This is a genomic window from Glaesserella australis (genome assembly GCF_003260095.1).
GTDB lineage: Bacteria > Pseudomonadota > Gammaproteobacteria > Enterobacterales > Pasteurellaceae > Glaesserella > Glaesserella australis.
Genome location: NZ_PTPX01000007.1, coordinates 115642 through 173312, shown reverse-complemented (window position 1 = coordinate 173312; position 57671 = coordinate 115642). Strand labels below are relative to the sequence as shown.

Sequence of the window (57671 nt, the reverse complement as noted above, 5' to 3'; positions counted from 1 at the left end):
TTGGAATGCTTTTCCAAGCGCATGCTCATCGGTGACACCACAAAAGGCAGTACAGAAAATGATAACAGAGAGACCGATTAAGCCAACATCTGCTAAATGTAAAGCTAATCCAATAATTAACCAAACACCAACAATCGCTTGAATGACTAATTTCATTCTATCTTGTTTGGTCATTTCTTGTTCTTTACGTAAATTATAGTGAGCTAAAACGACCCAAACTTTGCGAGGTAAACGATCGCCGTAACCGAATAATCTATATTTTTCTACTAAATAGCATGTAGCAATACCACAAATTAAAACCGTAATACTAATTGGCGCAACTCGTAAGAAAAACTCACCAAAACCCCAGTCGGCTTGTGCTGCAATGATTAAGTTTTGCGGCTCTCCCACCATAGTCATTACACCACCCAATGCACTACCTACACCAGCGTGCATTAAGAGACTACGTAAGAAGCCACGAAATTGCTCCAAGATTTGTTTATTAGTAATTAGGTTGTCACTTGAAGCATCATCGGATTCATCATCGTCTAGTAATCCACCTGAAGCGACTTTATGATAAACCTTATAGAATCCCATACCGACGCTGATAATCACTGCAATAACGGTTAAAGCATCAAGGAAAGCAGATAAAAATGCCGCACTTAAGCAGAACGTTAATGAAAGCATTTTTTTAGAATGGATTGAAATGAGAAGTTTAGTGAAAGCATAAAGGAGCAAGCGTTTCATAAAATAGATGCCTGCAACCATAAACATCAACAGTAAAATAACTTCAAAATTCGCTAAAATTTCCTTTTTGATATGGCTTGCACTTGTCATGCCGATGATAACAGCTTCGATTGCTAAAAGCCCGCCGGGTTGAAGTGGATAACATTTCAATGCCATGGCTAAAGTGAAAATAAATTCTGCAACCAAAGCCCATCCAGCGACAAATGGACTAATAAAGAAATAAAGAAGTGGATTAATTATTAAAAAGGCAACAATGCAAACCTTATACCATTCAGGCGCATTACCTAGAAAATTTTTATAAAAGGCATCAAGATTATTCATAATATTCACTTAGGTAAGGAAAAAATGATTGTGGATTGTAATCTACTTTAGATTAAACGATAATACAAAAAGCACATTATTGTGAGTTCTCGTCTAAAATTTGATAAGTGCGTCACAATTTTTATTATTCACGTGGAGTTTTTCTTCACATTCTGGCGAAATAATCTCAATGAGTCAATCTGAAATCTTAAAAGCACAAAGTCCGGCAGCACTTGCTGAGGAATATATTGTTAAAAGTATCTGGAATCACCATTTCCCTGCAGGTTCAGATTTACCTGCGGAACGTGAGTTGGCAGATATTATTGGTGTAACAAGAACAACACTAAGAGAAGTTTTACAAAGGCTTGCTCGCGATGGATGGGTCAATATTCAGCATGGAAAACCGACAAGGGTTAATGATATTTGGGAAACAGCTGGACCAAACATTATCCATACTTTGATTAGTTTGGATGAATCTATTACTCCTACGATTATTTCAAATGTTGTTTCTTTAAGAACGAGAATGGGGGAATACTTTATTCCAGAAGCAATTAAAGCTGATCATCAAACATCTGCTCTACTTTTACAGGATCTAGATACGTTACAAGATAATGCTAAGTCATATGCTGAATTTGATTATAAACTGTACCATGATTTTACGTTTATTGCGAATAAACCTGTATATGGATTAATTTTAAATAGCTTTAAAGATCTGTATTTAAAAACGGCTTCTCTCTTTTTCTCAAATCCAAATTCTCGTCAGTTGAGTTTTTCATTTTATCAGGCTCTTCGTACCGCTTGTGAATCAAATGATTACCAAAAAGCTGTAGAATGCTTAGCGATCAGTCGACAACGAAGTACGGAAATCTGGGCGCAAATGTTAAAAAATTTACCACCAAATTTTGGAGAATAGTGAATTTTTCTTTTTATATTCTAAAGGCATCAAAAGATGCCTTTCTTTTTTTATATATAAAGCTTGCCCAGTATCTTCTAACACTATAAAATTCTCCAATTAAAGTGGGAAAAAGTGGTGTTTTGTGGAACTTTTTCCAAAATTCCTAATCTTTCATTCAGATGAGCAAGAAAATGTTTCGTGGTGCAACTTCAATTAGCATTGATAGTAAAGGGCGGATCGCTATTCCGACCCGTTATCGTGCAGAACTTTTAGAAAAGCACAGCGGATCATTAATTTGTACGGTAGATATTCGTCAGCCTTGTTTATTGCTCTATCCATTACATGAATGGGAAATTGTTGAACAAAAATTACTCTCTCTTTCTAATTTTGATCCAACACAACGCCGTATTCAGCGTGTTATGCAGGGGTTTGCTACAGAGTGTGAAATGGATGCTTCAGGGAGAATTTTGCTTAGCCCAACCTTGCGTCAGCACGCTCAGCTTGAGCAACAAATTATGTTAGTTGGGCAGCTAAATAAATTTGAAATTTGGCAAGATCAGCAGTGGCAAAAACAAATTAGCGAAGATCTTGCTATTGGCAGTTCAGATGAGATGTTGAACTGTGAAGCGTTAAAACATCTCTCTTTATAGTAGGAAATAATATGAGTGACGCTCCAAAACATATCACCGTTCTCTTAAAAGAGGCTGTTGATGGATTGGCAATTAAACCAAATGGCATCTATATTGATGGCACCTTCGGGCGTGGCGGTCATTCACGTCTTATTCTCAGCAAGCTAGGCGAGCAAGGCAGGTTGATTGCGATCGATCGTGATCCACGAGCCATTGCCGAAGCTCAAACCATTACCGATTCCCGTTTTCAAATTGTCCATAGTGCCTTTTCGTCTATTCCTGAAATTTGTGAAGATCTCGGCTTGATCGGCAAAATTGACGGCATTTTGCTTGATCTTGGTGTATCTTCTCCACAACTTGACGAAGCGGAACGTGGCTTTAGCTTTATGCGAGACGGACCGTTGGATATGCGTATGGATACCACCAAAGGCTTATCAGCAATGGAATGGTTGGCTCAAGTTTCTGTAGATGATTTGGCTTGGGTGTTAAAAGAGTTTGGCGAAGAACGCTTTGCAAAACGCATTGCACAAGCGGTCGTTTCTTACAATAAATCTGCAAATGAGAAAATTTCTCGCACCTTGCAATTGGCGCAAATCATTGCTGATGCTGTACCGTTTAAAGATAAGCACAAACACCCAGCTACCCGTTCTTTTCAGGCGATTCGCATTTATATCAACAGCGAATTAGATGAGTTAGAAAAAGCGTTAAATTCGGCAATCAATGTGCTTGCTCCTGAGGGACGTTTGTCGATAATCAGCTTCCATTCTCTTGAAGATCGAATGGTCAAACAGTTTATGCGTAAGCAGAGTAAAGGCGAAGCCGTGCCAAAAGGCTTGCCGATTTTAGAAAGTGAATTAAATAAAAATATCCCTTTAAAAACTATCGGCAAAGCGATTATGCCAAGCGATGCCGAAATTGATGCGAACCCACGCTCGCGGAGTGCCGTGTTAAGAATTGCGGAGAAACGATAATGTCAAACGAACGTTATCCTTTACGACAAGTGATTTTAGATGATTTAACCAGTCATAATAAAGTTGCTTTATTGCTTTTATTAGGGGTTATTGTTAGTGCTGTGGCAACAATTTGGATTACTCATCAAACACGTTTATTAATTGCAGAGCAAGGTGCGCTTGTTCAAAAAAATCAAAAACTAGAAAGTCAATATATTCATTTACAGTTAGAAGAAAATTCTCGTAGTCAGAAATCACGTGTTGAGGCTGTTGCAGAGAAGTTTGGTTTGCAACCAATCAAAAAAGAGCAAGAGATTATTTTAGTAGAGTGATATGAAAAAGTCTGTCAAATTTAAAAGTAGTAAGAAAAAAGAAGAAATTAATCAGATTGCAGAAAACTCGGAATTAGCGAATCAACCGAGTTTTTTGCCTTGGCGTTTTATTCTTACTTATGCCCTTTTGATTATTGGCGCATTGGCATTAATTTGGAAAAGTTTTTCTTTACAAGTGATAGATTCTGACAGATTGATTAAAGAGGCAAATGATCGTTCATTAAGAACAAAAGAGTTACCTTTTACGAGAGGAAAAATTCTTGATCGTAATGGTCGTGTTTTATCCATTAGTGTACCAATGTATTCGATTACGATCGATCCTAAAGAATATTTTGATACGAAGCTCCGTCGTACGAAAACACAATGGCGAGCACTTGCCATGGAAATGGAAGCATCAGCGAGTAAGATTGAGGCGAGTGTTAATAATTTCATTAAAGCTAAGCCGCAAAATAAAGAAGTAAAATATGATGCAAGATCTATTTTAAATAATAAAAATGAAGATTATTGGACATTATTAGCAAAATCAACAGGTTTAGATTACAACCAGTTAATTCAACGAGTAAGAAATAATCCGGACTCTGCATTTTTACGTTTAGATAATGAATACAGCCAATTAGAGCGTCAAAAAATGCAAGAACTGGCTAAAGCATTAGGTATGAAATATAACGAGATGATGGATAAAATGTATACATCATCTAATCAACGTTTTTTATATCTTTCTCGTCATGAGTCTGAAGTCATTGCTGATTATTCAAAAGAGTTAAAAATTGATGGTTTAGTGCTTAAAGTAGAATCTCGTCGTGTATATCCTTTAGCAGAAGAAGTTTCACAATTGGTTGGGTTTACAGATGTTGATGACAAGCAAGGTACCGAAGGTTTAGAGAGAAGTTTCGATAGTTTACTTGTGGGTAAAAATGGTAAACAAGTGATTCGTAAAGATGCTCGTGGTAATGTGATTGAACATATTCGAGATGAAAAAAAATATGACCCACAAGATGTTGTTTTAAGTATTGATGAAGAATTGCAGTCAATGGTTTACCGTGAAATTAAGAAAGCGGTAATTGAAAATAAAGCAGAATCAGGCACAGCCGTTTTGGTCGATATTCAAACGGGGGAAGTGTTAGCAATGGCGAATGCACCTTCTTTCAACCCGAATAATCGTGCTGAATTTAAATCTGATTTAGCACGTAACAGAGCCATTACGGATACCTTTGAACCAGGCTCGACGGTAAAACCTTTAGTGGTATTAACAGCATTGCAAAATAAAGTGACTTACCCAAGTGAAGTCATTAGCACAAGACCTTTTGTAGTAAATGGACATACGATTAAAGATGTGGCGCCACGTGATAGCTTAACACTTACAGGCATCTTACAAAAGTCTAGTAATATTGGTGTAAGCCGTTTAGCGTTAAGAATGCCTTCAACTGCCTTAGTAGAAACCTATAGCAAAGTTGGCTTTGGTAAAGATACAGGGTTAGGGCTTGGTGAACAACGTGGTACGAACGGTGATCGTAAACGTTGGGCAGACATTGAACGTGCAACGATGGCTTATGGCTATGGTTTGAATGTGACGCCATTACAGTTGGCTCGAGCTTATGCCACTTTGGGAAGTTTTGGGATTTATAGACCACTTTCCATTACCAAAGTGGATCCGCCTGTGATTGGTGAGCGTGTACTTCCAGAGAAAATTACCAAAGATGTCGTACATATGATGGAAAGCGTAGCAGCAAAAGGCGAAGGTGGCGCAAAAGCCGCAGTTGACGGCTATCGAGTTGCGATTAAAACAGGTACGGCACGTAAATTAGAAAAGGGCAAATATGTTGAAAAATATATTGCGTATACGGCTGGGATTGCACCTGCGAGCGACCCACGTTTTGCATTGGTAGTATTAATTAATGAACCAAAAGCTGGAGCCTACTATGGCGGTGCAATTTCTGCGCCACTGTTTTCAAGTATTATGGGCTATACCTTAAAAGCAAAAAATATTAAACCAGACAATCTCACAGAAGACACTCAAAGTGCCGTAAGAGAGATGAAGACGAATTCGACAAATTAGATATTGAGGCAACATAATGAACCGTTTACTTCCGTTTTTTCCTGAATTAGCGAATTGGACAACACTAGGTACATTAAACCAAATGACTTTAGACAGCCGCAAAGTCGGGCAAGGCGATCTTTTTGTCGCGTTAAAAGGACATCAAGTTGATGGTCGTCAATTTATCGAAAAAGCGATTGAACAAGGTGCAACGCTAGTTTTAGCCGAAGCGGATGAAAACGTGCAAGCGGTGCGATTTGCAGAAAAATTTACACCAAATCAGGAAAAAGTAACCGCTTGTGTACTTGAAGTACCGAACTTACCAAAACAGCTTTCCGCAATCGCAGGGGCTTTTTACGGCAATCCATCAGAAAAATTAACCTTAGTCGGCATTACTGGCACCAACGGTAAAACCACGACAGCTCAACTTTTTGCCCAATGGCGAAACTTGCTTGGTGGTAAATCAGCAGTAATGGGGACGATTGGCAACGGGTTATACGGACAAGTGCAAGAAGCTGTAAATACCACAGGTTCAGCCATTGAAATTCAAAGCAACTTAGCCAGTTTTGTCGAGCAAGGGGCGGATTTTTGTGCAATGGAAGTTTCATCGCACGGCTTGGCTCAATATCGTGCCGAAGCCCTAGATTTTGACTTGGCAATTTTCACTAACCTAAGCCGTGATCACTTGGATTATCACAACACAATGGAAGAGTATGCCGAAGCGAAATTCCGCTTGTTCGGCGAGCTTTCATCAAAACAGCAAGTGATTAATGCCGATGATGAAATCGGGCGTGAATGGTTGGCGAAATTGCCACAGGCGGTGGCGGTCAGTTGCAATGCGGATTTTCAGACACAGCAAGCACGTTGGGTTAAAGCCCAAGCGGTCAGTTTTACCCTACAAGGTGCAACGATTGCCTTTGAAAGTAGCTGGGGCAATGGCGAAATTAACAGCCGTTTAATTGGGGCGTTTAATGTGAGCAACTTATTGACGGCTTTCGCAGGCTTGTTGGCTCTCGGCTACGATTTACAAAAATTACTCGACACCGCACCGCTTTTAAACGGCGTATGCGGACGAATGGAGTGCTTAATCAGCGAAGAAAATCCTGAAGAAAGCCCGATGGTGATTGTCGATTACGCCCACACCCCTGATGCACTAGAAAAAGCGTTGGAAGCCGCACGTTTACACTGTGAGGGCGAATTGTGGTGCGTCTTTGGCTGTGGTGGTGATCGTGATACAGGCAAACGTCCACTTATGGCTCGCATTGCGGAACAATTAGCGGATCGTGTCATTGTGACTGACGACAACCCTAGAACCGAAGATCCTGATGTGATCTTCAACGACATTATGAAAGGCTTCCGCAAGCCAAAAGCGGTGCAATCAATGCATATTCGTCAATATGCGATTGAACAAGCGATTGCTCAAGCCGAACCGAAAGATGTGATTTTAATCGCCGGCAAAGGACACGAAGACTACCAAATTATCGGTACCAAGAAATATCACTTCTCGGATCAAGAGTGGGCGAGGAAGTTTTTGGGGTAAATTCTAGACCTAGTATACTTAATACAAGATAGACCCTTAAATTATCAAGGAGATCATATGATATCTGATAAACCAAAAAAAGATAGAGAATCATTTTTAAATGAACTAAAAAAAGATATAGGTGCATTCTCAAATTATATAAAAATCTGTAAAAGGAAATTTATAAAAAATTTTAATGTAGAATATAAATTATTTATAACATTAAAAACAGCTTTATTTTGGTATTTAATTGTATTTATTTCTGCTGCTTATATAGATGGAGATATAAATCATAAGTTTTCTTTTATCTTTTGGTTTTCTTGGTTAGGTGCGGTGTATTTTTCTGCTAAAGGTATTATAAATTATATAAAACGAAGAGAAGATGCATTATTTAAGTCAAAATTCTCTTATGTTTTTATGTCTGTCTTAGCTATATTACCTAATATAGTAATAATCTTGGCATATAGTAGAGCAGCGTTTTTCTTAGGTTTGTGTAATTAAATTATGATTTCATATTCAGTTCAAAGTATTGCGAATATTCTTCAAGGTAAACTGCTCGGCAGTGGCGAGATTGTTATTGAAAACATTAGCACCGACACACGACAAGCGGTCGAAAATGGCTTATTTTTTGCATTAAAGGGCGAGAAATTTGATGCTCACGATTATGTGGAAAAAGCGATAGAACAAGGCTGTGTGGCGTTGGTAGTGGAGCGTGAATTAGCGGTTTCTGTGCCGCAAATTATCGTGGAAGATACCCGTTTAGCGTTAGGGCAACTGGCGAAGTGGTTAAAGGCAGAGCTTAATCCAAAAACGGTGGCGATGACAGGTTCGTCAGGTAAAACCACCGTGAAAGAGATGACTGCAAAAATTTTGCAGAAAGTGACCGCTTGCGAAGAGCAAGTACTTTACACTTTTGGTAATTTAAACAATGACTTAGGCGTTCCGCTAACGTTGCTTCGTTTAACGCCACAACATCAATTTGCGGTGGTGGAATTGGGGGCAAATCATATCGGCGAAATTGCTTATACCACTGAGATTGCTCAACCTGATGCTTGTTTAGTGAACAATGTGGCGTCTGCTCACCTTGAGGGCTTTGGCTCGTTGGCAGGTGTGGCTCAAGCCAAAGGCGAGATTTATCGTGGCTTGAAAGCAGACGGTAAGGCGATTGTGAATTTGGCACATTACTATCCGCAGTGGCAAAAAGAGATTGGCAACCACGAGTTGCAATCGTTCTGCTACACGGGCGAAGATAAAGACAGCTACGCTGATTTTTGGGCGGAGAATGTGGAACTGCACCTAAACGGCTCCCGTTTTACCTTGCACAGTCCGCAGGGCGAAATTGAGATCAACTTGCCTTATTTGGGCGAGCATAATATCAGCAATGCGTTGGCGGCAACGGCGTTAGCGATGGCGGTCGGGGCAGATTTACAGGCGGTGAAAGCTGGTTTAGAACAGCGTTCGGCGGTGAAAGGGCGTTTGTATCCTGTTGAAATTAATGAACATTGTTTGCTGATTGATGATACTTATAACGCCAACGTGGACTCGATGAAATCGGCGGTGTCGGTATTAAAAAATTACCCTGCGTTTCGCATTTTTGCGGTGGGGGATATGGCGGAGTTGGGTAAGGATAGCCCAGCTTGTCATCAAGAAGTGGCGGATTTCGTCAAACAGGCGGAGTTGGACTTAGTGGTCAGCTTCGGCAAAGAGAGTGAGGTGATTAGCGGTAATTCAGCTCACCACTTTAATGATAAAACCGCAATGGCGGAATTTTTACGCCCGATTATTTTGCAAAAAATCGAGCAAAAACAACCGCTTGTTCTGTTGGCAAAAGGCTCTCGTAGCCAAAAAATGGAAGAACTTATCGCTTCCTTATGTCGTTCTTTTGATGTTTCTTTTTAAGGATTAACTTATGTTAGTTTGGCTTGCTGAATACTTGGTGCAATACAACACAGCGTTTAACGTGGTGTCGTACATTACTTTCCGTTCGATTATGGCGTTATTGACCGCTTTGATTATCGGCTTATGGATCGGTCCTACGGTCATTCGCCGTTTACAAATTCTCAAATTCGGGCAAGAAGTGCGTCACGACGGCCCTGAAAGCCACTATAAAAAGCGTGGTACGCCAACGATGGGCGGCATTATGATTTTGTTCGCTATCGGCGTGAGTACGTTGCTGTGGGCGGATCTGCGTAACCCTTATGTTTGGTTTGTGTTGTTTATCTTATTCGGCTACGGCGTGGTGGGTTTTGTTGATGATTATTGGAAAATCGCTCGCAAAAACACGGACGGTTTGATTGCCCGTTGGAAGTATTTTTGGTTATCGGTGATTGCGTTGGTTTCTGCTTTTGGAATGTACGCTATCGGTAAAGATACCGCAGCAACCCAGCTTGTTGTGCCGTTTTTCAAAGATGTGATGCCACAACTTGGGCTGTTCTACATTGTTTTAACTTATTTTGTGATTGTCGGTACCAGTAACGCCGTAAACCTAACAGACGGTTTAGACGGCTTGGCAATCGTGCCGATCATTATGGTGGCAGGGGCATTTGCATTAATTGCGTGGGCGACAGGGAACTACAATTTTGCTCAATACTTGCACATTCCTTATATCAAATACAGCGGTGAGTTGGTGATTTTATGTACCGCTATTGTCGGTGCAGGCTTAGGTTTCTTATGGTTTAACACTTACCCAGCTCAAGTCTTTATGGGCGATGTCGGCTCACTTTCACTCGGCGGTGCGTTGGGTGTGATTGCGGTGTTGGTGCGTCAAGAATTGTTATTAGTGGTAATGGGCGGCGTGTTTGTGGTTGAAGCCTTATCGGTGATTTTACAAGTCGGCTCTTACAAATTACGCCAAAAACGTATTTTCCGAATGGCTCCAATCCACCACCACTTTGAATTAAAAGGCTGGCCAGAACCACGAGTGATCGTCCGCTTTTGGATCATCACTTTAATGTTAGTGTTGATTGGGTTAGTGACGTTGAAATTGCGGTAATTAAATAAACATATTGGGGGTTGAACGGACACACGCAGTGTGTCCCTACAACAGCCCTTTTATCGTAGGGACACACTGCGTGTGTCCGAAATTGACAAATTTAAGAGAACAACAAAATGCAAAATCAATATCAAGGCAAAACCATTACGATTATCGGCTTAGGCACAACGGGCTTATCTTGTGTCGAGTTTTTGGCGGATAAACAGGCGAATGTGCGTGTGATTGATACCCGCGCAAATCCTGCTGGGGCGGATAAATTGGCTCAAAATATTCCGTTACATACGGGCAGTTTAAACGTTGAGTGGCTGTTGAGTTCTGATTTAATTGTGATTAGCCCAGGGCTTGCGTTGGCGACACCTGAAATTCAGCAAGCTATTCAAGCTGGAGTGGAAGTGGTGGGCGATATTGAGTTGTTCTGTCGTGAAGCGAAAGCTCCAATTATTGCGATTACAGGGGCTAACGGCAAAAGTACCGTGACGACTTTAACCACTGAAATGGCGAAACAAGCAGGGGTAAAAGTCGGTATGGGAGGTAACATCGGCGTGCCTGCTTTGAGTTTGTTAAAAGGCGATTACGAGCTGTATGTGCTTGAGCTATCAAGTTTCCAGCTTGAAACGACTTATTCATTAAAAGCCAAAGCCGCAACCATTTTAAATATCAGTGAAGATCATATGGATCGCTACAATAATTCTGTGGCGGAATACCGTGCGGCAAAATTGCGGATTTATGATAATGCGGAAAATGTGATTGTAAACGGCGAAGATCCGCTCACCTTGCCTGAGCAAGCGGTCAGATCTTTGAAAACATTTGCAGAAAAAGAAGCCGATTACACCGCTTGTAACGGTAAACTTTATTCGGGCGATGAAGCGGTGATTGCCATTGATGAGATGAAAATCACGGGTCGCCATAATGTGATGAATGCGTTGGCTTCAATGGCGTTGGCGGAAGCGGCAGGTGTTGATCGAGCAGGTATTATCAAAGCATTAAAAAGTTATTCAGGGTTAGATCACCGTTTTCAATTAGTGCCGACAACAGACGGCGTACGTTGGATTAACGATTCAAAAGCAACTAATGTGGGTAGCACAGTGGCGGCATTAAACGGTTTGCAAGTGGAGGGAACGCTCTATTTGTTATTGGGCGGTGATGGCAAATCTGCGGATTTCTCGGAATTAAAGCCACTTATCAATAAACCAAATATCATTTGCTACTGCTTTGGAAAAGACGGGGCGGAACTTGCTGCCTTAGCGGAGAACAGTGTGTTAGTGGAAACCATGGCTCAAGCGGTGGCACAAATTCGTCCGCAATTAAAGGATGGCGATATGGTATTGCTTTCTCCAGCTTGTGCAAGTTTAGATCAATTCAAAAACTTTGAAGAGCGTGGTAAGCAGTTTGCACAATTGGCTCAAGGGGTATAAGCGTCATGCTTGAGAAAGTGAAGCAAGAATGGCAAAAATGGGTGGTACTGACTCCCGCAAATGCGCTGTATGACCGTACGCTCATTTGGCTGTTTATGATTTTATTGATCATCGGCTTTGTGATGGTCACATCAGCCTCTATTCCTGTAAGTACAAGATTATTTGATGATCCATTTCATTTTGCGGTTCGTGATGGCTTTTATGTTCTAGTCTCTATTTGCGCATGTGCTTTTTTTGTCCAAATTCCAAGTAAAAGTTGGGAAAAATATAATGTTTGGCTGTTTTGTTCTGCATTAATATTATTAGCTATTACTTTAGCTATAGGCAAAAATGTGAATGGGGCAACACGTTGGATTCCTATTGGACCAATTAACTTTCAGCCAGCTGAACTCGCAAAACTTGCTGTTATTTGTTATTTCTCTAGCTTTTATGTACGTAAGTTCAATGAAATTCGTCAGCATAATATGAGTTTTTGGCGTCCAATGGCTATTTTGATTTTATTTAGCGCATTGTTGTTATTGCAGCCAGATTTGGGAAGTACAGCGGTTATTTTTATTTTAACCTTTGCCATGCTCTTTATTATGGGAGCGAAAAAGCTACAATTTGTTTTTTTAATCATTACGGGAATCATTGTATTTGGTTTATTAGTCCTGACTTCTCCCTATCGTTTGAAACGGGTTACGTCTTTTATGGACCCGTTTGCTGATGCTTATGGAGATGGTTTCCAACTCTCTAATTCACAAATGGCATTTGGACAAGGAGAATGGTTTGGAAGAGGTTTAGGAAACTCCGTTCAAAAATTGGAATATTTACCCGAAGCGCATACAGACTTTGTAATGGCTGTAGTGGCAGAAGAATTTGGACTATTGGGAATAGTCGTTGTTGTGTTACTATTAGTTGCTTTAACGGCAAGAGCGTTAAAAATTAGTCGAGAATCTTTGATACTAGAAGAAAAATTTAAAGGTTTCTTTGCTTTTGGTATTGGTATTTGGATTTTCTTACAAGGTTTTGTAAATTTAGGTGTTGCATCAGGTTTATTGCCAACCAAAGGTTTAACCTTCCCACTTGTAAGCTATGGTGGTTCAAGCCTTGTAATTATGGCAATTGCAATTGCAATATTATTGCGTATAGATCATGAAAATCGTCTTGAGCGTATTGGCCATGCGCATTTAAACGATGATTGAGTTTAGGAAAATAGAATGACAAAAAAATTATTAGTGATGGCAGGTGGTACAGGTGGGCACGTTTTCCCTGCCATTGCCGTGGCAAGAGAATTACAACAACAAGGCTGGGAGATTCGCTGGCTAGGCACGAAAGATCGTATGGAAGCGGAGTTGGTGCCAAAACATGGTATTCCGATTGAATTTATCCAAATTTCAGGTTTAAAGGGCAAGGGGATTAAAGCATTACTCACTGCCCCTTTTGCGATCTTACGTGCCGTACTTCAGGCGAGAAAAATTATTAAAGCTTATAAACCTGATGCCGTATTAGGTATGGGCGGTTATGTGTCAGGTCCAGGCGGTATTGCTGCAAAATTGTGCGGCGTGCCAGTGATTTTGCACGAACAAAATGCGGTGGCAGGTTTAACGAACGTTTGGCTTTCTAAAATTGCACGCCGTACCTTACAAGCCTTTCCAACGGCATTTCCTACGGCGGAAGTGGTTGGCAATCCAGTGCGTCAAGACCTGTTCCAAATTGCACTACCTGAGCAACGCTTTGCCGAAAAAGGCTATCCGATCAATATCTTAGTGATGGGTGGTAGTCAAGGCGCAATGGTGATTAACCAAACTGTGCCTGAAGTGGCAAAACGTTTAGGCAATAATGTGTTTATTAGTCATCAAGTTGGCAAAGGCAAATTGGCTGGGGTTGAAGAAGTCTATCAAGTTACTGGCAACGGCATTGCGAGCGAATTTATTGATGATATGAAAGCCGCTTACGAATGGGCAGATTTAGTCATTTGTCGTTCGGGGGCTTTAACCGTGTGTGAAATTGCGGCGGCTGGTTTGCCAGCGATTTTCGTGCCGTTTCAACATAAAGATCGCCAGCAGTTTTTAAACGCAGAATACCTTGCTCAAGCAGGGGCTGCGGTGATTATTGAACAGCAGGATTTTACTCCTGAGAGTCTATTAAAAGCATTAGAACCGTTGATTGCTGATCGTCAAAAATTGACCGAAATGGCAGTCAAAGCAAGAGCAAAAGCCACACCGCTTGCAGCAAAACGCGTGGCGGAAGTGATTGTTGAAAATAGTTTATAAATTTATTGAGCGTATATTTATTACGTTGATTACAAGCGGTCAGATTGTGTGAATTTTTTACAAAATGATCGAATGAAGGAATAACAATGAAAAATTTCCAAGATAAAGTGAAAAAATTAGTCCCTGAAATGCGTCGTGTGAGCCAAATCCATTTTATCGGTATTGGCGGTGCAGGTATGTCGGGGATTGCGGAAGTATTATTAAACGAAGGCTACCAAATTTCAGGTTCAGATATTGCTGATGGAGCAGTAACACAACGCTTGGCAAAAGCTGGGGCGAAAATTTTTATTGGTCACCAAGCTGAAAATATTGAAGGTGCAAGTGTAGTAGTAGCATCTAGTGCTATTGATGAAACGAACCCAGAAGTCGCAGCTGCAAAAGAAGCTCGTATTCCTGTGATTCAGCGTGCGCAAATGTTAGCAGAAATTATGCGTTTCCGTCACGGCATTGCGATTGCGGGTACACACGGTAAAACCACGACAACCGCAATGATTTCAATGATTTATACGGAAGCGAAACTTGACCCAACCTTTGTAAATGGCGGTTTAGTTAAATCTGCAGGTAAAAATGCACATTTAGGGGCAAGCCGTTATTTGATTGCGGAAGCGGACGAAAGTGATGCGTCTTTCTTGCATTTACAGCCAATGGTGTCGGTGGTGACAAATATTGAGCCAGACCATATGGATACTTACGGTGGCGATTTTGAGAAGATGAAAGAGACTTACGTTCGCTTCTTACGCAATTTGCCATTCTATGGTTTAGCGGTGATGTGTGCCGATGATGAAACGGTAATGGAAATTGCCCCAAAAGTCGGTCGCCAAGTGATTAGCTACGGTTTTAGTGAAAAAGCAGATTACCGTATTGAAGATTATCAACAAACGGGTTTCCAAGGGCATTACACGGTTGTTTGCCCAACAGGTGAACGCATTGAAGTATTACTCAATGTACCAGGCAGACACAACGCCTTAAATGCAACAGCCGCCCTAGCGGTCGCAAAAGAAGAAGGAATTGCAAACGAAGCGATTTTAGCCGCACTTGCCGATTTCCAAGGTGCAGGTCGCCGTTTTGACCAATTAGGCTCCTTTATTCGTCCAAATGGTAAAGTGATGTTGGTGGATGATTATGGTCATCACCCAACGGAAGTGGACGTAACAATCAAAGCCGCTCGTCAAGGTTGGGAAAATAAACGTGTGGTCATGGTATTCCAACCGCACCGCTATTCTCGCACTCGTGATCTATTTGATGATTTTGTGCAGGTGCTTTCACAGGTTGATGCCTTGATTATGCTGAATGTTTATGCCGCAGGCGAAGCGCCAATTGTTGGGGCAGAAAGTAAAGATCTCTGCCGTTCTATTCGTACATTAGGCAAGGTCGATCCGATTTTAGTGTCAGATACATCACAACTGGGCGAAGTGTTAGATCAAATTATTCAAGACGGCGATTTGATTTTAGCGCAAGGTGCGGGCAACGTGAGCAAGCTTTCGCGTGATTTAGCAGAGAGCTGGAAGGCATAGGTGAGCTATTTTTAATCTGAACGCTCCTGTTCTTGTAGGGACACACTGTGTGTGTCCACTGAATAAAAATTTACATAAGTCTAGATTAGACGGACACACGCAGTGTGTCCCTACTTAGTATCTGATTGAATTAAGGTAAAAAATAATGAGCTTAAAAAACGAAAAAATTGCGGTGTTATTTGGTGGCGTATCGGCAGAGCGTGAAGTGTCGTTGAACTCGGGCAAATCAGTGTTTGAAGCCTTACAGAGTTTAGGCTACAACGTCGAAGCCATTGATACCAAAGAGTTTCCGATTGAAAAATTAAAAGAAAAAGGTATTCAACGTGTATTTAACATTCTACACGGTGGTATCGGGGAAAATGGTGTATTGCAAGGAGCGTTGGAGCAACTCGGTATTCCTTATACCGGCTGTGGCGTAATGGCATCGGCGATTACACTGGACAAATTCCGTACTAAATTATTGTGGAACGCTGTGGGCTTGCCAACGGCGGCAATGGAAGTCGTTCGCCGTGGACAAGCGGTCAATTATGATGAAATTATTGCAAAATTAGGCTTACCATTATTTGTGAAACCAGCAAGTGAAGGTTCAAGTGTTGGGGTCAGCAAAGTAAAAACGGCTGAACAATTACTACCAGCGATTGAAGAAGCACTAAAATATGACTCGATTGTGCTAGTGGAAGAAAACTTAGCGGGTGCAGAATATTCTGTGCCAGTGTTAGACGGCGAAGTGTTGCCAGCAGTACAAATTATCCCAGATGGCGAGTTCTACGATTATCACGCTAAATATATTTCGGATAATACACAGTATGTTGTGCCAGCATTAAATGCTGAACGTCAGGCGGAAGTGGCGAAGCTAGTGAAACAGGCTTATGATGTGGTTGGCTGCCGTGGTTGGAGCCGTATTGATGTGATGGAAGATGGAGAAGGCAATTTCCGCTTGGTTGAAGTGAATACTTGTCCGGGTATGACGAGCCACAGTATTTTCCCGAAATCAGCGGCGACTGTTGGTTACAGTTTTGAGCGTTTAGTTGAACGTGTATTGGAGTTAAGTGCTTAATGGTTGCGGTTTTTCGTAAAAAACCAACATCGGTTATTCGAACAAAAGTGAGCAAACCGAAACCGCCAATAAATTGGTTGAGTTTTTTTAAACCTGCTTTGGTATTAATATGCCTTGTTTTTGTATATATTGTTTATGCAAATTGGGTAAATTGGTTGCAGGCATTAGATAAAACGCCAATTCGCTCTTATGCATTGACACATAAAACACAATTTACGACGAATAATGATATTCGAGAAGTGTTATCCAAAGAACCCGTATTAAAGGGTTATTTTGGGCAAAATATTCAGGAAGTGAAAGAAAAATTCTTGGCACTTTCTTGGGTTAAAGATGTTGTGGTGAGAAAAGTCTATCCTGATAAATTAAGTTTGACTTTATTAGAATATCGACCTGTCGCTTTATGGAACAATAGCCAATATCTTTCTGAACAGGGTGTTGTTTTTAGTTTACCTTCTGAGCGTTTTGATCATTCAGGACTCCCAATTCTTTATGGACCCGATTCTGAAGGGAAAGTAGTTCTTGAAGCTTGGAATAAGATAAAAACAGATTTAAAAGCTCGGAATTTAGGATTGTATTCGGTTGCGATGGATAATCGCGGATCTTGGTCAATTCGCCTTGATAATGGGGTTGAGCTACGTTTAGGAAGAGGAGATTGGTTACCTAAAATCGATCGCTTTGTCACAATTTTTCCTGAAATCGAAATTCCTGAAGGAAAACGTTTATCCTATGTTGATTTACGCTATGAACATGGCGCATCAGTAGGGTTTAGTAATCAATAATTTATAGTATGCAAGCAATAAAATATGACAAAAATAGCAGAATCTAAAGTAATTGTAGGTTTAGAGATTGGTACACATAAAATTGTTGCCGTAGTTGGTGAAGTATTACCTGATGGCGTAATTAATGTCATTGGTTCTGGTGTGAGTCAATCTAAGGGCGTTTATTGTGGCGGTGTCGTTGATTTAGATGCGGTAGTAAGCTCTATACAAAGAGCTATCGAAGAAGCTGAATCAATTTCAGAATGCCAAATTATGGGAGTAACATTAGCACTCTCAGGTTCTCACATTACCGCTTTTAATGAAAGTGGCACAGTCCCCTTATCTGGAGCCGTAAGTGATGAGGATTTAGATAATGCGATTCATATTGCTCGTTCTATTAAATTGCCTGATGGATTAGAAACTTTACATATTATTCCGCAAGAATATAAAGTTGATAGGCTACCAGCAACAAAAAATCCATTAGGGCTATCGGGCATGAGATTGCAAGCTCAAGCTCACTTAATTGCTTGTCATAATGATTGGTTACGTAATTTAAAGAATGCGGTAGAGCGTAGCAAGTTAAAAATCGATCAAATTGTCTTTTCTGGATTAGCATCAAGCTATTCAGTTTTAACAGATGATGAAAGAGAGCTTGGTGTCTGCTTAATTGATATTGGTGGCGGAACAATGGACGTTCTCGTCTATACAGATGGTGCACTTCGTTTTAGTAAAGTCATTCCTTTTGGTGGTAACAATGTGACTGACTATATTGCACAAGTTTTTGCGACTTCACGTCAAGAGGCCGAAACAATTAAGGTGCAGTATGGTAGTGCTATTTCTCCACCAACACATTTTCCAGAGAAAAAAATTGAATTTGCTGGTTTAGGCGGAAGAATTCCTAGAACTTTTACAAAAGAGCAGTTGTCGAAGGTCACATCGCAATGTTATCAAGATTTATTAGGCGTAGTTTCTCATGAATTATCTCAATTACGCCATGAATTGTATCAAAAAGGTATAAAACAGGAATTAATTGCAGGAATTGTATTAACTGGTGGTGGTTCTCAAATAGAAGATATTGTAGAATGTGCAAAATCTGTCTTTGGATCACAAGTTCGAGTTGGTTATCCACTAAATATTACAGGTTTAACGGATTATGTAAATAAACCATCATATGCCACAGTATTAGGATTGTTACAATATAGTCATTACAATGATATTGAGAGTAGCCCAAGCGGTAAACCAGACAGCAATATTTTTGGTCCTATAGTTGATGCAGCTAAAAAAGCATACAAATTGATAAAATCAAATTTTTAATTGGCATTAATTAATAAAATTGAGCCTTTAGGGAGAATCACAAATGTTTGAACCTATTTTTGAAGCGACGCAAGATGCAGTCATCAAAGTTATTGGTGTTGGTGGCGGTGGTGGTAACGCACTAAATCATATGGTAAGTAGCACACAATCTGATGTTGGTAGTGTAGAGTTTTTTTCTGTAAATACAGATGCACAAGTGTTACGTAGTAGTGCTGTTCGAAATACTATTCAAATAGGTGCAACATTAACCAAAGGTCTAGGTGCTGGCGGAGATCCAAATGTAGGTCACCAGGCTGCAGAAGAAGATAGAGAAGCTCTGAGCAACATGATTGACGGTGCGGATATGGTATTTATTGCAGCAGGTATGGGCGGTGGCTCTGGTACAGGTGCTGCACCTGTCATTGCAGAAATTGCGAAAAGCAAAGGTGCTTTGACCGTTGGTATTGTTACTAAGCCATTCTCTTTTGAAGGTAAAAAACGTTCAGGCTATGCAGAACAAGGTATCCGTGAGCTTGCAAAACATGTTGATTCTCTGATTATCATTCAAAATGATAAATTATTAAAAGTGTTACCAAAAAACGTTAAATTTAATGAGGCGTTTGGCGTTGCTAATGATGTTTTACGTAATGCTGTTTTAGGTATTACAGATATGATTACGTCTGAAGGTTTAGTGAATGTTGACTTTGCGGATGTGAAAAAAGTCATGTCAGAAATGGGCAGAGCAATGATGGGAACAGGTATTGCTGAGGGCGAAAATCGTGCAGAAAACGCTGCAAAAGAAGCTGTTGCAAGTCCATTATTAGAAGATGTAGATTTATCAGGTGCTAAAGGTATTCTCGTTAATATTTCTTCTGGTTACGATATTGAACTTGCTGAAGTAAATACAATTATGGAATATGTGACTAGCTTTGCTGATCCTGATGCTGCAATTATTTTTGGTTCTGCATTCTATCCTGAAATGGAAGGACAAATTCGTGTAACATTAGTTGCAACAGGTATTGGTCAACCAGAAGAAATGCCAAAAATTCCAAGTGTTCAACCAGTAAGACATGATATTTCTCCACAATCAGTTCAAGGAATGCCAAATTCACATAGACCTGATTTTATGAATAATATGGGCGGTGGGTATCCTAATCCAAATCAATACGCTCAACAGCAGTTACATCAACCACAGCAAATGCAACAAGTAGCACCAAGACCGCAACAAGTGGATACAACACAGGTTTTCTCACCAAATTCAATCCCTGGATTTATGAGAAATAGCCAATAATTATTGGGAAATAAGGAAACGATATGATTAAACAAAGAACCCTTAAACAAGCAGCAAAAGTAACAGGCATTGGCTTGCACAGCGGCAAGAAAGTGACGTTAACTTTACGCCCTGCGCCTGCAAATACAGGGATCATTTATGCAAGAACAGATCTTGATCCTGTCGTTTACTTTCCTGCAAGTGCAGATTCTATCCGTGATACGACGCTTTGTACTTGTATGATTAATGATGATGGTGTACGTATTTCAACCGTTGAGCATCTTAATGCGGCAATGGCAGCATTAGGTTTAGACAATCTTATTGTTGAAGTTGATGCGCCAGAAATTCCAATCATGGATGGTAGTTCAAGTCCATTTATCTATTTATTATTAGATGCGGGCATCGAGGAACAAAATGCACCTAAAAAATTCATTCGTATTAAAGATACGGTACGAGTAGAAGAAGGTGACAAATGGGCAGAATTTAAGCCTTATAATCACGGCTTAAAATTAGATTTTACCATTGATTTTACGCATCCAATGATCACCAAAGAAGTGCGTAATTATAAAATGGAATTTTCTGCACAGCATTTTATTCAACAATTAAGCCGTGCAAGAACATTTACCTTTATGAAAGATGTAGAGTACCTTCAATCTATTGGATTAGCGTTAGGTGGTAGCCTTGATAATGCGATTGTATTAGATGAATACCGTATCTTAAATGAAGAAGGTTTACGTTTTAAAGATGAACTTGTTCGCCATAAAATGTTAGATGCTGTTGGTGATTTATTTATGTGTGGCTACAATATTTTAGGTGACTTTAAAGCCTATAAATCAGGTCACGGTTTAAATAATAAATTATTGCGTGCAGTCTTAGCAAACCAACATGCTTGGGAATTTGTCACTTTCGAAGACAAAGCAGAAGTGCCGCAAGGATATCAAGTTGCAGAACAAGTATTAATTTAACAGATACTATGAAGAATTAGGGCTTAAAATTGAAGAATTTTAAGCCCTTTTGCTATTTCAGTAACCGTTGACTATTTAACACCACCGTAATAGACGATAACGCCATGGCAATCGCTGCAATCATCGGATTAAGTAGCCAACCCGTGACAGAATAAAGCACGCCACAAGCGATAGGAATCGCAATCAGGTTGTAAATAAATGCTCCGAATAAACTCTGTTTCATATTTTGCACCACTCGTTTTGAGAACGGCAAAATTTCAGCGAGAGGTTGCAAGCCCGATTGCATTAGCGAAAGATCCGCCGTTTCTACCGCAATTTCACTGCCGTTATGCATCGCAATACCAACATTGGCTTGAGCTAATGCAGGGGAATCATTAATACCATCGCCAATCATTGCTACCTTTTTACCTTGTCGCTGTAATATTGCAATCTGTTCGGCTTTTTGTTCAGGCAGCACTTCGGCGATAACATCATCTAACCCCAATTCTTTCGCATAATGTTGCGCAGTATCTTGGCGATCACCTGTTAGCATTACACATTGATAACCTTGCGCTTGAAACTGTTTGATGATTTCCTTGCTTTCAGGGCGAAGTTGGTCTTGCAGGTAAATAACACCAAGGGTTTGATTATTTACCGCAACAAAAACTTCGGTACCAAGGCTTTTCCCTGTAAACGTTAGCTGTGAATGGGCTGCAAATGCACGATTTCCTACTTTTACTTCATCATCACCTACCCGAGCGGATATGCCTAATCCTTTCACAATTTTTACATCAGTGACGGAACAAGCGGTCAGATCGTCACGATATTTTGTAATGGCTTTGGCAATAGGGTGAGAAGCGTGCTGTTCAAGGCTTTTGGCTAAACGTAAAATTTCATCTTTATCACTGTGACCGAAGGTTTCAATATGAGTGACTTGCATTTCACCTGTGGTGAGCGTCCCTGTTTTATCGAAAACCAAGGTGTCAATTTCACTGCTGGCTTGTAACGCTTCAATATTTCGTACCAACACGCCAAATTCAGCGGAGCGAGCGACCCCCGCAATAGTTGAAAGGGGGATTGCCAACCCTAAGGCACAGGGGCAGGCAATGATCAATACAGTGGTAAAAATGGAAAGGGCAAAGGCAAAATCTTTGCCTAAGGCAAGCCAAATCAGGCTACTGACAAACGCAATACTCACCACAATCGGCACAAAAATAGAAGCGACTTTATCCACCCATTTAGCCAAAGGGGGCTTAGAGGATTGTGCGTGGCGAACAGCGGTAATAATGCGAGCCAGTGCCGTTTGTGAGCCAACTTGTTCAGCAAGGTAGATTCCCGCTCCGTCTTGCACAATCGTGCCTGCCCGTACTTTATCGCCGACTTTCTTCTCCACAGGCAAGGCTTCGCCCGTGAGCATAGACTCATCAACCCAAAGCGCCCCACTTTGCAACACGCCGTCCACCGCAAAGCGATCGCCTGTTAAAGCTTGAATCCGCATTTGTGGCTTAATACCTTTAGTTGAAATGGTTTTTGCAATTTCTCCGTCAAAAATGACCGCTTGTTGTGGCGCAAGATCGAGCAATTTCTCTAACGCTAACGACGAACGCTGTTTGGCTTTCAACTCAAGGTATTTTCCTAAATTCAGAAAGCCGATAATCATCACGCTAGCTTCATAATAAAGATGAGCGTGAGATTGTGGAAACAGCGTCAAATACAGCGAATAAAGAAACGCCACGCCTGTACTGATGGCAATAAGCGTATCCATGGTTGCTGCTCGGTGCTTTAGGCTAGTCCAAGCACCTGTGAAGAAATGTTTACCACTGAAATACATTGTGCTAGCAGTGATAGCCGCCCAAACTAGCCAAATTGGGCGGTTCTCTTCCGTCGGCGACATACCAAACCACATACCATAAGCCATTAACAATGAGCCAACAATTAACGCCAAGGCAAACTGACAGCGTTTTTCACTTAAGGTGGCTTTAGTTTGTGCTTGCTGTTTTTCACGGCGAATTTGCTCACTTTCAAGCAATTCTGCACCAAAACCGATTTTGGTCACAGCTTGTATCACCGCATCAGCTGGCACGTTACCTTGCACAAAAGCCGTTTGATCCGCCAAATTCACCGACACATATTGCACATCAGCTAATCGCCCGACTACCGTTTCTACTCGCCGAACACAAGCTGCACAATGCAAACCATTTAAGAGAAATTGTTGCTCTAAAGCCATAGATTATGCTCCTTTGGCTTCAAACCCAAGGTCATAAATGGTCTCTACCAAGGTTTGAAGCGACTCTTCACTTTCCACAATGGCTGTTTGCGAGTTCAAATCCACTTGAACATGAGTGACTGTCGGCAACGCTTTTAAGCCATTTTCGACACTTTTTACACAATGTCCACAATGCAATCCTCTAAGTTGAAGTGTAATGGTTGACATAAGATTCTCCTTTGATGTTTTCTGATTTAGAGACATAATAAACCTTTACCCTAGGTTAAGGTCAAGTCATATGAATATCAGCCAAGCAGCAAAATTATCAGGTCTAACCGCCAAACAAATCCGAGATTATGAAAAAGCAGGATTGCTTCCCCATGCACAGCGTAGTGAATCGGGCTATCGTCTTTATTCCACAAAGGATATCGAGCGTTTACATTTCATCAGTAACGCACGAAAAGTCGGGTTCTCCTTGGCTCAAATCGCTGAATTATTAAAGTTAAATGACGATCCAAATCGAGCCAGTCGAGAAGTGAAAAAGCTAACTGAGCAACATATCATCGAGTTACAAACAAAAATTGCCGATTTACAAGCAATGTTGGTGTTATTACAAAGTTGGCATCACAGCTGTTGCGGTAATGACAAACCTGAATGTTCGATTTTACAAGGGTTAAAATGCTAACAAGCGGTCAGTTTTCCTGAAAAATTTGCAAATTTTCGTGGGAAACCGACCGCTTGTTTTGGCACAAGTTAGGGAGCTTGCGCCATCAGGGGGCTAAATCACTATTCGGTTTTGTTAAACATATAACGGGCAATTTTCCACTTGCCTTCCACTTTTTCCAAAACGAACAGTTCACGGTTTAATTCGGGTACTTGAGTGTTGTTGGCTTTGACAGTGGCTGTGCCGTTTGAGATTGAGCGGACAATTGCTACGTTGTCATTGACCGTAATTTCTTTGATGTCAAATTGCAAATTCAAGCCGACCGCACTGAAAATGTGCTGATAAGTTGCGGTAATCGCTGCCGAGCCTTGTGCGGTTGGGGCGTTGGACGGCATTAATACACCATCGTTGCGATACAATTCCAACACATTTTGCGGATTTGCCGATTTCAACGCTGCCGCATAATCGTTGATCAATTGACGAATGGCGGTTTCATCTTGCTTTTCAGCCTTAATCACAACAGGCGTAGTCGGTTGCGTTTGTGCTTGTGCAATAGGGGCAACAAGGATTGTGGTTGCAAAAAGTGCGGTTAAAAGTTTATTCATTTTTAGTCCTTCTTGAAAGTGGGTTAAACATAAGTTGTGTGAGTTTATTCAAACAGTGCAAAGCCACCTGTCCAGCCGATTTGTTCACGCACGGCAAGGGTGATTTGTAAGAAACCAAACGCTTCTAACTCTCTGGCACGTTTGAGTGAACCTGCGTCTTTCACGATTAACTCGCTGCCTTTTAGTGCATCCGCCACTTTTGCTTTCGCTTGTTCGCAATCACCTGCCAGCAACACAGTTGTGTCGGCTTTATCTGCCACTTTGCTTAAGCCGATATTTGCTGCGAAATTGGTGTTAAATGCTTTGATAATCGCTGATTTTGGCAATTTCTGCGCAATAATTGCCGCCGCTGAACTGTCCGCTGGCACAAGTAAGCTATCCATTGTGCTGAAATCTACTGGGTTGGTGATGTCAATCACGATTTTATCGGCAAGTTGCGTGCTGTATTTTGTAATAATGTCATCTACTGACGCATACGGCACGGCAAAAATCACGATCTCACCCAAGGTTGCTTGTTCATCACGTTCCACAAATGAAACCTGATTTCCTGCTTGGCTAAAACGCTCTGCCAATACTTTACCCATATTGCCTTTACCAAAAATTGAAATGGTTGCCATAATAAGCTCCTTGTTAAGTTAAGTTGTACTGAAGTAGTTAAGATGGGTGCATTGTAATTGAAGTGAATTTACTTGATAATACGCTAAATAATGAAAACTCTTTTAAGTTAAACTTGAAAATGGAAAGCGCAAAACGATTATTGATCTTCAATGAAGTCATCAAAAAAGGAAGTATGAGCAAAACGGCACAAAGCTTGGGAATGACCGCTAGTGCGGTAAGCCAGCATTTGCAAAATTTGGAAAGCGATTACGGCTTGAAACTGCTGAACCGCAACACTCGCCGTTTGGAACTCACCGAGGCAGGGCGGATTTTGTGGCAACAGACGGAAAAGTTGGCAGCAATTATGCAAGAAACGCAGGAAAAAATGACCGCACTTAAAGCCAAACCGAGCGGAACCGTGCGGTTGTCCTTGCCTACGGGATTTGTGCGTTGCCGTGAAATTCGGGAATTAATGCGTGTTGTTGAGCAGGATTTCCCTGATATTAGGCTGGTGTTGCTCGCCGAAGATTCGCTGGCACAGCTGCAACAAGGCACGGCAGACATTGCGTTGCGAGCAGGCGAAATCAGCGATTCAATGGATAATGTGGTTTATCGCTTGGCGGATTGGTCGCTATGTATTGCTGGAGCAATGGAATATTTGGCGGAAAATCCCATAACTCAACCGACAGATTTGCTCACGGCACATTGGTTAAATCACAGCGATTTTGTGTTGCTCAACGCCTTTGAAACTTTAAACTTGCCGAAAATTTTGCCTGAAAAACGCACCGAATGTCCGAATATGTCGGCAATTGCTTATTATCTGGCAACGGAAGGAATGGGGCTGACCTTTATTTTAGAAGGCGAATTGCAAGTTTTTGAAAAAAATCACCGCTTGCAGAGAGTTCTATCCCAAGCCAAATTACCGACTAAACGCATCTCCGCCGTAGTCGCAAACGCTGCACAATCTGCCAAAAATGCCGCCGTATTGAATGTATTGAAAAGGGTGTTCAAACAGTAAGGAAATGAAACGACAAGCGGTAAGTTTTTCTGAAAAATTTGCAAAAAATTAGCGAAAACAGACCGCTTGTGGTTTTCTATTGAGCCATTAGTCGAAATTCGCTAAAATTTGCCCCTGTTTTTATTTACATCAAATCAATCATAGAGCCTATTATGTCTGAAAAACGCTACGGTGCTGATGAAATTACCGTTCTTAAAGATCTTGAACCTGTACAACTTCGCCCGGGTATGTACACCGATACCACTCGTCCGAATCATTTAGGGCAGGAAGTTATTGATAATAGTGTTGATGAAGCGTTATCAGGTTTTGCTAATCAAATTGATGTGATTTTACACAATGATAATTCTCTCGAAGTGGTCGATAATGGGCGTGGTATGCCAGTTGATATTCACTCGACAGAAAAAATCTCAGGCGTTGAGTTGATTTTAACCAAATTACACGCAGGCGGTAAGTTTTCTAATAAAAACTATACCTTTTCAGGTGGTCTGCACGGCGTGGGGATCTCGGTTGTGAATGCTCTTTCAGAGCGGGTTGAAATTACCATTAAGCGTAATGGCGAGATTTATACCATTGCTTTTGCTAATGGTGTAAAAGTCGAAGATCTGAAAGTGATTGGCACTTGCCCAAAACGTCAAACAGGAACAACCGTTCGTTTCTATCCAAATCCGAAATATTTTGATTCACCGAAATTTTCAGTCAGTCGCTTACGTCATTTGTTAAGAGCCAAAGCAGTACTTTGTCCGAAACTGACCATCAACTTTACCGACCATATCAATAACACGCAGGAAACGTGGTACTACGAAGATGGTTTGCGTGATTATTTAAGTGATGCGTTAAAAGCCTATGAGTATCTACCAAATCCATTATTTGTAGGAGATGTAAAGGGTGATACAGAAGCTGTAAGCTGGGCGTTAAGCTGGCTCACTGAAGGGGGGGAACAAGTTAATGAGAGCTATGTCAACTTGATTCCAACTGCACTTGGCGGAACGCACGTCAATGGCTTGCGTCAAGGCCTATTCAAGGCGATGGCGGAATTTTGTGATTTTCGTAACTTGTTACCAAAAGGGGTGAAATTAACCGCTGATGATGTGTGGGGACGTTGTTGCTATGTACTTTCTCTGAAAATGCAAGAGCCACAGTTTGCAGGGCAAACCAAAGAGCGTTTATCTTCACGACAAGCGGCGAGTTACGTTGAAAATAGTATTAAAGATGCATTCAGCTTATGGCTAAATCAAAATGTGCAAGTGGCAGAACAGCTGGCAAGCATGGCGATTAGTTCCGCTGAAAATCGTTTGAAAGCAGAGAAAAAGGTTGTTCGTAAAAAATTAGTCAGTGGGCCTGCGCTCCCAGGGAAATTAGCGGATTGTAATTCTCAAGATATTAAGCGAACCGAGTTGTTCTTAGTGGAAGGGGACTCTGCGGGTGGTTCGGCGAAAAAAGCGCGTGATAAAGAGTTTCAAGCAATTTTGCCATTGCGGGGGAAAATCTTAAATACTTGGGAAGTGTCGCCTGATCAAGTTTTAGCATCGACCGAAGTGCATGATATCGCGGTAGCCCTTGGGATCGATCCTGATAATGAAGATCTGAGCCAGCTACGCTATGGCAAAGTCTGTATCTTAGCGGATGCGGATTCAGATGGCTTACATATTGCGACGTTGCTCTGTGCATTATTTCTCCGCCACTTCCCAACGCTTGTCAAAAATGGACACGTTTATGTGGCAATGCCACCGCTTTATCGTATTGATATTGGTAAAGATGAAGTTCACTATGCGTTAGATGAAGCTGAAAAAGAGAGCATTCTAGCACGCCTTGCGAAGAAGAAAGGAACACCTAATGTACAGCGCTTTAAAGGCTTGGGTGAAATGAATCCAGAACAACTGCGTGAAACGACGATGAATCCGAGTACCCGTCGCTTAGTTCAGTTAGTGCTTGAAGAGCAAAGTGAAGAAGAAACTTTATCAACCTTTGAGCTTATGGATATGTTACTGGCGAAGAAACGCTCTGAAGATCGTAAGCAGTGGCTTCAAGCCCGTGGTGATGAAGCAGATTTAGATATTTAATTGCTATAGGGTAGACTTTTATGTCTGCCCTACAGATTTTTTCTACTGTGCCATCTGATGTACCACTTTCATAAAGCCATCAGCCGTTGCATACACCTCTTCTTTGCCCTGTGCTTTTAAAATCATATCAGACAGCTCACGAAATGCCGCATCTCCGCCGTCACGGGTTAGCACTAAATCCGCTTGATTTTTCACATAATCAAACGCATTGCCAACAGCGACAGCAAGTCCGCATACTTCAAAGGCAGGTAAATCCAACGTATCATCACCTAAAAATGCAGTTTCTTCTGCCGAAACACCCGCTTGTTGCATTAAATCAAAACAGGCTTGGCGTTTGGACATTTTGCCGAGTTGATAGAGCGGAATACCTAAGTCTTTGATTCGTCTGCGTAAAATAGGCGTATCGCCCCCTGAAAGCACCGCCACTTGAATACCGCACGCAAGTAACATTTTAATGCCTAGTCCATCTTTGACGTTGAAATACTTCAATGTTTCGCCGTTTTCGGAGTAATAAAGACTACCGTCAGTTAAAACGCCGTCCACATCGGTAATCACCAATTTTATGTTTGAAAGTTTTTGTTGCATAAGTATCCTTGATTTAAATTGGGTGGAGTTTTATGATCTTGCCCATTATAGCCTTTTGGAGTAACCGATGTCGATTTCTCAAAATTTAGACACCATTTCACAACAAATTCAACAGTTTAGTCAGCAAGCAAACCGCCCTGAAAATAGCGTTAAACTGCTTGCCGTGAGCAAAACCAAACCGATTTCCGCCATTAAAGAAGCAATCTGTGCAGGGCAACGTGCCTTTGGCGAAAATTATGTACAAGAAGGCGTGGAAAAGATTCAACATTTTGCTAAACAGAGCGAGTTAGAGTGGCATTTTATTGGGTTGTTACAATCAAATAAAACTCGAGTGGTTGCTGAGCATTTTGACTGGGTACAAACCATTGATCGCCTAAAAATCGCTCAGCGTTTAAACGAACAACGCCCTGAGCATTTGCCCGCTTTGAACGTGCTTATTCAAATTAACATCAGCGATGAAACATCAAAATCGGGCATTTCCCCTGAAGAAATGCTAGAATTAGCCACTCAAATTCGCCAACTGCCACGCCTAAAACTGCGTGGATTAATGGCAATTCCAAAGCCTGAAAGCGAGCCTGAACAACAAAAAATCGCACTGCGACAAATGCAACAACTGTTTGAACAATTACAGGCACAATTTGATGGTATTGATACGTTATCAATGGGAATGTCTGATGATATGCAAAGTGCCATTGAGTGCGGTTCGACAATGGTGAGAATTGGTACGGCAATTTTTGGGGCAAGATCTTAAATTTGATTGCTCTTCACGATAAATAATCTTATCCTTTCCACATTTTAAAAACCTAAGGGAAAAGCTATGCAACCTAAAGCGAAATTTAGAAAAGATTACCGTCAGCCTGATTTTACGATTAACCAAATTTACCTTGATGTGCAACTCGATCCTGAACAGACGTTGGTGACATCGACCCTTTCCGTTGAGCGTAAAAATCCGCAGGCGACAACATTACGCCTTGACGGGCATAGCTTTGAGTTTCTTTCGGTCAAATTTAATGGTGAGCCGTTTAAGGCGTATCAGAAAGATGATGAAAGTTTGAGCTTGGATTTAACCGCTTTGTCGGCGGATCAGTTTACGTTGGAAATTCAGACCCAGCTCAATCCGTCCCAAAACACATCGCTACAAGGCTTGTATCAGTCGGGGGACGGCATTTGTACCCAGTGTGAAGCGGAAGGTTTCCGTCAAATTACCTATATGCTTGACCGCCCTGATGTGCTTGCAAAATATCGCACAAAAATCACCGCTTGTAAGAGCAAATATCCTTACCTACTTTCTAACGGCAACCGCATCGCACAAGGCGATTTGGAAGACGGTCGCCACTGGGTCGAGTGGGAAGATCCGTTCTTTAAACCAAGCTATCTGTTTGCGTTGGTGGCTGGCGATTTTGATCTGTTGCAAGACAAATTCATCACGATGAGCGGACGTGAAGTGGCTCTCGAAATTTATGTAGATCGGGGCAATTTAGACCGTGCGACTTGGGCAATGGAGAGCTTGAAGCGTTCGATGAAATGGGACGAAGAGCGTTTCGGGCTAGAGTATGATTTAGATATTTATATGATCGTGGCGGTCGATTTCTTCAATATGGGGGCAATGGAGAATAAAGGGTTGAACATTTTTAACTCAAAATTTGTGCTTGCCAACCCACAAACTGCCACGGACGACGACTATTTGAATGTGGAAGCGGTGATTGCTCACGAGTATTTCCACAACTGGACGGGCAACCGTATCACTTGTCGAGACTGGTTCCAGTTGAGTTTGAAAGAAGGCTTGACCGTGTTCCGTGATCAAGAGTTTACGTCAGATTTATGGGCAAGATCGGCAAAACGCATTGAAGATGTGCGTCTGTTGCGTGCGGTGCAATTTGCCGAAGATGCCAGCCCAATGGCTCACCCGATCCGCCCTGAAAAAGTGATTGAGATGAACAACTTCTACACTGTAACCGTGTATGAAAAAGGGGCGGAAGTGATCCGTATGATCCACACATTGCTTGGCGAAGATCGTTTCCAAAAAGGTATGCGACTTTATGTAGCGGAAAATGACGGCAAAGCGGCGACTTGTGAAGATTTTGTTTCGGCAATGGAAAGGGCATCGGGCGTGGATTTAACCCAGTTCCGCCGTTGGTACAGCCAGTCGGGAACGCCTGAACTTACTATTGCCGATGAATACGATGAAAAACGCCATACTTACCGCTTGCACGTTTCGCAAAGCACGCCACCGACCGCTGATCAGCTTGAAAAAGTGAATTTGCATATTCCGCTGAAAGTGGCGTTATATGGCGAAGACGGCAAAAAAATCAATCTGCAACACGAATTATTGACTGTGAGCGATGTGCTAGATGTGATCCACGAACATCAGACCTTTGAGTTCCACAATGTGCAACAACGCCCTGTGCCAGCCTTGCTGTGCGATTTCTCTGCCCCTGTGCGTTTGGATTACAACTATTCGACCGAGCAACTGCTTACCTTGTTAAAATTTGCGGAAAACGATTTTGTCCGTTGGGACGTAGCACAAATGTTGTTCAATAACGAACTGCGTGCAAACCTAAGCCGTTACCAACAAGGCGAAGCGATGAGCTTTTCGGCAGGCTTACTTGAAGCTCTCACCTTTGTAATTGACAATGCAAATAAAGACCCTGAACTCGCCGCTTTAGCATTAACCTTGCCAAAAGAGACGGAATTTGCGGAGCTGTTTAAGGTGATCGACCCTGCTGGCATTGCGGTGGTTCGCCACTTTATGCAAAAGGCGATTGCTGACGAGCTAAAAGATCGCTTCTTGGTGACTTACAATCAGAACAAATTGACCGAATATCGTGTGGTGGCAGACGATTTGGCAAAACGTGCGTTGCGTAACGTCTGCTTGTCATACCTTGCCTTTACCGATGTGGGCAATACCCTTGTGCATAAACATTATCATCAAGCCAACAATATGACAGATACATTAGCGGCATTGACTGCTTCCACCAAAGCAGAGCTGGCTTGCCGAGATCAACTATTGGCGGATTTTGAACAGAAATGGCAACACGATGGCTTGGTAATGGATAAATGGTTTGCCTTACAAGCCACACGCCCTGATGAAAATGTGTTAGAGATTGTGCAAAGTTTGTTGTCGCACCCAAGTTTCAACTTCAAAAATCCAAACCGTGTGCGTTCGTTGGTCGGGGCATTTGCCAGCCAAAATCCAAAAGCGTTCCACTCGATTGACGGCTCAGGCTACCGTTTCTTAGTCGATATGTTGATTAAAATGAACGAAAGCAATCCGCAAGTGGCATCTCGTTTGATTGAGCCGTTAATTAAACTTTCTCGCTACGATGCACAACGCCAAACCTTAATGCGTCGTGGCTTAGAACGCTTAAAAGGCTTGGATAACTTGGCAAGAGACTTGTTTGAGAAAATTGAAAAGGCGTTGCAGTAATGATTTGGCATAAAGCACTTTTCTCTTTTGACGGCAGATTAAACCGCAAAGGCTTTTGGATTGGCTTTGGAATCAACTTTGCCTTTTTGTTTATTTTTGCAAATTTTTTCCTAAATCCAACCGCTTTCAACTGGATTAGCGTTATGCCTTTGACGGTATCGTTCTATAGTTTAGCGGCAGTCATCGTCAAACGCTTACACGACCGCAACCGTTCAGGCAAAGCGTTATTAATGGTACTTGTGCCGATTTTATGTTATGTCGCTTCGCTTGGTTCACAAGGTACAATGGCGTTTCTGCTTGGCACACTGATGCCAGTGTTTATTAGCACCGTGTTGCTAATGGAGTGGGGCGTGTTTGCGGGAAATCCCGATGCGAATGGGTATGGGGAGAAGGGATTGAGCATAAAATTTAAATAGTAGGGACACACTGCGTGTGTCCGCTTAACTAGTCTATTTTTTCGGACACACGCAGTGTGTCCCTACAAATTTGTTTCATAGAAATATACATTCAAAATGACCGAAATAAAACTTAACTATCATAAAACCCATTTTTTAACTTCTGCCCCTGATATTCGCCATTTGCCTGAAGACAGCGGTGTAGAAATTGCCTTTGCAGGACGTTCAAATGCAGGGAAATCAACGGCACTCAATGCCTTAACGAACCAAAAAAACTTGGCACGGACTTCAAAAACACCAGGACGCACTCAGTTGATTAACCTGTTTGAAGTGGAGCCAAATTGCAAATTGGTCGATTTACCGGGTTATGGCTATGCTGCCGTGCCTGAACAGATGAAATTGCAGTGGCAACGTTCATTAGGCGAATACTTGCAGAAACGGGAATGTTTGCGTGGCGTGGTGATTTTAATGGATATTCGCCACCCATTAAAAGATCTCGACCAACAGATGATCGAATGGGCAGTGTCTGCCGAATTGCCTGTGTTGTTGCTATTAACCAAAGCCGATAAACTCAGCCAAAGTGCGAGAAGCAAAACGGTGAAAATGGTACGAGAAGCGATTTTGCCTTTTCAAGGCGATGTACAAGTGGAAGCCTATTCCGCTCAAAATCGTATCGGCATTGACAAACTGGCGGCAAAATTAGATAGCTGGTTTGCCGAAGCATTTGAATAACTCATTGATGGCACACGTTTTTAACGTGTGCCTTGTACTGACAAAAAGCACTCGTTACAAACGAGCGCTATCTGGAGAACATTACTTATGTACAACTTAACCGAATTACGCCAAGAAACCGATGAAATTATTGAGTCGTTATTAGCTGACGGCAGCGATCCTGAAGCCCTTTATATTATTGAACACCACGTTGCTCACCACGATTTCGACAAACTTGAAAAATTAGTGGTCGATGCCTATAAACTGGGCTATGAAATTTCTGAAGCGGAAGAAGTAGAAGAAGAAAACGGCGATGTGGTTTTTGTATGCGATATTGTTAGCGAAATCAAGCTCGATGCTGATTTAATCACCGCTCAACAAAAAGAGCTACTGCCATTGATTGAAAAATCAGGTGCCGTTTATGAAGGCTGGGGAACTTACTTTGAAGATCCAAACAGCGATGAAGATGAGTACGGCGATGATGGCGAGTTCTTTGATGATGAAGATGACGATTTTGACGATGAACGTCGTCATTAATTAGGCTACAAGCGGTAGGATATTGCAAATGTTTTGCGAAATCTTACCGCTTGTTTGTTATAGCCCCTTTTTCACCCAATAGCGATATGGCTTGGTTTCCGTTTGGCTTTTTAGTAATTGATGATCCATAAATTGACAAAAACTCGGAATATCTCGGGTTGTGGCAGGATCGTCGGCAATAATGAGTAACACTTCGCCGTCCGCCATATTGCGAATGGTTTTGCGGGTCAGCATTACAGGCTCAGGGCAACGAAGCCCTAATGTGTCTAGTGTGTGGTGAATGGTTGGTTCGGTCATAGTTGTTTGTTTAAGTTGAATTATTCGTTGATCAAATTCCCCCCCTTTGAAAAAGGGGGGCTAGGGGGGATTTTTAGTAGCCCTGTGCAAACATTTGCATTTTAAAATCCCCCTTAATCCCCCTTTTTCAAAGGGGGAAATGTTCTTTATCTACATAGAACTCCACAGGCTTACTTTTCTAAAAGTGGGAGTTTTTTTCATTATTTATATAAATCAGGAATTTCTATGCAACACTTTTTCTCTCAACATCTCGCACGTATTCAGCAAATCGTGCAACACGCCTTAGAGCTTGCTCGCCTTGATGGGCTTTGGATTTACGCAGGGCAGGCGAAATATCATTTTTTAGACGATCAAACATCGTCGTTTAAAATCAATCCGCATTTTAACTACGTTTTCCCTGATCCTACAGCGGAACAAAGCTGGCTTTTCCTTGATGGCAAAAACAAGCCGAAGCTCTATTTTTACGCACCGCAAGATTACTGGCATTGTACGCCAAATCCGCCGACATCGACATTTTTTGCCGATGAATTTGAGTGGCAGATGTTAAGCAATAGCCAACAAATTCAGCAATATATCCAAAATCCGAAACATTGTGCCTTTATCGGCGAGCAAGAAGCCCTTGCACAATCGTTGGGCTTTGAGCATATCAATCCGCAGAAAGTGCTAAATGTACTCCATTTTGAGCGTTCGATCAAAAGCGAATTTGAAATTGCCTGTATTTATCAGGCTCAACTCACCGCTTTGCGTGGTCATCAGGCGGCAAAAGAAGCGTTTTTTGCAGGGAAAAGTGAGTTTGAAATCAACCTTGCCTATTTGCAAGCGACACAGCAGTCGGACAACAATGTCCCTTACGGCAACATTGTCGCAATCAATCAGCACAGTGCGATTTTGCATTACACCCAACTCGATTTTACTCCGCCAAACGAACGCCACAGCTTTTTGCTTGACGCAGGAACAAGCTATTTAGGCTATGCGTCTGATCTCACTCGCACCTATGCTGTTGATCCACAAAGTGAATTTGCGGAAATGGTGGCTCAAATGGAACAGTTCAAACTAGATATTATCGCCGAGATGCAAGTGGGGATAAATTATTTGAGCTATCACAGCCAAATGCACCGCTGGATTTCGCAGATGTTACAGCAGTTTGAGTTAGTGAAATTGCCTGCCGATCAAATTTTTGAAGAAGGCATTAGTCGCACCTTTTTCCCACACGGCTTAGGGCATCAGTTAGGTTTGCAAGTTCACGACGTGGCAGGTTTTCAACAAAATCAGCGTGGCACACGCAAGTCGCCCCCTGAGATTTACCCAAGTTTGCGTTGCACCCGTGATTTAGCCGAAAATATGGTGTTAACCATTGAGCCGGGTTTCTATTTTATCGAAATGTTGCTAAATCAATGGCGAAACCACCCGCTTGCTCGTTTCTTTAACTGGCAGAAAATTGACGAACTGAAACGCTATGGCGGTATTCGCACCGAAGATAACATTGTGATGCGAGCTAATGGGGCAGAAAATTTAACGGCGAAAGCAGAAAAGAGTAAATAATTATTGAGTTTAATTGCATAATTATGCATAATAACCACCAAGACAAGCGGTGAGATCCGCTTTTTATTTTGCAATTTTCATTTAAAAGGATACCAATATGGCACTTTGGGGTGGACGTTTTACACAACAGGCAGATCAACAATTCAAATACTTTAATGACTCGTTACGTTTTGACTACCGTTTAGCATTACAAGATATTGACGGCTCTATCGGCTGGGCGAAAGCTATTCATTCTGTTGGCATTATCAATCAAAACGAACTGGCGGAACTTATTCAGGCGTTAAAACAGCTTCGTGCGGAAGTTGCCCCGAATTTAGCGATTGTATTGCAAGAAGATGCAGAAGATATTCACAGCTGGGTTGAGTTGCAACTGATTAAGAAAGTGGGCGATCTCGGTAAAAAACTGCACACAGGGCGTAGCCGTAACGATCAAGTTGCTGTAGATATGAAACTGTGGTGTAAAGCCCAAGTACTTTCATTACAAGAATCTATTCGTGCCTTGCAAGAGAAATTGGTCGAAACTGCTGAAGCTAATCAGCTGTCGGTAATGCCGGGTTATACCCATTTGCAACGGGCTCAACCGATCACCTTTGCTCACTGGTGTATGGCGTATTACGAAATGTTAGAGCGTGATCACAGCCGTTTGACCGATGCTTATAAAAGAATGAACACTTGCCCACTGGGTTCAGGGGCGTTGGCAGGGACGGCTTATGCGATAGATCGTGATCTGCTTGCACAAGATCTCGGCTTTGAAACCGCTACTCGCAACAGCTTAGACAGCGTATCAGACCGTGACCACGTTTTAGAGCTATTAGCGGCAGCGTCAATCAGTATGATGCACCTTTCTCGCTTTGCGGAAGATTTGATTATTTTCAACAGTGGCGAATCGCACTTTGTCGAACTTTCCGACCGTGTTACATCAGGTTCATCACTGATGCCACAAAAGAAAAACCCCGATGCCTGCGAATTAGTGCGTGGTAAAACAGGGCGTGTATTTGGGGCGTTAAGTGGCTTGCTTGCGACACTCAAAGGCTTGCCACTTGCCTATAACAAAGATATGCAAGAAGACAAAGAAGGCATTTTTGATGCGATTGAAACCTGGCAAGCGTGCGTAAACATTTCGGCGTTAGTGCTTGAAGACATCAAAGTCGATACGGAACGCACCAAAGAAGCAGCACAACAAGGTTATGCTAATGCAACCGAGCTTGCCGACTATTTAGTGGCAAAAGGTATTCCATTCCGTGAAGCTCACCATATTGTCGGCGAAGCGGTGGTTTATGCGATTAGTCAGAAGAAAGCCCTTGAAGAATTGAATTTAGATGAATTTAAACAGTTCCACGCTGTCATAAGTGACGATGTTTACCCAATTCTTTCTCTCGACTCGTGCTTGGCAAAACGTTGTGCCAAAGGCGGTGTGAATTTAGAACGTGTTGCCGAAGCGATTGCAACAGCAAAACAGTATTTGAATCAATAATCTTAAGGGGTGTAGCAATACACCCCTTTTGTCTATACAAAAGGAGTAAATATGACAAAACAACTTACCCCAGAACTCAATTTGGTGGATTATCACCAAATTCCTGTCCTTGAAATTTCTCACCCAAAAGTCACCGCTAAGGTAGCGTTGCAAGGCGCTCAGCTATTGAGCTGGAAGCCTAGCCATACAGCAGAAGATGTGCTGTGGCTAAGTGAAATTGAGCCTTTTGAGCAAGGCAATGCTATTCGTGGCGGTGTGCCGATTTGTTATCCGTGGTTTGGCGGAGCGAAACAGCCGCCGCACGGCACGGCTCGAAATCGTTTGTGGGAGTTGTCGGCTTATCAGGTGGACGCAGAGCAAGTGAAGCTTGAGTTTAGTCTGTTTGACGAACAGCAACAGCTTGAAGCGAAAATGGAAATGGAACTCGGCTCAACCTGCCAACTACGTTTTACGCATTTGGCAGAGAGCGAAGCACAGGTGGCATTGCATAGCTATTTCAAGGTGAAAAACATTGAGCAAGTGGAGCTCTTTGGCTTGCCAGATAATGCCTTTGATGCCGTAACACAACAGCGACAAGCGGTCAGTTCGCCACGAAAAATTGCGAATTTAGTTGATGAAGTTTATACGGCAAATCAACAGCCGAGCCTGATTAGCGATTCGAGCTATCAGCGTCAAATTGAAGTAGATCACCATAACGCTAGCGAAGTGGTGGTGTGGAACCCGTGGCATAAAGCGATGAGCGGAATGAGCGAAATGGGCTATCAGACGATGGTTTGCGTTGAAACCGCACGCATTCATCAACTTGTTCGCTCAGGGGAGCAAGTGAGCGTGAAAATTAGCGTCAAAGATCAATAATTTATGCTATTATTTGCCCTATCAAGCCCGATAGGGCAATTTTATTTTTGAGAGAAGATTATGACAACCTTAAAAAATGACCGCTATTTAAGAGCTTTGTTACGTGAACCTGTGGATATGACGCCTGTTTGGATGATGCGTCAAGCAGGGCGTTACTTGCCAGAATATAAGGCAACCCGTGCGGAAGCGGGGGATTTTATGTCGCTCTGTCGCAATGCGGATTTAGCTTGTGAAGTGACCCTTCAACCTTTACGCCGTTATGCGTTAGATGCAGCGATCTTATTTTCAGATATTTTGACCGTTCCTGATGCCATGGGCTTGGGCTTAAGTTTTGGTGCAGGCGAAGGTCCGAAATTTGCTCGTCCAATTGAACGCAAAGCTGATGTAGATAACTTGCCAATTCCTGATCCAGAACAAGAGTTGCAATATGTGATGAATGCGGTGCGTACCATTCACCGTGAATTAAAAGGCGAAGTGCCATTAATCGGCTTTTCAGGCAGCCCTTGGACATTAGCGACCTATATGGTCGAAGGCGGAAGTAGCAAAGCCTTTACCAAAATCAAAAAAATGATGTACGCTGAGCCAGCTCTGCTACACGCTTTATTAGATAAATTGGCGGACAGCGTTATCCTTTACTTAAACGCTCAAATTAAAGCTGGGGCGCAAGCGGTAATGGTGTTTGATACTTGGGGTGGCGTATTGGCTCACCGTGATTATCAAGAATTTTCATTACGCTATATGCACAAAATCGTGGACGGTTTAATCCGTGAAAATGAAGGCAGAAAAGTGCCTGTAACTCTGTTCACCAAAGGCGGTGGCTTGTGGTTAGAAGCGATTGCAGAAACAGGCTGTGATGCCGTTGGTTTAGACTGGACAGTGGATATTGCCGATGCACGCCGCCGTGTAGGGCATAAAGTTGCTTTACAAGGCAATATGGATCCGAGTGTGCTTTATGCAAGCCCTGAACGTATTGAGCAAGAAGTAAAAGCGATTTTGGCTGGTTTTGGGAACGGTTCGGGACACGTGTTCAATTTGGGACACGGTATTCATCAAGATGTGCCAGTAGAAAGCCCGAAAGTGTTTGTTGATGCAATTCACGAGTTTTCTAAGCAGTATCATAAATAATTATTTAAATTTAGGTTACTCTCTCCCGTTTACGGGAGAGAGACAGCTCAAAATAGCGTAAGGCTATTTTGAGCAGAGAGAGGGAAAATATAACAAATGCGAAACCCTATTCATAAACGCATTGAGCGTTTTGAGAGCTGGCAACATCTCACCTTTATGGTGTGTTTATGCGAGCGTATGTACCCAAATTTTCAGCTCTTTTGCGAAGTGAGCAAGCGGTCTGATGATGCCAAAATTTTCCAAAATATCCTAAATCTTGTTTGGGAACATTTAACGGTCAAAGGGGCGAAAATCAACTTTGAAAATCAGCTTGAAAAGCTTGAAGCGATTATCCCTGATGTCAATGAATTTGATTTCTACGGTGTTTTCCCTGCTGAAGATGCTTGTCAGGCTCTTGCAGAGCTGCTGCACAGCATTATTGCAGGGGAAACCTTAGAACAAGCGATTAAAATTAGCCAAATTTCACTTGCCACCGTTGCAACCTATTTAGAAACGCAGGCTGATCGCCGTTTAAATGAACAAGAACTGAAAAATGCTACTGAAATTCAAGATGAACTAGATGTGCAATGGCAAATATATCGTTTACTGAATGAGTGTGAAGAACGGGATATTGAATTGCTCCTATCTCTCAAAAACGAGATAAGAATGAGTGGTATAAGTAATATTGGATTAAATTTTAGTCAATAAGTGTGACTTAGCTAACAAATTTTGCATTATTTCCTTTGAGAAAATGGTTGTTTGAATTAAGCTACGCAACGCATTTTCGCAATTTTATTAAGGCAATTATTGCCGTCTTACTGATACACATCTTTAGAGGATAAAACTATGAACAAAACTGAGTTAATCGATGCAATCGCAGCAGGCGCAGAGTTAAGCAAAAAAGATGCTAAAGCAGCATTAGAAGCAACTTTAGATGCTATTTCTGGAAGCCTTAAAAAAGGTGATGCAGTTCAACTAATCGGTTTCGGTACTTTTAAAGTAAATCACCGTAAAGCTCGTACAGGTCGTAATCCAAAAACTAACGAAGCAATTGAAATTCCAGCAGCTAACGTGCCAGCATTCGTTGCAGGTAAAGCATTAAAAGATTTAGTAAAATAATTCCTTAACAACGAATTTTGCTGGAGAGCCTAGAGAAATCTAGGCTTTTTTGCGTTTATTAGATGGCGATTTTCCGTTACAATAGCGACATTCAACACAAATTTTAACAAGACAATGAAACAATCCATCATCAATAAATTAGACAGTCTCAGCGAACGCCACGAGGAATTACAAGCCCTACTTGGCGATGCAACTATCATTAGTGATCAAGAAAAATTCCGTGCCTACTCCAAAGAGTATTCGCAATTAGAAGAAGTGGTTGGCACTTTCAACCGTTGGAAAAAATTACACAGCGATATTGAAGAAGCTCAAATCTTACTTGACGATCCTGATATGAAAGAGATGGCGGCAGAGGAAATTGAAGCGAACAAAGCGGAAATTGAAAACCTTGAGCAACATCTGCAAATTTTATTACTGCCAAAAGATCCAAACGATGAATATAACTGCTTCCTTGAAATCCGTGCCGGAACAGGCGGCGATGAAGCAGGTATTTTCGCAGGCGATTTATACCGTATGTACAGCCGTTATGCTGAAAGCAAACGCTGGCGAATTGAAGAACTCTCTGCAAACGAAAGCGAACAGGGCGGATATAAAGAGATTATCGTGAAAATCAGCGGTGAAGGCGTTTATGGACAGCTCAAATTCGAGTCGGGCGGACACCGTGTGCAACGTGTGCCAAAAACCGAATCACAGGGGCGTATTCATACTTCCGCTTGTACTGTGGCAGTGATGCCTGAATTGCCAGAGAGCGAAATGCCTGAAATCAACCCAGCGGATTTGCGTATCGACACCTATCGCTCATCTGGTGCAGGCGGTCAGCACGTTAATACGACCGACTCAGCGGTGCGTATTACCCATATTCCAACGGGCATTGTGGTTGAGTGCCAAGATGAACGTTCTCAACACAAAAATAAAGCCAAAGCCTTAGCGGTATTGGCTTCTCGCATTGTGCAAGTAGAAAAAGAGAAACAAGCCCAAGAGCAAGCGGATACTCGCCGTAACTTACTCGGCTCGGGCGATCGTTCCGACAAAATCCGTACTTACAACTACCCACAAGGGCGTGTTACCGATCACCGTATCAACTTAACCGTGTATCGTTTAGATGAAGTGATGAACGGCAAAATTGATGAATTAATTCAGCCGATTATCACCGAATATCAAGCGGATCAGCTCGCGGCGTTGTCGGATCAAAATTAGTACTGTAGGGTGGGTTTTAACCCACCGTTACGAATATAAACATATCTATGTCTCAAACCTACCAACAATGGCTCACATTTGCCGAACAGACTTTGCTTGAAAATGCGGAACAAGATCCGTTTTTAAACGCCAAAGCCGATGCTAACATTCTGCTACAAGCGGTAACAAAACGCTCAAAATCTGCAATTTTTGCTTTTGGGGAAACAGAGCTGAACGATACCGAATTACGCCAACTAGCTGAATTGCTTGCTCGCCGTGCCAAAGGTGAGCCAATGGCGTATATTTTGGGCGAAAAAGAGTTTTGGTCGTTGCCCCTAGCAGTTTCAACGGCAACACTCATTCCCCGTCCTGATACGGAGCGTTTGGTGGAAGTAGCGTTGGCGTGGGCATACAAGCGGTTAGATTCAGAGAAAAATTTGCACATTCTCGATCTTGGCACAGGCACAGGGGCGATAGCCTTAGCGTTGGCAAGTGAATTAGGCGATAAGGCTCACATTATTGGCGTGGATAAACAGCCCGATGCGGTGCAACTGGCAGAAAAAAATCGCCAAAAGCTCGGTTTTGCTAATGTCCGTTTTTTACAAAGTGATTGGTTTGACGCCTTGCAAAATCAGCGATTTGACCTTATTGTGAGCAATCCCCCTTATATTGATAAAAATGATGAAAATCTGACTCGGGGCGATGTGCGTTTTGAACCTTTAACGGCATTGGTTGCCGAACAGAACGGCTTGAGCGATTTGCAAAAAATTATTGAAAAGGCACCGCTTTATTTAACCGAAAATGGCACGTTAATGTTAGAACACGGTTGGCAACAGGCACACGATGTTCAACAGATTTTCAAACAAAATCAATGGGTTGATGTGCAGACTTTTCAAGATTATGGCGGTAATGATAGAGTAACGGTAGCAAAATGGACACGATAATTAACCAAATTTTCCAAGAGATTAAACAGCCAAAAAGCGTGATAAATAAGGTACAGTTACAAAAATTTTTGTATCGTGAATTGGTGCGTTTGACCTTGATGATTGACGATTCACTTTCGGAGCCACAGGTGTTGGGTTTGATGTCATCGCTCGTTAAAAAGGCACGTTATGATGTCAATGGCGAAACGGACGCAGAACGTTTGACACAGCTTTTGACGTTGGTTTATCAAGAGTGGGGCTTCCATTGTCATCACGCCGAGTATTTCTATACGGATAACTTATTGATTAATAACGTAATTCGTAAACGTCGTGGTATGCCTGTTTCATTGGGTGCGGTGGTGCTTTATTTAGCCGCATCGCTGAATTTGCCCCTTTATCCTGTCAATTTCCCGACTCAGTTAATTTTGCGTGCTGAGTTGAAAAATGAGCAAGGCAGAACCGATGTGAAGTTTATCAATCCGTGGGACGGATCTGAACTTGAGCGTGAAAAGCTGGAAAAATGGCTAGAAGGCGAAATGGGCTATGGCGTAGAACTGAATCAAGAATTTTTACGTATTGCCGATGAAGAAGAGCTGTTAGAGCGGTTGGAAACGGTGTTTAAAATGGCACTCACCCGTGAAGGCAAATATGAAGAAGCGTTGCGGTTAATTGAATACCGCTTAACGATAAGCCCTGAAGATCCTTATGAAATTCGGGATCGGGGAATGATTTTAGCCAGTATGGATTGCTATCAAGCGGCGTTTGATGATTTAAGTTATTTTATCGATCAATGCCCTGATGACCCATCGGCAATGATGTTAAAACTTGAAATCGCTGGATTGGAAAAGCAGAGCAAAGCAAGCGTTTTACATTAACAACATTCCCTTCCCCCGTAAACGGGGGAAGGGAATGGGGTAAATTAATTAGTGATATATTTCGAACGGTTGGTAGTTCCCCCACAAGCAGGTGGAGCAAAATTTTAAAGGAATCTCTTATGCAACAAAAAACAATCACCCTTGGCAACATTGAAATTGCCAACAACAAACCTTTCGTACTTTTTGGCGGAATGAACGTGCTTGAAAGTCGTGATATGGCGATGCAAGTCTGTGAAAAATATGTAGAAGTGACGCAAAAATTAGGCGTGCCTTATGTATTTAAAGCCTCTTTCGACAAAGCGAACCGCTCTTCAATCCACTCTTATCGTGGACCGGGAATGGAAGAAGGTTTGAAAATTTTCCAAGAGTTAAAAGAGACGTTTGGGGTAAAAATCATCACTGACGTTCACGAAATCTATCAATGTCAGCCTGTTGCCGATGTGGTCGATATTATCCAGCTGCCAGCGTTCCTTGCTCGTCAAACCGATTTAGTTGAAGCAATGGCTCGTACGGGTGCAGTGATTAACGTGAAAAAACCACAATTTTTAAGCCCAGGACAAATGGGCAATATCGTGGAAAAAATTGAAGAGTGTGGCAACGACAAAGTGATTTTATGTGATCGTGGTACTAACTTTGGTTATGATAACTTAGTGGTTGATATGCTTGGCTTCAATGTGATGAAAAAAGTCTCAAAAGGTTGCCCTGTAATTTTTGACGTCACCCATTCATTACAATGCCGTGATCCGTTTGGTGCTGCATCAGGCGGTCGTCGTGATCAAGTAACAGAACTGGCTCGTGCGGGTATGGCGGTTGGTTTAGCAGGTTTATTCCTAGAAGCTCACCCAGATCCAAAAAATGCGAAATGCGATGGACCATCTGCATTACCGCTTTCAAAATTAGAAGCCTTTGTTTCACAGATGAAAGCGATTGATGATTTGGTCAAATCCTTTGAAGAGATTGATACCAGTAACTAATTAAACAAGCGGTGCGTTTTTGTAAATTTTTTGTTAGAACGCACCGCTTGTTGTATATTCAACAAACTTTCTTTGCAAACAAGGAGCTAATGCTATGTTGAATATCGTTTTTCTTGACCGTACAGGCATTCCTGCCACTCACGAAATCCCACGTCCGACTTTTCCACACAATTGGATCGAATATGATCGCACTTCAGCGGAAGAAACTTATGATCGTGCCAAAGATGCTGACATTATTATCACCAGTAAAGTGTTATTTGGGCGTGAGCTGTTAGCCAAATTACCAAAACTCAAGCTAATTGCCATTACTGCCACAGGCACGAATAACATTGATTTGGTTGCCGCTAAAGAACTCGGCATTGCGGTGAAAAATGTGACAGGTTATTCCAGTGTGACCGTGCCAGAACACGTTTTGGGTATGATTTTTTCATTGAAGCACAGTTTAATGAGCTATCATCGTGATCAAGTGACTAGCGACCGTTGGGCAACTTGCGGACAATTCTGTTATGTGGATTATCCGATCACAGATGTGCGTGGCTCAACCTTAGGTGTATTCGGCAAAGGCTGTTTAGGCTCAGAAGTGGGGCGTTTGGCAGAACTTGTTGGCATGAACGTGTTGTATGCAGAGCATAAAGATGCAACCACAATCCGTGAAGGCTATACCCCGTTTGAAGACGTATTAAAACAAGCGGATATTGTGACGCTCCATTGTCCTTTAACAGAAACCACTCAAAACCTGATTAATGCTGAAACCTTAGCATTAATGAAACCAACGGCGTATCTCATTAATACGGGACGTGGACCTTTAGTTGATGAAGCTGCACTGCTTGACGCATTGGAAAATGGCAAAATTGCAGGAGCAGCGTTAGATGTCCTAGTCAAAGAACCGCCAGCGATTGATAATCCGCTCATTCAAGCGGCAAAACGTCTGCCGAATTTACTAATTACACCACACGTTGCGTGGGCGAGTGATTCGGCGGTGACTACTTTGGTCAATAAAGTTGCACAAAATATTGAAGAGTTTGTTGCAACGGGCAAATAGTCTTTTATGTATAAATGCTAGAAAGATACTAGGTGTATCAATTCACTTTTTTTGTTGATATAACAGAAATATCTAAGACAAGCGGATAGATTTTGGTAGAATTTTACCAATGTCTATCCGTATTAATTTTTATGAACTTAACAACTCCTTTATTTATTGCTTTTCGTTATTGGCGTTCTAAAAGTGGCGACCGTTTTGGTCGATTAGTCACCAATTTAGCGAGTTTTGGCATTGTACTCGGTGTCATGGCGTTAGTCATTGTGCTTTCTGTGATGAATGGTTTGGAAAACATGCAGAAACGCAATCTACTTTCCACTCTTCCCCATGCGATTGTTTCCCCATTAGATGAACATTGGCAAAATACGGCAAAGCTTGATTTACCCGCTTATGTGGAAAAATCGGTACTCATTAACCGTGCAAATGTGATGATTCAAAGCCAACAAGGTATGAATGCAGGGCAGTTAATCGGTGTCGAAAAGGCAAGTGATGATCCTTTGTTAATTGAGATTAGCGATCTATCTCAACGTTTACCTGCAGGGGAATTTAATGTGATTATTGGCTCTCGTTTGGCAGATCAGCTTAACTTAAACCTTGGCGATAAAATTCGTTTGATGATCACTGAAAATAGCCAATATACCCCGTTTGGACGAGTGCCTGTCCAGCGTTTGTTTACCGTTTCAGACATTTATTATTCAAACAATGAAGCAAGTAGTTACACCTTATTTGCCAATTTGGCAGATGTAGGGCGTTTGTTACGGATTGAAGAAGGCAAAAGCCAAGGTGTGCGTTTGTTCTTAACGGATCCGTTCTTAGTGACAGAATTGGCAAGCGCATTCCCTGCGGATAAATGGCAAATTAGTGACTGGCGTGAGCAAAAAGGCGAATTTTTCCAAGCGGTACGTATGGAAAAAAATATGATGGGGCTACTGATTAGCTTAATCATCATCGTGGCGATTTCCAATATCGTTACCTCCTTGAGCTTAATGGTGGTGGATAAACAGGGTGAAATTGCCATTTTGCAAACACAAGGTTTAACCAAAGGGCAAGTGACCCAAATTTTTGTCGCTCAAGGGGCGATAGTTGGGGTTATTGGCGCATTGGTCGGTGGCATATTGGGGGTACTAGCAACAACTTATTTAGGTGATTTCATCAGCCTGATTAATCCAACAGGTATGGTTCTGCCAACGGAAATTGCGTTGGAGCAGGTTATTGTCATTGTGGTTTCATCTATTGCATTATCATTGGCTTGCACGCTTTACCCTGCATATCGAGCATCAAAAATTGAACCTGCGGAAGCCTTGCGCTATGAGTAGAAAATCTCCTATTCCTAGAATGCCTTGGACGGCGGATCATCAATGGCATTTAAAGCCAAGTTCGCTGTTGATGATTTCCGTTGCAACTATCTTAATGGGTATTGGCGAAGGTCTGTTAGTGCTTGCTCATTTAGGTTCAAGCCCTTGGACCGTCTTTTCTCAAGGTATTTCATTGCAAACGGGCTTATCTATTGGCGTCGTGGTTGCCATTATTAGCGTGATCGTCTTATTGCTTTGGATTCCGTTGCAATTACGTTTTGGCTTAGGAACGGTACTGAATATCTTTTGGATTGCACTTTTTATTGATTTAACCGTGCAATATGTTCCTGCACCAGAGACGTTATTTTCTCGATTTTTACTGATGATTGGCGCTATTCTCTTATTTGGGATTAGTACGACATTTTATCTCTCTTGTCACTTAGGTGCAGGGCCACGAGATGGATTAATGGTGGGAATGTGCCAAAAATATGGCTGGAAAGTCGGTGTGGTTCGTACTTCTATTGAAGTGAAGGTCTGTGTATTAGGCTTTTTATTAGGTGGCACGGTAGGCATTAGCACGTTGGCTTTTGCCTTTTGTGTTGGTTGGATTATCCAATATACCGCAACGCTTTTTAATCGTTACAAGCGGTCAGATTTAACATAAATTTTGCAAAGGAGTTTATATGGCAAATATCAAAGAAATTTATTTAGCGGGCGGTTGCTTTTGGGGAACAGAAGCCTTTATGCAACGCATTAATGGGGTAATTGATGCTGAATCAGGCTATGCAAATGGCGATACCCTTAACCCGACTTATCAAGAAGTCTGTAAGGGAAGTGGTCACGCAGAAGTGGTGAAAGTGACTTATGATGCAGAGAAGATTGCCTTAGCAAAATTGTTAGATTACTACTTTAAAGTGATCGATCCTGTAAGTGTGAACCAACAAGGCGAAGACAAAGGGATTCAATATCGTACAGGGATCTACTATGTTGATCCGCAAGATGAACCTGTTGTGACTCAAGCACTCTCTGATCTGCAAGCTCAATATAGCGAAAAATTAGCCGTTGAAAATAAGATGTTAGAACATTACTTCCCTGCAGAAGAGTATCACCAAGATTACCTAGATAAGAACCCAAATGGATATTGTCACATTGATATTCAGCTGATGAATGAGATTCTGAAAAATCAGTAATGAGTAAGTGACAAGCGGTCAGATTCAATGAAATTTTTGCAAAATTTTTGTCTACTATGCCCAATATTAAGAACAGCGTGAGACTTTAAATAATTCGGTATTATGTAGCAGTTGCTACAAGCTTTTCTGAGTTTTGTGCAACTACTACATAATATCGAAATAATTACTCTAAATTATGTCCAATTAGCCGCTAGAATTGGCTCTAATTTGGTATTTATTGCCTGTGGTAATGATATTTGCCCAGCAGCTGGTGGAGAAAACGCAGCCATTGCACTTACTAGTTTATCTACATTGGTATGGCTTAAAGATTTATTGTTCGCAGCGATAAAACTCTCTACTTTATAATTCTTACCATACCAATCCGTAATCATTATTTTGTCCTGAGTACCAATAACACTGATCTCCAGATCGGCGTTTAATTTACGGAACCAAAGCTGATTATGATTTATACCAGTAAAGCGTAATGTGTCGTTACCTTGCTCATCATAGAGAGTATCAATACCGTCTTCTCTATTGAAATAATAAGTATCATTTCCTAGACCACCCATTAAGAAGTCATTTCCACGCATACCGTTTAGAGAATCATTACCAGAGTAGCCAATCAGTCGGTTATTTCCTGAATTACCTTTAAGGGAATTATTGGTGTCATTTCCTGTTGCAGAAATATGTGCATTGCCTGTTAACTCTACATGTTCTACATTTTTTGGTAAGGTATAAGAGACCGATGAGATAACAGTATCTGTTCCTTGATTCACTTTCTCAATCACCTTATCAAGGTGAGAATCAACGATATAGGTATCATTACCCGAGCCACCAATCATCGTATCAAACCCAGCCTTGCCATCCAGACTATTATTACCTGAATTTCCTATCAAGCGATTGTTTTCACTATTTCCGATAGCATTAATTGGTGAATTACCCAGTAATTGAAGTTCTTCAACATAATTAGATAATGAATAACTTACTGAAGATTTGACTATGTCATATCCACCATTTTGTATTTCTAATACTTTATCACCTACGTTATCAACAAGGTAAGTGTCATCACCAAACTCACCAGCCATACTATCAGAGCCAGCTTTACCATCAATTAAATTACCAATTGCATTGCCTTTTAGCGTATCATTACCATTGGTTCCGATAATAGTATGAACCAATTGAGGTAACTCTGCTTGCTCTTGAGAAAAGATAAACATTTCTGCTTTTAGCTGATCAGGTCTAATACCTTTTACAGTCACATATTGTGTGCCTGCTTTAGGTTCCCCTAACCAGATTCGTGTATATTGTTCATTATTGACGCTAAATCCATAAAAATTAATTGTTTTTACCCCCTTAAACTGAGAAATATCAATTTTCTCATCTTTGTCATTGATATCAAAATCCCAAATGAGATTCTTCAAAAGCCCTTTGGATGCATTTGGTGTTGTATCTTTAACGACAACAAATCGATCACTTCCTTTACCTCCTTCAGCTCTTGCCCAACTAAATTCCACATTATTATATTGATTTAATGTCGTATATTGTTGATTACGATAAGTTAATGATAGTGCTGTATCATCACCTTCTAAGTAAAGTACATCATTACCTACACCGCCACCAAGATAATCAGAGCCTGCCCCACCATGGAGAGTATCGTTACCTCCTCCACCTAAAATACGATCATCGCCATCATTACCATACAATGTATCATTACCGCCTGTGACAGAATCTGCCGAGTGTTCACCAACAATAATGTCGTTGCTGCTTCCACCTTGAAGAAGATCATTACCATTACCCCCAAATATACGATCTTCACCTTCTGTTCCCCAAAAAGCTACTCCAAAATCGGGTAGTGCAACTTCAGCATTGTTATTCGAGAATCCATATCCTCCCGTTTGATTTAGCCAATAAGGTTTGAATACTTCCGCAGTTACCACAATATTGTTATTATTTAAGCTATTTGCTTGTACATTATTGAGCAGAAGGGTTTGACCATTTCCTAAAGAAATAAGAGTATCATTGCCCTGTTGTTGCTTAGATAAATTAAAAGATTTAAATCCAGTAAAGACTAAACGATCTGTTCCTACATTAAAATCAGTGACCACATCTTGACTATTTGATTTCTTCTCAATAATAAAGGTGTCATTATTTTCTCCACCTGTTAATGTGTTATTACCTAAGCCACCAGCAAGCACATCATTGCCCTCTAGACCAACTAAGATATCATTGCCTCGTCCTCCAACAAGTACATTTGCGGCATTATTCCCTGTGAGTTTATCGTTGTAATCCCCTCCAGTTACATTCTCTATATGTTGAGAATTTTTAATCGTCAAGGTTTTTCCTACTAAATCGGCTTTTCCTGTTGAGAGATTTACTTCAATTGCACCATCCATTGCTGCAACATTAATTGTATCTATTCCTCCATTTGTATCATTCAATGTATCAACAGATTGGGTATTGTGAAACTCATCAGTATAGACATAAATATCGTTATTACCGTAAGCTCTCCCATAGAAACTCAATGACCAATCATGTAATGTTCCCACGTCTCCTGTTGCTACATCAAAAACTTGTAGTTTCCATTGGCCATTAGGACTCTCTCCTTTTAACAAAGTGGTATTGAATGTGTAATTTAATGTGGAAGACTCTCCAAACTTAACATCTCCTATCGCTTTATCATCATTAGTATCTTTTCCAGGTCTATTCATTAAAATAGATTCTGCACCTGATGGAGAAATTAATTTAATAACTAAATCACTCGCTCTTGTATGTGTTAGATTTACTTTAACGGCTACATTTTCGAGTAATATGGAAGCATTTGACACATTTACTGAAAATTGTCTGCCATTATTATCTGTGATAGCCTGATTCACTTTCCCTGATTTATAGATATCTTCTAGTTTAGCTTCATTCTCATAAGTATGTTGAGTATTCCAATCTTGAGCTAATCTTACTGCCGCTTGAGCATCTATGACACCATAACCGTAATCGTGACTGATATGCATACCCGTTCCATTCCAGTTCTTCGCGCCATTACGTTGCCACTGACTGTCTGTCACTCCTTTTGTTGTTGCTGTGAGAGCTAGAATTTCCTGAATATCACGATATCCGAGATAAGGATTTGCCTCAAGCATTAATGCAATGACACCTGAAACAATAGGGGCGGAGAAACTTGTTCCATTGCTACGTGCATAGTCTCGACCTAATACTGAACCATTTTCGTTTACAATCTCACGAGAACTTGAATAAGCATCAGAACCATGAGCTGTCACTAAAATACTTGCCCCTTGATTTGAATAGGATGCAATTTTAGTCTCAAATTGTCGATTTTGTTCAGCGGAAGCCACCGCAATACCATATCTAACATTCGTTAGTTCAGAATAATTAGTATTTCCTCCTTTTTGTCTATCATTACCAGCCGAATTAACAATAACCGTTCCTAAACCATTACGCCCATCAGTTAACGCGGGTTTATAAATATCAAAAATCGTTTTGTTTTTATCAGAAAAGCTAATTTGTTGTTTAAAGTTCTGAGTATGCCCCCAACTATGGTTCGCAATATCATAGTTTTTCATCTGCTCCAAGCTAGAAACATCTGCACCGACCCAATGACTAGCTACGGTTGCATCATAAGCGATACCGATACCTCCTTCTCCATTACGTTCAGCTACCATAATGCCAGCAACTTCTGTCGCATGCTTACTGAAGACTTTATCATCTTCTTGACGTTTATATTCATAGTTATGTAGCCACTTTTTATCGATCTTATTACGTAATTCAGGGTGTCGGTAGTCAGCAACCTCTTCCGCAATAGAAAATGGACCACTTGGTTCAAACTGCCCAATACGAATATTTTTACCCGTATAATGTTTCCATACGGATGAAATATTATCTGCATCTAAATAATACTGGCGAATAATATCAGGATCGGAAGGTAATGACGGAGGTACAAGATAGACTTTACCTTTTAACTCACCGCTACCCGCCGTTTGGATCGCTTTAGTGCCTTTTGAATCTTCAATAGCGTACTCAAAGCTTGCAATGCCTTTAAACCCTTTTGTAGGGGTAAATTCAAGATCACCATTTTGCAGCACTTTAAGAGAGCCACCTCGAATATTTGATGCTTGATAAATAACGATCTTATCTCCTTGTAGATCAATGTCATTTTTAAGTAATTGAGATTGCTTAATGATATATGGACGTGAACCGTCAAAACGTTGCCCTTTGCTATCTTGATAGAGAATATCTTCCACTGGGGTTGGATTTTCCCATTCTGAAGTTGTGCCAGGTGTGGTGTAATTTGTTATATCTTTAAAATTCAGCTTCTCAATATTTCTTAAGAAATCTGTGCCATCTCGCCCTTGTTTGGTGTCGCTAATTAATAATCCATCTCCCATTTTTGAGATTTTATAATCGGCAAAATCGCCTGAGAACTCTGCCGTATCTTCGCCTTCACCACCGTCAAGATAATCATCACCGCCCTCACCAAGCAAAGTATCTGCGCCTTCTCCGCCGTATAACATATCATCATCGGAACCGCCGAAGAGAACATCATCACCGTTATCACCAAACAGGCGATCACTGCCACGATGTCCTCGAATTAAATCCTTGCCTGCACCGCCAGAAATAAAATCATCACCGTTTTCGCCGGATAACGCATCATTCGCAACACTGCCTACAATTACATCGTTACCATCGCCACCCCGCACAAATATGGAGCTATTGCCAGAAGAAACAAACATATCATCGCCTCGTCCTCCGTGGGCGATTTCAATTTCAGCAGCACCAAGATCTAAGCTTACGTCTTTATTACCAACAACTTGAACAATATCATCTCCCTTGCCACCGTGAATATTCTCAGGCAGATCGTCCCCATCAATCAGCAAGACATCATCACCATCCCCACCAAAGAAGGTATCAGCACCGCCTCCCCCTGCAAGCCAGTTATCTTTCTCATCACCTCGTAGCACATCATTGCCATCTCCTGCTTGAATATTCACAACCCCTAATTTTTTCGCTTCTAAGGTACGAGCCTGATTACCATCGGCGGTGAAACTGCTGGTTTGAGCTAACACGCCGGCTGCTTCAGTTACCGTTTTTTTACCTCCGCTGACATTGGTAATAGTATGCCCTCTTGGGTTAGCTAAAAAGTTCACCGCTGCGGCTTCGTGTTTCTTGCCATTTCGAGTGAAATATCCTTTTGCTAATAACTCATTGCCAAAGAAGAGTTGCCCACCCGCATTTTGGTAAGCCAAGTCAATTGCACTGATTTTCAAGCTAGATAAGGTTTTTAACTCTCCAGAGTCTGTAATGCCATTGTGGTTAGCGTCTTGCCACACACGTAGCGTATTAAAATCCTTATCTTTGCTATCAAAAACATTATCTTTATTACTGTCTAAACTCTTTAATGCTTCAAACCCATTAGCAAAACGCTTTTCCCCTGTTTCGCCATTACGTCCTGCTTTACCAGCATAGTATTCAGAGAACACTTCAGACATATTGTCAATTTTGCCGTTATTATTTAAATCCTTAACAAGCAAACCATCTTGCTGGCTTAACCAACCAGTTTCTTCTAGTGAGCCACCATCATTATCAATATCAAACAACACGGGTTTTTCGTTGTAGCTTACAGCCCGCACGCCATCCCCATTGAGATCGAGAATAAGAGGATCGATGGCAATTTTAAAAGGTTTACCCTGTGTACGGTTTAATTTAACATTGTTCGCTTGATTGCTTCCTGGGAGATTGGAAATCACATAATTTGCAATATCAATGGATTTTAAAATCACAGGATTGTGGTTCGCAATTCTAGTATCATCAGTCAAAATTGATGAAGAAGCTAAATCTGAAGTTTTTGTGCTTTTATTTAACGCTTCTTTATTAAAGCCTAATGATAATTTCTTCGTAATAGAAAAATGGTCAAAGTTTTGGTTTTTCTCTTTGGATGTTTCGGATAAGGAAGGAAGAGAAAATTTATTTTTTGCTTTATTTTCATTAAGTACCTTTGTTTTTTTATTTACTTGATTTAATATTTCAGTTTGTTTTAAGTAAATACCATATGAAGTTAACGGTACTATAAATCTATTTTCTTTAAAATTATTGACGACATCTATATTGGCAGATGGGACTAATTTTCCTTCATAGGCATAAGGGTTTATACCTGCCTTATGTAATCCAATGAAGACATAATCAACACAATTATTACTAAGCAAATTATAATTATAATAAAATAAGCGGTCATGAAATGGATTATCTCCATGTTCAATAAGCACATTATATTGTTTCTCAGTAATGTTGAATTTTATAGTATGGATTTTCCCATCTTTGGTTTCTGAATAGTCTGTATCATCAGTTTTTCGAATGTTTTCTATTCCTCCTAACATTGAATTTTCTCCATATCCCCAACCAAAGCTTTTTCTATTACCCAGCTGATCTACTAATACATAGTACATATGTCCAAAAGTAGAAGTTTCTTTTTTTTGATACAACGTCCCTTTTTCCGCAATTTTAACTTCTAGAGTATAATTTTTCATTGTGGTCACCTGTAAAAATACTTAAATTAAGGATTTCGATCCGCTATAGATAGAGTGAAATATAAATCTTTATATTTGCTTTCATATTTGTTTTTACTTATTCCCCTAATGTTAAATTTATAGCACCCAGCCTTAGGAAGAGTATATTCATTTAATACTACAGAGTTATATCTATCTCTAGATTTTTCTTGAATTGTCAATGGGGTATCATAGAACAATAATTCATTATTGTTATTATATATTGATACATATATATCGAATTCATTTAATAAATATTGTTTGGTTTCAAATAGTTCTATGGATTTATCTTTTAGATCGACATCAATTACATAGTAACCAAATAGACTTTTGTATGGGATGCAGATTTTCTGTTCAATAATAAATCCATTATTATTTGAAACTTTTATTCTTTTAGTAGGAAGCATTATGAGATCAAGTGTATGAGCTGATAATCTAAATCCAACTTTAAGAAGTAAGTATGAGTAAGGATATGTGGCTACAAATGTAACAACAGTCAACGCTAGAAATATATATATTATCTTTTTCTTCATAATATATGACTCTTTTCAGTATTTGGTTTATGAGCAAGTATTTCATAGGTATCAGTAAATTTGTTAGCCTGAAATTCAGATATTTCTACTTTTTTTAGACTATTCTGAATTTCTTTTTTATTATTTATTTCGGAGAATTCTCCATATGATGCTGCAGCCAATAAAGCTAAGTTATCATTAGACATAATCTCACCTCACTAGTTATTTAAATAGCTTTCTATCAATTTTAGACCATCAGACATGGCATTGTTATTGCAATCAAAACTTTCTGGTAGCCCCGAAAGAGGATTTCTAACATATCCCCCAATTAAATTATATTGTAGAATAATCTTTTGAAGTTTGTAATCATAAAGTATAAATGTATCATGCCCCAGTATCGTTCTTGGGAATATATACACATATATATTTAAATTTGGGTGCTTATCGTTAATTGAAGAGAGTGTATGTCTATTTCCATTAAAATACATTACTGGTTGATATAACCCTTGATTTTTTATAAAAAAAGGATCTTTTTCTAGCTCTCCTTCAATCGTAGGATAATATACCCATTCAGTACCTTTTAAAGATTCATTAACACCTGATAACTTTCGCCATTCTTCAGGTGTTAAAAAAACTTCCACTTCTTTACCTTTCCACATATCACAACGATAAGGTGTGATAATACTTGCAATAATCATTTGATGAAATATAAGCAAAAATAACCCAAGGGCGATATAGCAGAATCGATGTTTTATAAAATGCTGTTTTAATTTATCCAAAATACGATCACTCATCACAAAATCTCACTATCATTTTTTATATTTCACAGGGTATAAAGGAATAACAATATTGTTTTTATAACACACCAAATATGTTTGATAAATAACCAGTCATTGAATTTGTGATTTACTTCACACTTTAATTTTATGCGTTGAGATTTAAAGAGAAAAGAAAGGGGGAATGGGAGTAATACGGCATAGAATATATACGGTCTGATATAGTTGACTAATGGTGTATAACAACCATACTAGCTATGAGAATATTTCTTCATCAAATGAAGAATGTTATTGATAAATAAATCACAAAACTTAAATAGGATAGCGAGTTAAATGCTCGCTATTTTTTTGTGAAATTGCTAGACATAAAGTATAGATTGTTTGCTGTATCTCTTTAGATATTTTTCTATAATTATCAACAAGAGCTTTTTCATTTAACGAAAACTCTTGATTAATGAAATTTGAGCCATAAAAAATTCTCGTATTCAAAAAAATGAACTACGAGAATCTTAGCAATTTCAAGCGGTTAGTTCTTATTTGTTTGTGACATAATACCGAATTTTTTATCGAATCTGACCGCTTGTTATTTCATTAGAACTCGTAACGGAGTCCTACATTAAAGTTACGCCCCGGTGCTGTGTAAGTATCAGCATTGGTTGCAGAGAGACTTGAACTACTTGGACCTGCTGCCGCAGAAGAAGATTGAACGGCAAAGTAAGAAATATCTGCCCAGTTCCAATATTTTTTATCAAATAGGTTATTTACATTGGCGGTGAGCGTTAAGTTTTTAATCGGTTTCCAATAAACGCCTAAATCCACCAAATTAACCGTACTAGTTGGGTTGTAAATCGTACCATTGATGTCATTATCAGATTTTGCTTTTACATGAGTAAGTTGAACATTGGCGCCAAAGCGTTCACCTTCATACCCCAAGCCTGCTTTTAATTTCAGCGGTTGAATGGTATTAATTGGTGCTTTTTCACCGTTATGCTCTGATTTCCCTTTGGAATAAGCAATACCGCCCGACAGATAGAAATGCTCAATAAAGTTCCAACGGGCATTGGCAGTCACACCATAAATTTTAGCTTTATCAAGATTTTGATACTGAATCAATGGGTTATGCGTCGCCGTTGCACGAGATTCCCAATCAATAAAGTTTTTATATTTATTGTAGTAACCTGCAATATCATACTGAACCTTATCGTTCGCACCTTTAAATCCAAGGCTGAAGTTATCGCCTGTTTCTGCTTTTAATTTTGGATTTCCAATCACAGCATATTGACGAATGATTCTGCCGCCCACAGCCACAGTATTACCAAAAGATGAAGTTAATTGCTGCGCTGATGGTGTTCTTACCCCTTTCGAATATTGGAAATAAGGTTCAAAAATCGGCGCAATTTTCCAATTTGCGCTAAATTTTGGCAGGAAAATAGTCTCTTTTTGGCTTTCTACAGCCGCATACTGTTCAGCCGCTTGGTTATAGCCCGATTTGGACGGGTTGGAACGATAATGTAACACGCCCAAATGTGGTGTAATCACCACATTGCCGAGCGCAATTTCATCTTCGATATAAAGATGGGTTTTACTCTGTTTGGTGGTTGCCGCAGCATCAAACGTCAGCCCCGTTGAGCAGCTATTACAATACATATCTGAGCTAAATTTCGCTTGATGATGAGCAATACCATAACGCAATACCTGTGGAATGGCAGATTCAATCAAACTGGTTAAATTGGTCGTAATGCCGTAGGTTTGCTGTTTGACTTCGCCTGATTCTGTGCGATTAGAGCGAGCAGATAAACGTTGGCGATAATTTTCAGTTTGCGCATGTTGGAAATAAATTTGGGTATTTGCGCCGTTTAGCCAACCTTTCTCATTTTGATATTCATGCCCAAAAGAAACTCGAGTACGGCGGTTTTCATCTTCGGTAAAGCCTGATGTTTGTATGCCCGTTGCACGATCAACAGAAACACCATTACCTGAAAGTAACTCGGTATTTTGGGTTTTTTGTTGATGCTCAACAGTAAGTTTCACTTTATGTTCTTCATTGATTTGATAAGCATTTTTCACTAACACATAGCTGTTTTTATAATCGGCAGGATTGGCTTTGGTACGCGTTGCGCCTTCACCACCGATAGACGCATGATTTTCCGTTTCATGTCCAAAGCGAAGTGTCGTGAGTACTAGCCCTTCATAGCGGTCATTTTTTGCCGCACCAGCTAAAGAGCCATACACAGAGTTATCGACGCTGTTATAGCCTGTTGCCACAAAGCCGCCAACATTGCCTGATTGGATTAAATCCGT

52 protein-coding genes (2 of these 52 only partly in view) are annotated in these 57671 nt (G+C 41.0%); 40 read left to right on the top strand and 12 right to left on the bottom strand.

Features of this window, described 5'->3' with window-relative positions:
* A protein-coding gene (nhaB, locus tag C5N92_RS04120) for a sodium/proton antiporter NhaB (RefSeq protein ID WP_111749595.1) crosses the window boundary here: on the bottom strand, positions 1 to 1047 show its 5' portion. 498 nt of this gene lie to the left of the window's left edge; the window shows 1047 of its 1545 coding nt (coding positions 1-1047); its start codon is at positions 1045 to 1047; the stop codon falls past the left edge of the window.
* Positions 1048 to 1216: 169 nt separating this feature from the next.
* Here nhaB and fadR point away from each other — a divergent pair, with 169 nt between their 5' ends.
* The 18 genes from fadR (at position 1217) to lpxC (ending at position 20905) form a co-directional block, all read left to right on the top strand.
* Positions 1217 to 1939: a fatty acid metabolism transcriptional regulator FadR gene (fadR, locus tag C5N92_RS04115; RefSeq protein ID WP_111749594.1), complete on the top strand. Its 723-nt coding sequence runs from the start codon at positions 1217 to 1219 to the stop codon at positions 1937 to 1939.
* Positions 1940 to 2112: 173 nt separating this feature from the next.
* Positions 2113 to 2571 (top strand): division/cell wall cluster transcriptional repressor MraZ, encoded by a 459-nt coding sequence (gene mraZ, locus C5N92_RS04110; RefSeq protein WP_111749593.1) that lies wholly within the window; start codon positions 2113 to 2115, stop codon positions 2569 to 2571.
* Positions 2572 to 2582: 11 nt separating this feature from the next.
* The gene (rsmH, locus tag C5N92_RS04105) at positions 2583 to 3521 is read left to right on the top strand and encodes a 16S rRNA (cytosine(1402)-N(4))-methyltransferase RsmH (RefSeq protein WP_111749592.1); all 939 of its coding nucleotides are present in this window, start codon (positions 2583 to 2585) and stop codon (positions 3519 to 3521) included.
* Complete coding sequence (gene ftsL / locus C5N92_RS04100; protein ID WP_111749591.1) at positions 3518 to 3832, top strand: cell division protein FtsL; 315 nt, start codon at positions 3518 to 3520, stop codon at positions 3830 to 3832. Before rsmH ends, ftsL begins: the two co-directional genes overlap by 4 nt.
* Before the next feature lies 1 nt (position 3833).
* Complete coding sequence (locus C5N92_RS04095; protein ID WP_111749590.1) at positions 3834 to 5888, top strand: penicillin-binding transpeptidase domain-containing protein; 2055 nt, start codon at positions 3834 to 3836, stop codon at positions 5886 to 5888.
* A gap of 16 nt (positions 5889 to 5904) precedes the next feature.
* A complete protein-coding gene (gene murE, locus C5N92_RS04090; protein WP_111749589.1) occupies positions 5905 to 7407 on the top strand; it encodes a UDP-N-acetylmuramoyl-L-alanyl-D-glutamate--2,6-diaminopimelate ligase in 1503 nt (500 codons plus the stop codon).
* 57 nt (positions 7408 to 7464) lie between these two features.
* Positions 7465 to 7887, top strand: coding sequence for a hypothetical protein (locus C5N92_RS04085; protein WP_111749588.1), 423 nt, complete (start codon positions 7465 to 7467; stop codon positions 7885 to 7887).
* Positions 7888 to 7890: 3 nt separating this feature from the next.
* Positions 7891 to 9285 (top strand): UDP-N-acetylmuramoyl-tripeptide--D-alanyl-D-alanine ligase, encoded by a 1395-nt coding sequence (gene murF, locus C5N92_RS04080; RefSeq protein WP_111749587.1) that lies wholly within the window; start codon positions 7891 to 7893, stop codon positions 9283 to 9285.
* Between the two features lie 10 nt (positions 9286 to 9295).
* On the top strand, positions 9296 to 10378 hold the full coding sequence (gene mraY, locus C5N92_RS04075) for a phospho-N-acetylmuramoyl-pentapeptide-transferase (RefSeq protein ID WP_111749586.1): 1083 nt from the start codon (positions 9296 to 9298) through the stop codon (positions 10376 to 10378).
* A 116-nt stretch (positions 10379 to 10494) separates the two neighbouring features.
* A complete protein-coding gene (gene murD / locus C5N92_RS04070; RefSeq protein WP_111749585.1) occupies positions 10495 to 11793 on the top strand; it encodes a UDP-N-acetylmuramoyl-L-alanine--D-glutamate ligase in 1299 nt (432 codons plus the stop codon).
* A 5-nt stretch (positions 11794 to 11798) separates the two neighbouring features.
* Entirely contained in the window at positions 11799 to 12977 is a 1179-nt protein-coding gene (gene ftsW, locus C5N92_RS04065) for a putative lipid II flippase FtsW (RefSeq protein ID WP_111749584.1), read from the top strand.
* A 15-nt stretch (positions 12978 to 12992) separates the two neighbouring features.
* Positions 12993 to 14048, top strand: a complete 1056-nt coding sequence (gene murG, locus C5N92_RS04060; protein WP_111749583.1) for an undecaprenyldiphospho-muramoylpentapeptide beta-N-acetylglucosaminyltransferase — start codon at positions 12993 to 12995, stop codon at positions 14046 to 14048.
* Positions 14049 to 14134: 86 nt separating this feature from the next.
* Positions 14135 to 15562: a UDP-N-acetylmuramate--L-alanine ligase gene (murC, locus tag C5N92_RS04055; RefSeq protein WP_111749582.1), complete on the top strand. Its 1428-nt coding sequence runs from the start codon at positions 14135 to 14137 to the stop codon at positions 15560 to 15562.
* 145 nt (positions 15563 to 15707) lie between these two features.
* Positions 15708 to 16619, top strand: coding sequence for a D-alanine--D-alanine ligase (locus C5N92_RS04050; protein ID WP_111749581.1), 912 nt, complete (start codon positions 15708 to 15710; stop codon positions 16617 to 16619).
* Positions 16619 to 17398, top strand: coding sequence for a cell division protein FtsQ/DivIB (locus tag C5N92_RS04045; protein WP_111749580.1), 780 nt, complete (start codon positions 16619 to 16621; stop codon positions 17396 to 17398). The genes C5N92_RS04050 and C5N92_RS04045 overlap by 1 nt, the downstream gene beginning before the upstream one ends.
* Before the next feature lie 24 nt (positions 17399 to 17422).
* Positions 17423 to 18691 (top strand): cell division protein FtsA, encoded by a 1269-nt coding sequence (gene ftsA / locus C5N92_RS04040; protein WP_111749579.1) that lies wholly within the window; start codon positions 17423 to 17425, stop codon positions 18689 to 18691.
* A gap of 43 nt (positions 18692 to 18734) precedes the next feature.
* Positions 18735 to 19961, top strand: coding sequence for a cell division protein FtsZ (gene ftsZ, locus C5N92_RS04035; protein WP_111749578.1), 1227 nt, complete (start codon positions 18735 to 18737; stop codon positions 19959 to 19961).
* Between the two features lie 23 nt (positions 19962 to 19984).
* Complete coding sequence (gene lpxC, locus C5N92_RS04030) at positions 19985 to 20905, top strand: UDP-3-O-acyl-N-acetylglucosamine deacetylase (RefSeq protein ID WP_111749577.1); 921 nt, start codon at positions 19985 to 19987, stop codon at positions 20903 to 20905.
* 52 nt (positions 20906 to 20957) lie between these two features.
* On the opposite strand, the gene C5N92_RS04025 is transcribed toward lpxC, so the two are convergent.
* Complete coding sequence (locus tag C5N92_RS04025) at positions 20958 to 23111, bottom strand: heavy metal translocating P-type ATPase (RefSeq protein ID WP_111749576.1); 2154 nt, start codon at positions 23109 to 23111, stop codon at positions 20958 to 20960.
* Between the two features lie 3 nt (positions 23112 to 23114).
* Positions 23115 to 23318 carry a heavy-metal-associated domain-containing protein gene (locus C5N92_RS04020; protein WP_111749575.1) on the bottom strand — a complete coding sequence of 68 codons (204 nt, stop codon included), beginning with the start codon at positions 23316 to 23318 and terminating at the stop codon, positions 23115 to 23117.
* A 70-nt stretch (positions 23319 to 23388) separates the two neighbouring features.
* Between C5N92_RS04020 and cueR the strand changes: the two genes are divergently transcribed.
* Positions 23389 to 23775, top strand: coding sequence for a Cu(I)-responsive transcriptional regulator (cueR, locus tag C5N92_RS04015; RefSeq protein WP_111749574.1), 387 nt, complete (start codon positions 23389 to 23391; stop codon positions 23773 to 23775).
* Between the two features lie 101 nt (positions 23776 to 23876).
* Here cueR and C5N92_RS04010 read toward each other — a convergent pair whose 3' ends face one another.
* Positions 23877 to 24359, bottom strand: a complete 483-nt coding sequence (locus tag C5N92_RS04010; RefSeq protein ID WP_111749573.1) for a YybH family protein — start codon at positions 24357 to 24359, stop codon at positions 23877 to 23879.
* Positions 24360 to 24403: 44 nt separating this feature from the next.
* Positions 24404 to 24976, bottom strand: a complete 573-nt coding sequence (locus C5N92_RS04005) for an NADPH-dependent F420 reductase (RefSeq protein ID WP_111749572.1) — start codon at positions 24974 to 24976, stop codon at positions 24404 to 24406.
* Positions 24977 to 25095: 119 nt separating this feature from the next.
* On the opposite strand from C5N92_RS04005, the gene C5N92_RS04000 reads away from it, so the two are divergent.
* Both C5N92_RS04000 and parE read left to right on the top strand, forming a co-directional pair.
* On the top strand, positions 25096 to 25974 hold the full coding sequence (locus C5N92_RS04000) for a LysR family transcriptional regulator (RefSeq protein ID WP_111749571.1): 879 nt from the start codon (positions 25096 to 25098) through the stop codon (positions 25972 to 25974).
* Between the two features lie 152 nt (positions 25975 to 26126).
* Positions 26127 to 28034, top strand: a complete 1908-nt coding sequence (parE, locus tag C5N92_RS03995; RefSeq protein ID WP_111749570.1) for a DNA topoisomerase IV subunit B — start codon at positions 26127 to 26129, stop codon at positions 28032 to 28034.
* A gap of 42 nt (positions 28035 to 28076) precedes the next feature.
* Here the strand turns inward: parE and C5N92_RS03990 are convergent, their stop codons facing one another.
* Complete coding sequence (locus tag C5N92_RS03990) at positions 28077 to 28619, bottom strand: KdsC family phosphatase (RefSeq protein ID WP_111749569.1); 543 nt, start codon at positions 28617 to 28619, stop codon at positions 28077 to 28079.
* A 67-nt stretch (positions 28620 to 28686) separates the two neighbouring features.
* Between C5N92_RS03990 and C5N92_RS03985 the strand changes: the two genes are divergently transcribed.
* From C5N92_RS03985 to rraB, 5 genes are all read left to right on the top strand, one after another.
* A complete protein-coding gene (locus C5N92_RS03985) occupies positions 28687 to 29370 on the top strand; it encodes a YggS family pyridoxal phosphate-dependent enzyme (RefSeq protein WP_111749568.1) in 684 nt (227 codons plus the stop codon).
* 66 nt (positions 29371 to 29436) lie between these two features.
* Complete coding sequence (gene pepN, locus C5N92_RS03980) at positions 29437 to 32046, top strand: aminopeptidase N (protein ID WP_111749567.1); 2610 nt, start codon at positions 29437 to 29439, stop codon at positions 32044 to 32046.
* A complete protein-coding gene (locus tag C5N92_RS03975) occupies positions 32046 to 32462 on the top strand; it encodes a DUF805 domain-containing protein (protein ID WP_111749566.1) in 417 nt (138 codons plus the stop codon). Before pepN ends, C5N92_RS03975 begins: the two co-directional genes overlap by 1 nt.
* Positions 32463 to 32558: 96 nt before the next feature.
* On the top strand, positions 32559 to 33173 hold the full coding sequence (gene yihA / locus C5N92_RS03970; RefSeq protein WP_111749565.1) for a ribosome biogenesis GTP-binding protein YihA/YsxC: 615 nt from the start codon (positions 32559 to 32561) through the stop codon (positions 33171 to 33173).
* Positions 33174 to 33260: 87 nt separating this feature from the next.
* Positions 33261 to 33689, top strand: coding sequence for a ribonuclease E inhibitor RraB (gene rraB, locus C5N92_RS03965; protein WP_111749564.1), 429 nt, complete (start codon positions 33261 to 33263; stop codon positions 33687 to 33689).
* A 57-nt stretch (positions 33690 to 33746) separates the two neighbouring features.
* Here the strand turns inward: rraB and tusA are convergent, their stop codons facing one another.
* The gene (gene tusA / locus C5N92_RS03960; protein ID WP_111749563.1) at positions 33747 to 33986 is read right to left on the bottom strand and encodes a sulfurtransferase TusA; all 240 of its coding nucleotides are present in this window, start codon (positions 33984 to 33986) and stop codon (positions 33747 to 33749) included.
* A gap of 225 nt (positions 33987 to 34211) precedes the next feature.
* Between tusA and pepQ the strand changes: the two genes are divergently transcribed.
* The 14 genes from pepQ to msrA all read left to right on the top strand — a co-directional run bounded on the left by pepQ (position 34212) and on the right by msrA (position 47552).
* Complete coding sequence (pepQ, locus tag C5N92_RS03955; RefSeq protein WP_111749562.1) at positions 34212 to 35528, top strand: Xaa-Pro dipeptidase; 1317 nt, start codon at positions 34212 to 34214, stop codon at positions 35526 to 35528.
* A 97-nt stretch (positions 35529 to 35625) separates the two neighbouring features.
* A complete protein-coding gene (gene argH / locus C5N92_RS03950) occupies positions 35626 to 37002 on the top strand; it encodes an argininosuccinate lyase (RefSeq protein ID WP_111749561.1) in 1377 nt (458 codons plus the stop codon).
* Positions 37003 to 37053: 51 nt separating this feature from the next.
* Entirely contained in the window at positions 37054 to 37857 is an 804-nt protein-coding gene (locus C5N92_RS03945; RefSeq protein WP_111749560.1) for a D-hexose-6-phosphate mutarotase, read from the top strand.
* 60 nt (positions 37858 to 37917) lie between these two features.
* On the top strand, positions 37918 to 38982 hold the full coding sequence (gene hemE / locus C5N92_RS03940) for a uroporphyrinogen decarboxylase (RefSeq protein WP_111749559.1): 1065 nt from the start codon (positions 37918 to 37920) through the stop codon (positions 38980 to 38982).
* A gap of 96 nt (positions 38983 to 39078) precedes the next feature.
* The gene (locus C5N92_RS03935) at positions 39079 to 39669 is read left to right on the top strand and encodes a YjaG family protein (RefSeq protein ID WP_111749558.1); all 591 of its coding nucleotides are present in this window, start codon (positions 39079 to 39081) and stop codon (positions 39667 to 39669) included.
* A 138-nt stretch (positions 39670 to 39807) separates the two neighbouring features.
* The gene (locus C5N92_RS03930) at positions 39808 to 40080 is read left to right on the top strand and encodes an HU family DNA-binding protein (RefSeq protein WP_111749557.1); all 273 of its coding nucleotides are present in this window, start codon (positions 39808 to 39810) and stop codon (positions 40078 to 40080) included.
* 114 nt (positions 40081 to 40194) lie between these two features.
* Positions 40195 to 41277: a peptide chain release factor 1 gene (prfA, locus tag C5N92_RS03925; RefSeq protein WP_111749556.1), complete on the top strand. Its 1083-nt coding sequence runs from the start codon at positions 40195 to 40197 to the stop codon at positions 41275 to 41277.
* 47 nt (positions 41278 to 41324) lie between these two features.
* Positions 41325 to 42200, top strand: a complete 876-nt coding sequence (gene prmC, locus C5N92_RS03920; protein WP_111749555.1) for a peptide chain release factor N(5)-glutamine methyltransferase — start codon at positions 41325 to 41327, stop codon at positions 42198 to 42200.
* Positions 42188 to 43054 carry a SirB1 family protein gene (locus C5N92_RS03915; protein ID WP_111749554.1) on the top strand — a complete coding sequence of 289 codons (867 nt, stop codon included), beginning with the start codon at positions 42188 to 42190 and terminating at the stop codon, positions 43052 to 43054. Before prmC ends, C5N92_RS03915 begins: the two co-directional genes overlap by 13 nt.
* Positions 43055 to 43173: 119 nt before the next feature.
* A complete protein-coding gene (gene kdsA / locus C5N92_RS03910; protein WP_111749553.1) occupies positions 43174 to 44028 on the top strand; it encodes a 3-deoxy-8-phosphooctulonate synthase in 855 nt (284 codons plus the stop codon).
* A 94-nt stretch (positions 44029 to 44122) separates the two neighbouring features.
* Complete coding sequence (locus tag C5N92_RS03905) at positions 44123 to 45070, top strand: 2-hydroxyacid dehydrogenase (RefSeq protein ID WP_111749552.1); 948 nt, start codon at positions 44123 to 44125, stop codon at positions 45068 to 45070.
* Positions 45071 to 45201: 131 nt separating this feature from the next.
* Positions 45202 to 46383: a lipoprotein-releasing ABC transporter permease subunit gene (locus C5N92_RS03900; RefSeq protein WP_111749551.1), complete on the top strand. Its 1182-nt coding sequence runs from the start codon at positions 45202 to 45204 to the stop codon at positions 46381 to 46383.
* Positions 46376 to 47026 carry a membrane protein YczE gene (gene yczE / locus C5N92_RS03895; protein WP_111749550.1) on the top strand — a complete coding sequence of 217 codons (651 nt, stop codon included), beginning with the start codon at positions 46376 to 46378 and terminating at the stop codon, positions 47024 to 47026. The genes C5N92_RS03900 and yczE overlap by 8 nt, the downstream gene beginning before the upstream one ends.
* 19 nt (positions 47027 to 47045) lie before the next feature.
* On the top strand, positions 47046 to 47552 hold the full coding sequence (gene msrA, locus C5N92_RS03890; protein ID WP_111749549.1) for a peptide-methionine (S)-S-oxide reductase MsrA: 507 nt from the start codon (positions 47046 to 47048) through the stop codon (positions 47550 to 47552).
* A 173-nt stretch (positions 47553 to 47725) separates the two neighbouring features.
* Here msrA and C5N92_RS03885 read toward each other — a convergent pair whose 3' ends face one another.
* The 5 genes from C5N92_RS03885 to C5N92_RS03865 form a co-directional block, all read right to left on the bottom strand.
* Positions 47726 to 54064, bottom strand: coding sequence for a S8 family serine peptidase (locus tag C5N92_RS03885; RefSeq protein ID WP_238138389.1), 6339 nt, complete (start codon positions 54062 to 54064; stop codon positions 47726 to 47728).
* Between the two features lie 26 nt (positions 54065 to 54090).
* Complete coding sequence (locus C5N92_RS03880) at positions 54091 to 54615, bottom strand: hypothetical protein (protein ID WP_111749548.1); 525 nt, start codon at positions 54613 to 54615, stop codon at positions 54091 to 54093.
* Positions 54612 to 54800 (bottom strand): hypothetical protein, encoded by a 189-nt coding sequence (locus tag C5N92_RS03875; protein ID WP_111749547.1) that lies wholly within the window; start codon positions 54798 to 54800, stop codon positions 54612 to 54614. Before C5N92_RS03875 ends, C5N92_RS03880 begins: the two co-directional genes overlap by 4 nt.
* A gap of 12 nt (positions 54801 to 54812) precedes the next feature.
* Positions 54813 to 55388: a hypothetical protein gene (locus C5N92_RS03870; protein ID WP_111749546.1), complete on the bottom strand. Its 576-nt coding sequence runs from the start codon at positions 55386 to 55388 to the stop codon at positions 54813 to 54815.
* Between the two features lie 573 nt (positions 55389 to 55961).
* Positions 55962 to 57671, bottom strand: partial view of a TonB-dependent hemoglobin/transferrin/lactoferrin family receptor gene (locus tag C5N92_RS03865; protein WP_111749545.1) — the 3' portion only. Its footprint extends 450 nt past the window's final position; 1710 of the gene's 2160 nt are visible here — the last part of the coding sequence; the start codon falls outside the window, past its right edge; the stop codon is at positions 55962 to 55964.

What these genes read in the sequence shown, in the direction of transcription:
- fadR (WP_111749594.1), top strand. Translation starts at nt 1,217, where the DNA reads ATGAGTCAATCTGAAATCTTAAAAGCACAAAGTCCGGCAGCACTTGCT.
- mraZ (WP_111749593.1), top strand. Translation starts at nt 2,113, where the DNA reads ATGTTTCGTGGTGCAACTTCAATTAGCATTGATAGTAAAGGGCGGATC.
- rsmH (WP_111749592.1), top strand. Translation starts at nt 2,583, where the DNA reads ATGAGTGACGCTCCAAAACATATCACCGTTCTCTTAAAAGAGGCTGTT.
- C5N92_RS04095 (WP_111749590.1), top strand. Translation starts at nt 3,834, where the DNA reads ATGAAAAAGTCTGTCAAATTTAAAAGTAGTAAGAAAAAAGAAGAAATT.
- murE (WP_111749589.1), top strand. Translation starts at nt 5,905, where the DNA reads ATGAACCGTTTACTTCCGTTTTTTCCTGAATTAGCGAATTGGACAACA.
- C5N92_RS04085 (WP_111749588.1), top strand. Translation starts at nt 7,465, where the DNA reads ATGATATCTGATAAACCAAAAAAAGATAGAGAATCATTTTTAAATGAA.
- murF (WP_111749587.1), top strand. Translation starts at nt 7,891, where the DNA reads ATGATTTCATATTCAGTTCAAAGTATTGCGAATATTCTTCAAGGTAAA.
- mraY (WP_111749586.1), top strand. Translation starts at nt 9,296, where the DNA reads ATGTTAGTTTGGCTTGCTGAATACTTGGTGCAATACAACACAGCGTTT.
- murD (WP_111749585.1), top strand. Translation starts at nt 10,495, where the DNA reads ATGCAAAATCAATATCAAGGCAAAACCATTACGATTATCGGCTTAGGC.
- ftsW (WP_111749584.1), top strand. Translation starts at nt 11,799, where the DNA reads ATGCTTGAGAAAGTGAAGCAAGAATGGCAAAAATGGGTGGTACTGACT.
- murG (WP_111749583.1), top strand. Translation starts at nt 12,993, where the DNA reads ATGACAAAAAAATTATTAGTGATGGCAGGTGGTACAGGTGGGCACGTT.
- murC (WP_111749582.1), top strand. Translation starts at nt 14,135, where the DNA reads ATGAAAAATTTCCAAGATAAAGTGAAAAAATTAGTCCCTGAAATGCGT.
- C5N92_RS04050 (WP_111749581.1), top strand. Translation starts at nt 15,708, where the DNA reads ATGAGCTTAAAAAACGAAAAAATTGCGGTGTTATTTGGTGGCGTATCG.
- C5N92_RS04045 (WP_111749580.1), top strand. Translation starts at nt 16,619, where the DNA reads ATGGTTGCGGTTTTTCGTAAAAAACCAACATCGGTTATTCGAACAAAA.
- ftsA (WP_111749579.1), top strand. Translation starts at nt 17,423, where the DNA reads ATGACAAAAATAGCAGAATCTAAAGTAATTGTAGGTTTAGAGATTGGT.
- ftsZ (WP_111749578.1), top strand. Translation starts at nt 18,735, where the DNA reads ATGTTTGAACCTATTTTTGAAGCGACGCAAGATGCAGTCATCAAAGTT.
- lpxC (WP_111749577.1), top strand. Translation starts at nt 19,985, where the DNA reads ATGATTAAACAAAGAACCCTTAAACAAGCAGCAAAAGTAACAGGCATT.
- C5N92_RS04025 (WP_111749576.1), bottom strand. Translation starts at nt 23,111, where the DNA reads ATGGCTTTAGAGCAACAATTTCTCTTAAATGGTTTGCATTGTGCAGCT.
- C5N92_RS04020 (WP_111749575.1), bottom strand. Translation starts at nt 23,318, where the DNA reads ATGTCAACCATTACACTTCAACTTAGAGGATTGCATTGTGGACATTGT.
- cueR (WP_111749574.1), top strand. Translation starts at nt 23,389, where the DNA reads ATGAATATCAGCCAAGCAGCAAAATTATCAGGTCTAACCGCCAAACAA.
- C5N92_RS04010 (WP_111749573.1), bottom strand. Translation starts at nt 24,359, where the DNA reads ATGAATAAACTTTTAACCGCACTTTTTGCAACCACAATCCTTGTTGCC.
- C5N92_RS04005 (WP_111749572.1), bottom strand. Translation starts at nt 24,976, where the DNA reads ATGGCAACCATTTCAATTTTTGGTAAAGGCAATATGGGTAAAGTATTG.
- C5N92_RS04000 (WP_111749571.1), top strand. Translation starts at nt 25,096, where the DNA reads ATGGAAAGCGCAAAACGATTATTGATCTTCAATGAAGTCATCAAAAAA.
- parE (WP_111749570.1), top strand. Translation starts at nt 26,127, where the DNA reads ATGTCTGAAAAACGCTACGGTGCTGATGAAATTACCGTTCTTAAAGAT.
- C5N92_RS03990 (WP_111749569.1), bottom strand. Translation starts at nt 28,619, where the DNA reads ATGCAACAAAAACTTTCAAACATAAAATTGGTGATTACCGATGTGGAC.
- C5N92_RS03985 (WP_111749568.1), top strand. Translation starts at nt 28,687, where the DNA reads ATGTCGATTTCTCAAAATTTAGACACCATTTCACAACAAATTCAACAG.
- pepN (WP_111749567.1), top strand. Translation starts at nt 29,437, where the DNA reads ATGCAACCTAAAGCGAAATTTAGAAAAGATTACCGTCAGCCTGATTTT.
- C5N92_RS03975 (WP_111749566.1), top strand. Translation starts at nt 32,046, where the DNA reads ATGATTTGGCATAAAGCACTTTTCTCTTTTGACGGCAGATTAAACCGC.
- yihA (WP_111749565.1), top strand. Translation starts at nt 32,559, where the DNA reads ATGACCGAAATAAAACTTAACTATCATAAAACCCATTTTTTAACTTCT.
- rraB (WP_111749564.1), top strand. Translation starts at nt 33,261, where the DNA reads ATGTACAACTTAACCGAATTACGCCAAGAAACCGATGAAATTATTGAG.
- tusA (WP_111749563.1), bottom strand. Translation starts at nt 33,986, where the DNA reads ATGACCGAACCAACCATTCACCACACACTAGACACATTAGGGCTTCGT.
- pepQ (WP_111749562.1), top strand. Translation starts at nt 34,212, where the DNA reads ATGCAACACTTTTTCTCTCAACATCTCGCACGTATTCAGCAAATCGTG.
- argH (WP_111749561.1), top strand. Translation starts at nt 35,626, where the DNA reads ATGGCACTTTGGGGTGGACGTTTTACACAACAGGCAGATCAACAATTC.
- C5N92_RS03945 (WP_111749560.1), top strand. Translation starts at nt 37,054, where the DNA reads ATGACAAAACAACTTACCCCAGAACTCAATTTGGTGGATTATCACCAA.
- hemE (WP_111749559.1), top strand. Translation starts at nt 37,918, where the DNA reads ATGACAACCTTAAAAAATGACCGCTATTTAAGAGCTTTGTTACGTGAA.
- C5N92_RS03935 (WP_111749558.1), top strand. Translation starts at nt 39,079, where the DNA reads ATGCGAAACCCTATTCATAAACGCATTGAGCGTTTTGAGAGCTGGCAA.
- C5N92_RS03930 (WP_111749557.1), top strand. Translation starts at nt 39,808, where the DNA reads ATGAACAAAACTGAGTTAATCGATGCAATCGCAGCAGGCGCAGAGTTA.
- prfA (WP_111749556.1), top strand. Translation starts at nt 40,195, where the DNA reads ATGAAACAATCCATCATCAATAAATTAGACAGTCTCAGCGAACGCCAC.
- prmC (WP_111749555.1), top strand. Translation starts at nt 41,325, where the DNA reads ATGTCTCAAACCTACCAACAATGGCTCACATTTGCCGAACAGACTTTG.
- C5N92_RS03915 (WP_111749554.1), top strand. Translation starts at nt 42,188, where the DNA reads ATGGACACGATAATTAACCAAATTTTCCAAGAGATTAAACAGCCAAAA.
- kdsA (WP_111749553.1), top strand. Translation starts at nt 43,174, where the DNA reads ATGCAACAAAAAACAATCACCCTTGGCAACATTGAAATTGCCAACAAC.
- C5N92_RS03905 (WP_111749552.1), top strand. Translation starts at nt 44,123, where the DNA reads ATGTTGAATATCGTTTTTCTTGACCGTACAGGCATTCCTGCCACTCAC.
- C5N92_RS03900 (WP_111749551.1), top strand. Translation starts at nt 45,202, where the DNA reads ATGAACTTAACAACTCCTTTATTTATTGCTTTTCGTTATTGGCGTTCT.
- yczE (WP_111749550.1), top strand. Translation starts at nt 46,376, where the DNA reads ATGAGTAGAAAATCTCCTATTCCTAGAATGCCTTGGACGGCGGATCAT.
- msrA (WP_111749549.1), top strand. Translation starts at nt 47,046, where the DNA reads ATGGCAAATATCAAAGAAATTTATTTAGCGGGCGGTTGCTTTTGGGGA.
- C5N92_RS03885 (WP_238138389.1), bottom strand. Translation starts at nt 54,064, where the DNA reads ATGAAAAATTATACTCTAGAAGTTAAAATTGCGGAAAAAGGGACGTTG.
- C5N92_RS03880 (WP_111749548.1), bottom strand. Translation starts at nt 54,615, where the DNA reads ATGAAGAAAAAGATAATATATATATTTCTAGCGTTGACTGTTGTTACA.
- C5N92_RS03875 (WP_111749547.1), bottom strand. Translation starts at nt 54,800, where the DNA reads ATGTCTAATGATAACTTAGCTTTATTGGCTGCAGCATCATATGGAGAA.
- C5N92_RS03870 (WP_111749546.1), bottom strand. Translation starts at nt 55,388, where the DNA reads ATGAGTGATCGTATTTTGGATAAATTAAAACAGCATTTTATAAAACAT.